Source organism: Dactylosporangium darangshiense, from assembly GCF_039537565.1.
GTDB classification, from domain to species: domain Bacteria; phylum Actinomycetota; class Actinomycetes; order Mycobacteriales; family Micromonosporaceae; genus Dactylosporangium; species Dactylosporangium darangshiense.
Map to the genome: position 1 here is coordinate 1 of NZ_BAABAT010000012.1, position 56,550 is coordinate 56,550.

Sequence of the window (56,550 nt, forward strand, 5' to 3'; positions counted from 1 at the left end):
AGCGGGCAGCAACGGGCGCAGCAGGTCCCACTCGGCGTCCGTGAGTTCGAATCGGGCAGTCATGGCGTGCGGGTAACAATCCGGATGGTATGGATCATCCCACCAAGATCCAGGAGACATGCCCTAGCGGAACGCGGAGCCCATCTGCGCCAGGCACTCGCGCATCACGTCCGCCAGGGGGGTGCCGGACGGGCGGTCCAGCCACTCCTGCACCGCCACCCGCATCGCGACCAGGAACGCGGCGGTCATCAGGCGGGCGCGCACGGCGCACGCCGGTGAGTCGGCCGCGCGCGAGGCGATCGCCGCGGTGAGCTCGTCCTCCAGCGAGGCGTACGTCGAGACCTGCTGCGCGGCCAGCGCCGGGTGCCGGCGCACGAGCCGCACCTGGGCGACCCAGCCGGGGTCGCGCGCGCCCAGGTCGTGCTGGACGTCCATCGCCGCGCCCGTCAGCGCGGCCCACGGCGGCTCCGCGGGCGGGCGCTGCTGCACCGCGTCGACGAGCAGGCGCATGCGCAGCTCGTCGCCGTACAGCAGCGCCTCTTCCTTGCTCGCGAAGTAGTTCGAGAACGTCCGGCGCGACACCTCGGCCGCGTCGGCGATCGCCTCCACGGTGACCTTTTCCAGGCCGTGCTCGATCGACAGCGCCACGGCGGCCTCGTGCAAGGCCTGCCGGGTCGCCATCTTCTTGCGTTCCCGCAGGCCGGCCTTCACGCCTCGATGTTACCTACTTCTCACCGGGAAAACTTGCTCATTGGGCAAGTTTTTTGAATGCTTGTATCAGGCAAGTATTCAGGCACTACTGGGAGGGATCCGGTGGACCACGTCGACGCGCTGCTCGTCGAGGTGCGCGAGCTCATGAAGGTCGTGCGCCTGGTGAAGCAGCAGCACCAGCACGAGCACCCGACCATCGCGCCCGGGGTGGCCGCCATGCTCGGCGCCATCGACCGGCTCGCCGGCGGCTGCCACCTCAAGGAGCTCGCCGCCGCCTGCGCGCTGGACCAGTCCACGACCAGCCGGGCGGTGAGCGCCTTCGTCCAGGACGGGCTGGTACGCCGGGTCGCCGACCCTCACGACGGGCGGGCCAGCTTCCTCGAGCTCACCGACGAGGGCCGCGACGCCATGCGCCGCGCCAACGAGCTTTACGCCACCCTGCTCGCCGACGCCCTGCGCGACTGGACCCGCGAGGACGTCGAGCTGCTCGGCGCGCTGCTGCGCCGCTTCGTTCAATCTCTGGTCGCCGCCCAGTACGCGACGACCGACCGCACCGCCCTGGAGGCAACCCGATGAGTCAGACGCAAACCGAGGAGCCGATGACCCATCGGCAGGTCCTGGAGGCGCTCAGCGGCCTGCTGCTGGCGCTCTTCGTGGCGATGGTGAGCTCCACGATCGTCTCGACCGCGCTGCCGAAGATCATCGGCGCGCTCAACGGCACCCAGACGCAGTACACCTGGGTCGTCACCGCCACCCTGCTCGCCGCGACCGCGACGACCCCGATCTGGGGCAAGCTCGCCGACCTGTACAGCAAGAAGGTCCTCGTCCAGGTCTCGATCGTGATCTACGTCGTGGGCTCGATCATCAGCGGCCTCGCACAGAACACGAGCGAGCTCATCGCCGCCCGCGCGTTCCAGGGCATCGGCGTGGGCGGCCTGCAGGCACTCGTCCAGGTCGTCATCGCCGCGATGATCCCGCCCCGCGAGCGCGGCCGCTACAACGGCTACCTCGGCGGCGTCATGGCCGTGGCCACGGTCGGCGGCCCGCTGCTCGGCGGCGTCATCGTGGACACCTCGTGGCTGGGCTGGCGCTGGTGCTTCTTCGTCGGCGTGCCCGTCGCCGTGATCGCCCTGATCGTGCTGCAGAAGACCCTGCACCTGGCCACCGTCCGCCGCGACAACGTCAAGATCGACTACCTGGGCGCGACCCTCATCGCCGCCGGCGTCAGCACGCTGCTGATCTGGGTGTCCTTCGTCGACGGCTCGTTCGCGTGGGCGTCCTGGCAGACCGCGGTCATGGTCGGCGCCGGCCTGGTGCTGCTCGCGCTCGCCGTGTGGGTCGAGGCTCGCGCCGCCGAGCCGGTCGTGCCGCTGCAGATCGTGCGCCAGCGCACCACGGCCCTGTCGATCCTGGCGAGCCTCGCGGTCGGCATGGCGATGTTCGGCGGCGCGGTCTTCCTCGGCCAGTACTTCCAGATCGGCCGCGGCTACACGCCCACCGAGGCCGGCCTGCTCACCATCCCGCTGATGGCCGGCGTGCTGGTCTCCTCGATCGTCGTCGGCCGGCTCATCACCAGCAGCGGGCGGATCAAGCCCTACATCGTGGCCGGCACGATCATCCTCGTCGCGGGCTTCGCCGCCCTGTCGACCATCGACCACGAGACGTCCCTGGTGTACGTCGGCGGCGGCATGCTGCTGGTCGGCGTCGGCGTGGGCATGTCCATGCAGAACCTGGTCCTCGCCGTGCAGAACACCGTGCAGCTCAAGGACATCGGCGCGGCCAGCTCGACGGTGGCGTTCTTCCGCTCGCTCGGCGGCACGATCGGCGTGTCGGTCCTCGGCGCCGTGCTCGCCCGCCGGGTCACGAGCAACATCAACGACGCGCTCGCGGCGCAGGGCATCCAGGTCCCGGCCGGCGGCGCCAAGACCAGCAACCTCAACCTGAGCGCGCTGCCCGAGGCGATGCAGCACATCGTCCGGGCCGCCTACGGCGACGCCACCGGCCACATCTTCCTCATCTCCGCCGGCATCGCGGTGGTGGGCGTGATCGCGGCGCTGTTCATGCGCCCGGCGATGCTGCGCAGCACGCTGGACCTGTCGGCCGCGAAGGGGGCCGAGACCGCCGGCCCCGCCGACAAGAAGGTCGGCGCGGCCCGCTAGGCGCAAATTTGACCCGCTCGGGTCCGGCTCACTCCCCCTTGAGCCGGACCCGAGCGCATGCCTGTCCGGCGCAGAATGACGGCATGCCGCTCATCGCGCACCTCAGCGACCCGCACATCACCACCGGCGCGCTCGCGGCGGAGCCGGCCGCCGGGCTGCACCGGGCGCTCGCGCGCGTGCTCGCGCTCGAGCCGGCGCCCGACTGCGTCGTGCTCACCGGGGACCTCGTCGACCGCGGCCGGCCAGGGGAGTACGACGTACTGCGGGAGCTGATCGGGCGCTTCCCGCTGCCGATCCACCTCGTCGCCGGCAACCATGACACCAAGGAGGCGCTGCAGCAGGCGTTCGGGCTCGCCGAGACGCACTACGCGGCGCAGTACCCCGATTTCACCGTCGTCGTGCTCGACTCCCTGCGCCCCGAGCTCGGCGACGCCGGCCTGCTCGGCGAGGAGCAGCTCGCCTGGCTCGACGAGACCCTCACCACCCGCACCGACGCACGGGCGTTCGTCTGCCTGCACCACCCGCCGATGCGGGTCGGCATCCCCGGCATGGACGCCATCCGGCTCGTCGACGGGCCGGGGCTCGCCGAGGTCGTGCGCCGCCATCCGCACGTGGCCCGCGTGCTCGCCGGCCATCTGCACCGGGTCGTCACCGCCGGGTTCGCCGGCACCGTGCTCAGCGTCGCGCCGAGCACCTACCGCCAGGTCGACCTCGGCATGCGCGAGGACCGGCCGGTCAGTTTCGTCGCCGAGCCGGCCGGGTTCCTGCTGCACCGGCTCGAGGGCGGCGAATGCGTGACCCACCTGGTGCACACCAGCCACACGGCGGCCCCGTTGGGTGCATATTGAGGCCGATCTGCCGATGTGCGCGTGGCACGTTTCCGGGATTTGGTGTTTTGCCGCCCGCCGTACCTTGAATGCAACACCGCGCAACACCCCCCGATGACATGCACCCGAGAGGAACACCCCCATGAGCGAGTACGGCGAGATCGAGACCGGGCAGGAGCACGCCGGTCTTTCGGAGGCCCACGAGGGCTACGGCGCCGAGCAGGACCACCAGGCGCAGTACGGCATCCTCGAGCAGGACCACCAGAGCTACGAACACGAAGAGTTCGAGAACCTCAAGCACATCGAGTACACCGATGCGGCCGGCAACCACTACGAGATCACCGAGTACACGCACTACGAGCACACCGAGATCGAGGAAGACCACACCTTCATGGCCTACGGCCAGGAGAGCGGCGGCAGCGCCGGTCTCGGTGCGGCCGACGGCTACTCGCTCGAGGGCGACTCGGCGGGCCTCGGCGCGGCGGCGGGCTCGGGCTTCGGCGAGGCCGGCTTCGGCGAGGGTGGCGGCGACGAGTCGGGCGGCTTCGGCGCGGCCACGGTGTTCCACGGCCTGGAGAGCATCACCTCCCGCTTCGAGAACTTTCTCGGCTCGGGCCTCAACAGCGACAACGACATCAACGACGCCAGCGCGTGATCATCTCCTCTCGGGGCGGTGAGATTGCGCTCACGGCGCCGGCCGGCGGCCAGGCCGCTGACCGGCGCCGTAGTGTGTCTGCGTCAAATGTCAAGCATTTTCCGGACCGGAATTCGGCGGCGCGCCGCCCGGAAACACCGCACACTCCATCGGCATGAGCGGTACGGAGCGAAGCGGAGTGGTCACGATCAACAGGCACAGTTTTGGCTCGGGTCGGCGCCGCAGCGTTGCGGAGGTGACGGCATGAGCGGTACGGAGCGAAGCGGAGTGGCCGCGAACAACAGGCACAGGTTTGGCTCGGGCCGGCGCCGGAGCGAAGCGGAGGCGACGGCTTGAGCCTCGACGACGACTGGCACTACCTGCCGACCCGCACCCGGGCCGGCGCGCTGCAACGCGGCCTCGGCCGGGGCGCCGTGCGGGCCAGACAGGACCCGGCCGCGCCGGAGCTCGTGTACGCCTGCATCCGCCGCGACCACCGCTGGCTGCCCCTCGACGACCGGGGCGTCTACCTGGCCCGGCTCGTGCGCGACCTGCAGCTGCCCACCGGGCCGATCCTCGCGCGGCTCTACACCGCCACCGACGAGACCGGCGAGTTCTCGCACGTCCTGCGGGTCGCGGAGGCACTCGGGCGCGCCGGGTCCGACGGGATCATCGAGAGTCTGCGCCGGTACGTCCACATCGGCCCCTACTGGCGCGAAGCGCTCACCGCCGTCGCCGCCGGGTGGCCCGCGAACTGGTGGGACGACCTGCTACCGGTCGCCGCCGACCGCCTCGCCAGCGGCGAGCGCCCCGCGCACCTGCCGCCGGGCACGCCGTGGAGCGGCTGGGCCGAGCGCGACGAGCGCATCCGCGCCGCCCTCGCCGCCGGCCCGGAGGAGGTCCGCGGCCTCGGCGAGCTGCTTGAAGAGGCCGACGACCTGCGTGAGGCCGCCTACGAATGCCTGGCCGGGCCCGCCCTCGAGGCGCTGCCGGCCGCCCGGCGCGTGGCCGCCGACCCCGGCTCCGGCGCCTACTGGCAGAGCCTGTGCGTCCTGGCCGAGCACGGCGACGAGTCCGACGGACCCGCCCTGCTGGCCGGCCTCGAGTGGCTCGACCGCCGCCCCGACGACATGTGCGGCTACGACCGGATCGTCGACGGCCTGGCCCGCGTCGGCGGCGACGCCGCGCAGCGGGCGCTGCCGCGGATCCGGTCGCTGTGGTTCAGCCCGCACTCGTTCGAGCGGGCCACCTACCTGCGCGCCCGCCTCACCCTGGAGCCGGCCGCGTGCGCCGGAGCGCTCACCGAGGGCCTGTGGGACTGCGAGGCCGACGTGCGCGCGCTCGCGGTGCGGCACGTCCTGCTCGACGAGAAGCTCGAGCGGCGCGTGGAGTACCTGCGCGACGACCCGATCGAGACGCCCGAGGTGCGCGCCGCCGCTGCGGAACGCCTCGCTCTCGAGTCCGCGGTGCGCTGACTTTTTTCCGGTGTCGTGCGGGCGACACATTGGCGCAAGTGAGCGCCAAGTGCCCGCCAAGTCCGGTCCGCGATGCTTTCTTCAGCACCACTTGAAGGGGTCGAAAGCAGATCCTCGCACCACTTACCTCGAGAACTCGGTCTCGATTTACATATATGAGCCAGACCGGCGGCACTCCTCCCTCGTGCCGCCGGTCTTCTCGTGTTCAGCCCGCAAAGAGCAGGAACAACCCGGCGACGGTGTACACCACCATCAGGCCCAGCAGCGGGATCTGGCCGGTGACGGCCCGGGCGCGCGGGAACAGCCGCAGGGCACGATCGTGGGCGAGGACGGTGCCGACGAGGTGGCCGAGCACGATCACCGTCACCTGCAGGTTGGCCACGCCGGTCGGGGTGATGACGCCGCTGTACGCGTCGAAGTCCTCATCGCCGAACAGCAGCGCGACCGTGCGCTGGCCCTCCAGGACGAACAGCGACCAGTAGTGCGCCACCACGTAGCCGACCGCGATCGGCACGATCGAGTGGGCGAGCTCGCCGGGCGTGCGCTCGGCCGACGCGCGGCCCCGGCGCCCGGCGGCGCGGGTGGCCGCCTGGTACGCCCCGGCGACCGCGCCGATGACGGCGAGCAGCCCGAGCGTGGCGGTCAGCGGCGCGGGCAGCCCGTTCTCCTGCACGAAGCGCAGCCAGAACGGCGCGCCGGACAGGGCGTCGAAGAACGTCGAGCCGAGCAGCACCACCACGACGGCGACGAGCCCGGGGGCGGGGCGCAGCCCGGCGATGCCGTCGAGGGGGTTGCGCCAGACGAGCGTGCCGTCGGAGCGGCGGCCGACGAACGAGAGCCGGCCGACGAGGTCGCCGAGCGTCTCGAAGGCGTCGCCGCGGTCGAACCACGCGGTGCCGTAGACGAGGCCGCCGGCGAGCATGGCGGCGGCGTAGACGGCCAGCCACGCGCCCAGCACCGGCAGCGTGGCGCGGTCGGGCGCGACGAGCTCCAGCCACGCGAACGCGAACAGCCCGGCGGCGGCCGGCCAGTAGCCCAGCCCCTCCGGCAGCGCGCGGCCGCCGTCGCGGCGGACCAGCCGCACGATCGTGCGCAGCGGGTTGAGCGTGCGCCAGGCGCCCGAGCCGAACAGCAGCGACAGCGGGACGAGCCCGACCCAGAACAGGACGTACACCAGCCCGGCGGCCGGATTGTCCTCGTCGTCGGCGCGGAAGAACTGCACCAGCAGTACCACCAGGAGCGCAACGCCGGCGATGTGCAGCGGCCAGGCGAGGGCCGAGGCCGACCGGGCGAGCCAGCCGGGTGCCGGGCGCCCGGCGTCGGGGTCGAGGCGCGGCTCCCGCCACGCCACGCCCAGCACGACGAACGACACGACGAGCGCCAGCGCAGCCCCGATGGCCAGCTGGGCCGGGGTCAGCGGCAGGTCCTGCCGCCCGCCCACGCCGTGGGCGAGCACGATGGGCCCGGACACTCAGCGCACCACGAGCTGGAAGAGCACCAGGTGCGACTTGTGCGTCTCGACCTCGAACAGCCCGGTCTTGTCGGCCGTCAGCGTGAGCGAGCCCGGCGTGCCGGCGGCGAGCGGCAGCTCCAGGTCGTAGCCGTGCACGTGCAGCTCGTCGGCCTCGTCGCTGGTGACGGTGATGCGCACGACGTCGCCCTTGGCGACCTCGACGCGCCCGGTCGGCGGGTTCGCGCGGCGCTTCACGATCGTGTACGAGACCTCTTTGTTCACCGCCTTCGCCGTGGGCGACGCGTCGGCTTGCGCCGTGGGCGACGTGATGACGGAGGTGGCGATCGCCGGCGCCGTGGAGGCGGGCGCGGCGGCGGTGGCCGGCGAAGCGGGCGGGGCGGGGTCGTCGCCGCAGGCGGCGGCGAAGGCGAGCAGCACGGCGAGCGCGAGGCCGGCGCGGGCGGTCGGTCGGGCGTTCGGCACGAGGGGTCTCCCGGGGCGGCGGGTTCGTTAGGGATGTGAATTTAGCGGCTTGAAGCGCACTGCGGAACCCGGCATCATGTGTCGATGCGATTGCCGGTCCGAGCGGGGGCGGTCCTCCTCGTCGTCGCCGCCCTGCTGCTGCCGGCGTCGCCCGCCGCGGCGCACGGCCAGCTTGCCATGTCCGACCCGGTCGCCGACAGCACCGTCAGCCAGCCGATGGCGGAGCTGACGCTGTACTTCACCGAGACGCCGGCGTCCTACGCCTGGTTCACGGTGACGACCCCGTCGGGCCGGCGCGTCGAGTCGTCGTGGCGCGGCGGCCAGCCGAAGCGCCTGGACAAGCCGGTCACCGAGTACTTCCTGGTCGACGGCAAGTTCGAGCCGCGCGTGTACAACACCGGCTACCCGGCCGTCGTCGTCGTCTCGCACTGGCCGGAGCAGGGCGCGTACACGGTGGCCTACCAGTCCGTCGCCTCCGACGGCGAGGCCGTCAAGGGCACGCTGAAGTTCACGTACTCGGGCCCGGCCACCCCGGCGCCGGCCGGCTGGACGCCCCCGACCGCCGGTCCTTCGGACGCCCTCACGCAGGCCCTCGCCGGCCACGGCGCCACCCCGACGGCTTCGGCGGCCCCCGGCCTGTTCTCCGACGTCGGCAACGCCCCCGCGCCGCAGCAGGCGCAGCCGCCCGCCCCGTCGACCCCGTTCGTGCTGACCGACTGGCTGATCCCGGCCCTGATCGTGGTGGCGGTCGGCGCCATGGTGCTCGCCGCGGCCCGCCGCTCACCGGCGGTCCCGGCACGCAAGCGCCGCCGCGCCTGACGCGGCTACGCTGCGTCGATGGAGACGGCCGGACGCACGCTGAGCCCGCAGCTGCTGTCGACGCTGACCCACTGGCCACGGCTGGTCGGCCGGCCGCCGGCGCCGAAGTCGTTCGACCTGACGCTGCTGCGCGACTTCATCGACGAGCAACTGCGCGCGCTGCCGTGGTGGAACCCGGCCTGGCGGGTCGTGCGGGCCGGGCCGGCCCATCCGCACGAGATCGCCGCCGACGAGTCGCGGCACGAGTCGGCCTCGACCGAGGTGTCGGTGCCGGGGACCGTGTCCGGCCCGAACGGGTCCGAGCTGGGGCTCTCGGCGCGCATTCGATTCGAGGGCGACCGGCTCCTGCGATTCTCGGCGAAGGTCGGCGACGTGGTGCTCGAGCCGGCGGTGGCGCCGGCGAGCGAGCCGGAGCCGCATCCGTTCGGGGCCGTGCTCGCCCGGCTGATGGCCCGGCGGGGGCTCACGGTGCAGGACATGGCGCGCCGGACGGCGCGGGCGGCGGCGACGATCAACGGCCTGCGCGCCGGCCGCTGGACCCCGCACCGGATCCTGGTGGAGGAGGTCGCCGACGCCTTGGAGCTGCACCGCGGCGACCTGCTGGCGATGGCCGGCCTCGACGATCCGGACGCAGACCGCTGACCGCTCAGCCTCGTTGCGATCGCGACAAGTCGGGCGCTCCGCGCCACGACTTGTCGGATTTATACCCCGGCAGGAGATAAATCCGGCGAACCGTCACCTCCGGCCGCCCGCATGCGCGCGTCTGCGCGGCGGCGTGCGCGCCGCCAGACGGTGTAAATGCGGCGGCCCGGTGTGGCACGAGCACGTCGAGGTCGACCGGCGTTTTGTCTCCACGATCATGGCGATGTCCCATTTGTCCGGCCGCTTTTCGCGTGATCGTGGAGACATAATACCGCGGCTCGTCGGGGCCACCGCCGTCTGAAGCGCGAGGGGCCGCGGGGGCGTGGCGGCGACGAGGGCGACGGCCGCGAGTGGCGCGCAGAGCGCGGCCGGCGGCGCCGCGTCCAACCGGCGCCGCATGCCCCGGCCCATTGGCACGGGGAGGACGATCGTGTGGGTCACACCGCGTCACGTTGACGGCCCTGGTGCCGGTGGGACACGATGGCCGGAAGCGGTATGCGGAGGAACCCGGTGCGAATCCGGGACGGTCCCGCCACTGTGACCGGGGAGTCGTCCCTCAACGCACGACCACGGCCGGGCTCCCGGCCGGAAGGTCGAGGGCGGCGGCGATCCGGGAGTCAGGAGACTCCGGCCGCCCATGCTCCAGCCACCTCGCGGGCGCGGACCCGCCGAAGGGATGTGTACGCGTGACGCCGCCGTATCCGTTCTCGGCCGTCGTCGGCCTGCCCGACCTGCGCCTGGCCCTGCTGCTCACGGCCGTGTCGCCCGCTATCGGCGGCGTGCTCGTGCGCGGCGAGAAGGGCACCGCCAAGTCCACCGTCGTGCGGGCGCTTGCCGCGCTGCTGCCCGAGGTCGACGTCGTCTCCGGCTGCCGCTTCGCCTGCGACCCGGCTGCGCCCGACGCCGAGTGCCCCGACGGGCCGCACACGCCCGGGGCCGGCGTCGACCGGCGCCGCTCCGCCCTCGTCGAGCTGCCCGTCGGCGCCACCGAGGACCGGGTCGTCGGGACCCTGGACCTGCAGCGCGCACTCGGCGACGGGGTGAAGGCCTACGAGCCGGGCCTGCTGGCCGCGGCGCACCGGGGCGTGCTCTACGTCGACGAGGTCAACCTGCTGCCCGACCACCTCGTCGACCTGCTGCTCGACGCCGCCGCCATGGGCCGCGCGCACGTGGAGCGCGACGGCGTGTCGGTCAAGCACGCCGCCCGGTTCCTGCTCGTCGGCACGATGAACCCGGAGGAGGGCGAGCCCCGCCCGCAGCTCGTCGACCGCTTCGGCCTCGTCGTCGGCGTCACCGCGCCGCGGGAGGCCCCGCCGCGGGCCGAGGTCGTGCGCCGCCGCCTGGCCTACGAGGCCGACCCGGTGGCGTTCGCCGCGCGCTACGTCGAGGCCGATGCGGGGCTGGCTGCGCGCATCGCGGGCGCCCGGTCACGCCTCGGCGGGGTCGCGCTGCCGGACCGTGAGCTGGACCGGATCGCGCGGATCTGCCTGGCGTACCGCGTGGACGGCCTCCGCGCCGACATCGTCGTGGCCCGCACGGCGGTCGCGCTGGCGGCGTGGCACGGCCGGACCGTGGTGACGAAGGACGACGTGCGGGACGCGGCGCGGCTCGCGCTGCCGCACCGCCGGCGCCGCGACCCGCTCGACCCGCCGGGCGCGGACCGCGACCGCCTGGAGGAGGTGCTCGAGCAGGAGGCCGGCCCCGACTCCGACGACGACCCGCCGGGCCCCGACGACTCCTCGCCGCCCCCGGACACCGCCCCCGACGGCGGGTCCGACGCTCCTGCCGACGGCCCCGACGGCGGCCCCGACTCCGCCGGCCCCGACGGCGGCCCCGACCCCGCCGGGTCGGACGGCGGCGGCGATGCCTCCCGCGGCCCGAGTCGGGACAAATCAGACCAGAGTCCTCCAAGAAATGATAAGTCCGATTCGGGCAGCGAATCGGATTTATCCGGCGATGAGAGCCTCAACAGCGGCCTGTCGGGCGCGACCCAGGAGCTGGCGTTCGCCGGGCTGCCGTACAAGCCGAGACTGCTCACCATCGCCGGGCGCGCCAACCGGCAGGCGGGCGCGCACGCCGGGCGGCGCTCGCCCGCCGTCTCGCGGCACGGGCGGATCGTGCGCTCCCGCGCGCCGCTCGGCGGCAAGCTCACCAGCCTCCACGTCCCGGACACGGTGCGGGCCGCGGCGCTGCGCGGATCCAGCCGCGCCGAGGCCCGCGACGTGCGCGAGGCGGTCAAGGTCGGCCGCGAGGCCAACCTGGTCCTCTTCGTCGTGGACGCCTCCGGCTCGATGGCCGCGCGACAGCGGATGAACGTGGTGAAGACGGCGATCCTGTCGCTGCTGCGGGATGCGTACCAGCGGCGGGACAAGGTCGGCATGATCTCCTTCCGGGGGCACGACGCCGCGCTCGTCCTCGAGCCGACCGCGAGCCACGAGGTCGGCGTGCTGCGCCTCGCGGAGCTGCGCACCGGGGGCCGCACGCCGCTGGCCGCCGGGCTGCGCCAGGCCGCGCGCACGCTGCACGGCGAGCGCCGGCGCGACGCCCGCCGCCGGCCGCTGCTCGTCGTCGTCACCGACGGCCGCTCGACCAGCGGGCCCGACCCGCTGAGCGTCGTGCCGCTGCTGGCCGGGGTGCCCGCCGTCGTCGTCGACTGCGAGTCCGGCCCGATCCGCCTCGGCCTCGCGCGCCGCCTCGCCGCAGCGCTCGAGGCGTCCTGCATACCGCTGACGAGCCTGGGAGCCTGAGTTGCCGCAGGGAAAAGTCGAGAACGTGCCCGACGACGGGCTCACCACCCGCCAGCGCCGCCGCCAGCACGTGCTCGCGGTCCACACCGGACAGGGCAAGGGCAAGTCCACCGCCGCGTTCGGCATGGCCCTGCGCGCGTGGAGCGCCGGCTGGCCCATCGCGGTGTTCCAGTTCGTGAAGAGCCCGAAGTGGAAGGTCGGCGAGGAGACGGCCCTGCGCGCCCTCGGCGAGACCGGCCAGGGCGGCTCGGTCGTGTGGCACAAGATGGGCGAGGGCTGGTCGTGGATCCAGCGCCCCGGCACCGAGCGCGACCACGCCGCGGAGGCCGCCGAGGGCTGGGCGCAGATCAAGCGTGACCTGGCCGCCGAGGCGTACCGGTTCTACGTGCTCGACGAGTTCACGTACCCGATCAAGTGGGGCTGGGTCGACATCGCCGACGTCGTCGAGACGCTGCGCGAGCGCCCCGGCAACCAGCACGTCGTCGTCACCGGCCGCGACGCGCACCCCGACCTGGTCGACATCGCCGACCTCGTCACCGACATGACGAAGATCAAGCACCCGATGGACGCCGGGCGAAAAGGCCAGCAGGGCATCGAGTGGTAGCACGGATCGTCATCGCGGCGCCCGCTTCCGGCCACGGCAAGACCACCGTCGCGACCGGGCTGCTCGCCGCGTTCGCCGCCCGCGGCGAGCGGGTCGCCCCGTTCAAGGTCGGCCCCGACTACATCGACCCCGGCTACCACGCGCTGGCCGCCGGCCGCCCGGGGCGCAACCTCGACCCGGTGCTCGTCGGCGAGGACCTCATCGCACCGCTGTTCGCGCACGGCGCGGCCGGCGCCGGCCTGGCCGTCATCGAGGGCGTCATGGGCCTCTACGACGGGCGCACCGGCGCCGGCGAGCACGGCTCCACCGCGCACGTCGCCCGCCTGCTCGACGCGCCCGTGCTCCTGGTCGTCGACGCCACCGCGCAGGCCCGCTCGGTCGCCGCGCTCGTGCACGGCTTCCGCTCCTTCGGCCCCGGCGTGCGCATCGCCGGCGTCATCCTCAACCGCGTCGGATCCGACCGCCACGAGCAGATCCTGCGCGACGCCTGCGCCGAGGTCGGCACGCCGGTCCTGGGCGTCCTGCGCCGCCACGACGCCGTCGCCGCCCCGTCGCGCCACCTCGGCCTCGTCCCGGTCGTCGAGCGTTCCGCCGAGGCCGCCGCGTCGGTCGACGCCCTGGCCGAGCTCATCGCGGCGAGCGTGGACCTGGATGCGGTACGCGCCGTGGCCGCCTCCGCGCCTCCGCTGTCGACCACGGCCTGGTCGCCCGCGATCGCCGAGCCGGCGCCCGGCGAGCCGGTCGTCGCCGTGGCCGGCGGCCCCGCGTTCTCCTTCGGCTACGCCGAGACGGTGGAGCTGCTCGTCGCCGCGGGCGCCCGGGTGTCCACTGTGGATCCGCTCCGCGACGAGGCACTGCCGCCCGGCACGCGCGCGCTGGTCGTCGGTGGCGGTTTCCCCGAGGTGTACGCCGAACAGCTCGCCGCCAACGTCCCGCTCCGCGACGCCGTGGCGGCCCTGGCGGCCTCCGGCGGCGCGATCGCCGCCGAGTGCGCCGGCCTGCTGTGGCTGTGCCGGAGCCTCGACGGGCGCCCAATGTGCGGCGTCCTGCCCGCGGACGCGGCGATGACCCCGAGCCTGACCCTGGGCTACCGCGACGCCGTGGCCGTCGCCGACAGCGTCCTCGCCCCGGCCGGCACGCGCGTCACCGGCCACGAGTTCCACCGCACCCGCGTCACCCCGGCGGCCGGCGCGTCACCGGCGTGGGCGTGGCGCTCGCCGGCGGACACCCGGGACGGCTTCGCCACCGCCAACGTCCACGCCTCCTACCTGCACCTGCACTGGGCCGGCTCGCCCGCGCTCGCGTACCGCCTGGTCGCCGCATGCGCCTGACCCGCCTGTTCGTCGGCATCGGCGCCCGCACCGGCATCTCGGCGCCGGAGGTCTTCGCCCTGCTGGCGGAGTCGCTGCCCTCGCTCGACGGCGTGGTGTCCGTGTCCACGGTGGACCCGCGCCTGGAGCTGGCGACCGTGGTCGCGGCGGAGCGCGGATGGTCCGTGGTCGGCTACTCGGCCGAGGAGCTCGCCGGCGTGCCGGTCCCGTCGCCCTCGGCCCGCGTCGCCTCGGCCGTCGGCACCCCCTCCGTCGCAGAGGCGGCCGCACTCCTGGCCGCGCGGCGGGCCGGCAACGGCGCCGCGGTCCTGGTCGTCGGCAAGCGGTCCTCGCCCGGCGCCACCGTCGCCGTCGCGGCGCCCGCACCCGAGGTCACCGTCGTGGGCATCGGCGCCGACGGGTACGCCGGCCTGTCCGCCGCGGGCCGCGACGCCGTCGACGGCGCCGACGTGCTCTTCGGCGGTCCTCGCCAGCTCGACCTCGTCCCGCCTTCGGGCGCCGAGCGCATCGCCTGGCCGTCGCCGCTCGTGCCGGCCCTGCCGCGGCTGCTGGCCGAGCAGTTCGGGCGGCGGGTCTGCGTGCTGGCCAGCGGCGACCCCATGCACTACGGGATCGGGGGCACCCTCGCGCGGCTGCTCGGCGCCGGGCACGTCCGCGCGGTACCGCACCCGTCCTCAATGGCCCTTGCGTGCGCCCGGCTCGGATGGGCGCTCGAGGACGTCGAGGTCGTCAGCGCGGTCGGGCGGTCCGTCGACGGGCTGCGCCGGCACCTGCACGACGGGCGGCGGGTGCTCGTGCTCTCCAGTGGGGCCGGCACGCCGCAGGAGGTGTGGCGCATCCTCGAGGACGGCGGGTTCGCCGGCAGCGAGGTGACGATCCTCGAGTCGCTCGGGGGCGCCGACGAGCGCGTGCACCACGACCCGGCCGCCGCGCGGGCGCTCAACATTGTGGCGATCCAGTGCCGCGGCGACGGCGGGGTCTCCGTCGTGCCGGGGCTGGAGGACTCGCAGTACCACAGCGACGGCCAGCTCACCAAGCGCGAGATCCGCGCCGTCACCCTCGCCGCGCTCGGGCCGCGGCCGGGGGAGCTGCTCTGGGACGTAGGTGGCGGCTCCGGCAGCATCGGCATCGAGTGGATGCGGGCGCACCGGGCCTGCCGGGCCGTGGCGATCGAGCGCGACCCCGTCCGGGCCGGGCGTATCGAGAGCAACGCGCGGCGGCTCGGAGTGCCGGGTCTGTCCATTGTGGTCGGTGCGGCGCCCGCGGCCCTCGACGGGCTCGAGGCGCCCGACGCCGTGTTCGTCGGCGGCGGGTTCACCGCGCCCGGGGTGTTCGAGCGGTGCTGGGCGGCGCTGCGGCCCGGCGGGCGGCTCGTCGTCAACGCCGTCACCGTCGAGTCGGAGCGGCTCGTCGCCGAGCTGCACGCGACACACGGCGGGGAGCTGACCCGCCTGTCCGTCAACCGGGCCGAGCCCGTCGGCGGCTTCCTCGGGTGGCGGCCCATGCTGCCCGTCACGCAATGGGTGGTGCGCAAGTGACCGTGTACTTCATCGGGGCCGGGCCGGGCGCCGCGGACCTCATCACCGTGCGCGGGCGCGACCGCATCGCGGCGGCGCCGGTCTGCCTCTACGCGGGCAGCCTCGTGCCTACGGAGCTGCTACGGTACTGCCCGCCGGGTGCCAGGCTCGTCGACACCGCCAACCTCGACCTCGACCAGATCCTCGCCGAGCTGCTCGACGCGCACTCCCACGGGCTCGACGTCGCGCGGCTGCACTCCGGGGACCCGTCGGTGTTCAGCGCCATGGCCGAGCAGCTGCGCCGGCTCGACGCGGCCGGGGTGCCGTACGAGATCGTGCCCGGCGTGCCCGCCTTCGCGGCGGCGGCCGCCTCGCTCGGGCGGGAGCTCACCGTGCCCGGCGTGGCGCAGACCGTCATCCTGACCCGGACCGCGGCGCGCGCGACGCCGATGCCGCCGGGCGAGGAGCTGGCGACGCTCGCGGCCAGCCGGGCCACGCTCGTGCTGCATCTGGCCGTGCAGCGCATCGGCGAGCTCGCCGCCGAGCTCGCCGAGTGGTACGGCGCGGACTGCCCGGCCGCCGTCGTGGCCTACGCCAGCCGGGCCGACGAGATCGTCCTGCGCGGCACCCTCGCCGGCATCGCCGAGCAGGTCCACGACGCCGGCATCAAGCGCACCGCGATCATCGTCGTCGGCGCCGTGCTCACCGCCGAGGAGTTCCCGGACAGCCACCTGTACTCCACGACGCGGCTCCGCCCGGCCTAGGGCGATCCGCAGTTCGGTCACTGTGTGCAGTCGTCCGGGCGACGCAAGGTCACCCGGGCCGGATGAGTGGGCGCGGTTCTGCCAGACTGGGGCCATGCGGTGGGCGGCGGTCGTGGCGGTGCTCGTCGCCGTCGGCCTCGCCGCCGCGCCCGCCGCGCCGGCCTTCGCCCGCGCCGGCGACGCCCAGGAGCTCTGCCGCATCACCGACCCGGCCGTTGTTGAGGCGTCCGGGCTGGCGGCGCTGCCCGGCGGCGGCTATGTCGTGGAGAACGACTCCAACCCGGAGCCGCGCCGGATTCGCGTGTTCTACCTCGGCGCCGACTGCTCGCTGACGCGCAGCGTGGGCTACCCGACGACCGCGCGCGACCCGGAGGACCTGGCGGTGGACCGCCGCGGCGTCGTGTGGGTCGCCGACATCGGCGACAACAGCCCGCTCAGCGGCGGCTCCGGCAAGCGCCGCGACACCATCGCGCTGTGGACCCTGGCCCCCGGTGCGAAGAGCATGAAGATCCATCGGCTGCGGTATCCCGACGGCGTGCCGCGCGACGCCGAGGCGCTGCTCATCGACGGCGCCGGCCGCCCGATCATCGTCACGAAGGACCCCGGCGGCGAGGTGTACCGCCTGGACACCCCGCTGCCGACCGACAACGCCGAGGGCGCGCCGCTCACGCTGGTCGGGCACTTCGCGCCCACGCACAGCGGCACCGACAACCCGCTCGGCTTCATCGGCAACGCCCTCATCACCGGCGGCGCCGTCTCGCCCGACGGCACGCACGCGGTCCTGCGTACGTACTCCGACGCCTACGAGTTCGACGTCACCGGCGGCGACGTGGCCGCCGCGATCACCGGCGGCACGCCGCGGGTGACCCCGCTGCCGGGCGAGCCGCAGGGCGAGGCCATCGCCTACACGCCCGACGGGACGGGCTTTCTGACGGTGTCGGATCAGTCCGGGCCGGTGAGCATCCTGCGGTACCACATCGAAAGGCCGGCGCCGACCCACCCGCCGGCCACCAGTGCGCCCGCCCCGGCCTCCCCGGTCCCGGCGGGCGCCGTCACCGACCGCCGGGCCCGCGTCGCCCTGCTGGCGGGTGCATTCGTCGTGGTGGCGATCGGCCTGGTGGCCGGGCTCGCCCGCCGCGCGCGGCGACGGTGACCCTCGGTGTGTCGACACGAAAAGCGGCGGTAGGCCGGCTCGGTGTCGATGCGGACGGCGACGATGACCCCTCGGTGTCGACGGGCATTCGTCCGCGTGACACGATCGCTACCGAGGGATCAAGGGGGAGGACGGGACTGCGGTGGTGCGGATCGAGGCCGAGCGCGCGACGACTCGGGACATGCGCCGGCGCAACCGCTCGACGCTGCTGTCGGAGCTGTTCTTCCGCGGCCCGCTGAGCCGGCACGACCTGAGCCGCATCACCGGCCTGAGCGCCGCGACGGCCAGCAGCGTGACCGCCGAGCTGCTGCACGAGGGCATCATCATCGAGGCCGGCCAGATCGAGTCCGACGGCGGCCGCCCGCGCGTCCTGCTGCGCGTCAACCCCGGCTTCGGCCGCCTCGTCGGTGCGGACGTCGGCGAGACCGGCGTCAAGGTGGAGCTCTTCGACCTGTCGATGAGCCGCCTGGCCACCGTCGACGAGCCGCTGCCGTCCTCGCGCCCCGACCCGTCCGCCGTCGCGGGCCAACTCGAGGCCGGCATCCGCGAGGTGCTCGCCGGCGTCGACCCCGACACCGTGCTCGGCATCGGCATCGGCGTGCCCGGCACGGTCGAGCAGTCCGACCCCCCGCTGGTGTACGCCCCGACGCTCGGCTGGCGCGGCGTCTCCTTCACCGACCTGCTGCGCGAGCGCGGCATCACCGCCCCGCTGTTCTTCGAGAACGGCGCCAAGACCCAGGGCCAGGCCGAGATGTGGTTCGGCGCCGGGCGGGGCGCCGGCAACGCCGTCATCGTCCTGGTCGGCTCGGGCGTCGGCGCGGCCGTCATCACCAACGGCACGGTCTACCGCGGCGCCAGCAGCAGCGCCGGCGAGTGGGGCCACACCACCGTCGTGTACGGCGGCCGCCAGTGCCGCTGCGGCGCGCGCGGCTGCCTGGAGGCCTACGTGGGCGCCGAGGGCATCCTGGAGCGGTACCGCGCGATCGATCCCACCCGCCCCGCCGCGGACGGCGAGATCGCCGACGTGACCGCGCTGGTCGCCGCCGACACCCCCGCGGCCGCGGAGACCCTGGCCGAGACCGCGGGCATCCTCGGCGCCGGCATCGGCAACCTGGTCAACCTGTTCAACCCCGAGCGCGTGGTCCTCGGCGGCTGGGCCGGCCTGGCCCTCGGCGCCCGCGTGCTGCCGCAGATCCGCGCCGCGGCGCAGGAGCAGGCCCTCGAGCACCCGTTCGGCCAGGTCACGATCGAGCTGTGCGAGCTCGGCCCGGACGCGGTGGCCTTCGGCGCGGCCACCCTACCCATGGCCGAGCTGCTGCGCCGCGCCTCCCGTCCCTGACCCCGGGGACTTTTTTCGGGCCTTTTATTGACGCGCGATAGATGTCGGCATAGCCTGCCCTCTATCTGGAAGGGCACTTAACAGATAGCGGCCCGACCGGCTCTCGAGCGGGTGCTCCCGGTAAGCGGACGGCCGGGGGCACCACTCGAAGTCCCTTATCCGACAACGGTTCGGGCGCGGGAAGTGAGGTGGGACACGACGGTTGTCGGGTGGCATACATCCGGGATTCAACGGCGGCGGGGCGCGCATACGTTCTCAGCGTCCAACGCCGAGATCGCGTTCTGCACGCGGTACCACATAAAGGAAACGAATCCCGATGAAGCGTCTGCTGCCCGTGTTCGCCGTTGCCTGTGCCACCCTGCTGCTCACCGCCGCGTGCGGTGACGAGAAGAAGTCCGACGCTCCGGCCGCCGCCCAATCGGCCGCGCCCGCCGCCTCCGCCTCTGCCTCCGCCTCTGCCGCGGCCTCGGGGCAGGCCAAGCCGTCCGGGTCCGCCAAGGCCGGGCAGCTCAGCTTCACCACGGTCGGCAAGCTGACCGGCGAGCTGTTCACGAAGGACCCCGAGTGCCCGGTCGGGCAGTGGGACGCCAACTCGACCGGCGTCGAGGCCAAGTACCGCTCGGCGGTGGCGAGCTTCAAGCAGTTCGACTGCTACGCCAAGAAGGGCGACGCGATGCCGCACCGCGTGCAGCAGGCGATCTACGTCGAGTTCAAGGCGGCCAATGCGGCGAAGGCGTACGCGCAGGACGAGGCGTCGATGTACCCGACGCTCATCGTCGGCAGCACCGTCGTCGTGGGCGGCACCGGGCTCAAGCAGACCGACATGAAGGCGTGGCTGGAGTCGGTCAACGAGACGGCGGGCGGCGCCGGCCAGATCCTGGCCTAACCTTAAATTCGCAGGCCAGTACCTTAATTTAAGTCTTGTATTGACGCGTGCACCGGGGCGGGCATAGCCTCTCGACGATCTGTAAGGCAACCTCACAGATTGGCCCGCCCCGGACCCACCCCGACCCGGGTCCGCGCGGGCGCCCGCCCAGAAGGGACCCGCCAGTGACCCCCTCCAGCCCAACCAGGCGACGGCCCCGCCTGAGGATCGGCCTCGCCATCGTGGCGACCGTCCTGGCCGCCGCCGGCACCGCAGTCTTCGCCATGAACAGCGCGTCGGCAGCCACCGTCGGGCAGATCACCGGCTACGGCGGCAAGTGCGTCGACGTCGCCGGCGCGAGCTCCGCCAACGGCACCCAGGTCCAGCTGTACACGTGCAACGGCACAGCCGCCCAGCAGTGGACCGTCGGCGACGACGGCACGATCCGCGCGCTCGGCAAGTGCCTCGACGTCGCCGCGGCCAGCAGCGCCAACGGCACCAAGGTCCAGATCTACGACTGCAACGGCACCGCCGCCCAGCAGTGGTCGCGCAACAGCGACGGCACCCTGCGCGCGCTCGGCAAGTGCCTCGACGCGACCGGCCCCAGCTCCGCAGACGGCACGCCGCTGCAGATCTGGGACTGCTTCGCCAGCGCCAACCAGCAGTGGGTGCTGCCGGGCGGCACGACGCCGCCGACGAGCAACCCGCCGACGAGCAACCCGCCGAACACCGGCAACCCGGACCTCGGCCCCAACGTGTCGATCTTCGACCCGTCGATGTCGGCCTCGACCATCCAGAGCAAGCTGAACTCGGTCTTCAACTCGCAGCAGAGCAACCAGTTCGGCTCGCAGCGCTACGCCCTGCTGTTCCGGCCGGGCACGTACAACGTCGATGCCAACGTCGGCTTCTACACCCAGGTCGCGGGCCTCGGCCTGTCCCCGGACCAGGTCACCATCAACGGCGCCGTGCACGCCGAGGCGGACTGGTTCCAGGGCAACGCGACGCAGAACTTCTGGCGCTCGGCCGAGAACCTGTCGGTCACCCCCAACGGCGGCACCGACCGCTGGGCCGTGTCGCAGGCCGCGCCGTACCGCCGCATGCACGTGCGCGGCAACCTGCAGCTCGACGACGGCGGCTGGTCCTCCGGCGGCTGGATCTCCGACAGCAAGATCGACGGGCAGATCCGGTCCGGCTCGCAGCAGCAGTTCATCACCCGCAACTCCGCGATGGGCAGCTGGTCCGGTTCCAACTGGAACATGGTGTTCGTCGGCGACACCGGCGCACCCGGCAACACCTTCCCGTCGCCGCCCGACACGACGGTCGGCACGACGCCGGTCGTGCGGGAGAAGCCGTTCCTGTACATCGACGGCGCCGGCAACTACCAGGTGTTCGTGCCCGCGCTGCGGACCAACTCCAGCGGCAACAGCTGGCAGAGCGGCACCACCGCCGGCTCCTCGCTGCCGATCAGCCAGTTCTACATCGTCAAGGCCGGCGCCACCGCCGCCTCGATCAACGCGGCCCTCGCGGCCGGGCAGAACCTGCTCTTCACCCCCGGCGTGTACCACGTCAACGACACGATCCGCATCACCCGCGCCAACACCGTCGTGCTGGGCCTCGGCCTCGCCACGATCGTGCCGGACAACGGCGTGACCGCGATGACCGTCGCCGACGTCGACGGCGTGAAGATCGCGGGCGTCCTCTTCGACGCCGGCACCACCAACTCGTCGGTGCTCATGGAGGTCGGCCCGAGCGGCTCCTCGGCCGACCACTCGGCCAACCCGACGTCGCTGCACGACGTGTTCTTCCGCGTCGGCGGTGCCGGCGTCGGCAAGGCCACGGTGAGCCTGCGCATCAACAGCAACAACGTGATCGGCGACCACGCGTGGATCTGGCGGGCCGACCACGGCAGCGGCGTGGGCTGGACCAGCAACACCGCCGCCAACGGGCTCGTCGTCAACGGCGCCAACGTCACCTTCTACGGCCTGTTCGTCGAGCACTACCAGCAGTACCAGGTCATCTGGAACGGCAACGGCGGCCGCACATACTTCTTCCAGAACGAGATCCCCTACGACGTGCCGAACAACTCCAGCTGGAGCAGCGGCGGCGGGGCGCAGGGCTGGGCGGCGTACAAGGTGGCCGCGAACGTCACCTCGCACGAGGCGTGGGGCCTGGGCAGCTACTGCTACTTCAGCACCAACCCGAGCGTCGTGCTGGGCCACTCGTTCGAGGTCCCGCAGACCGCGAACGTGCGGTTCCACGACATGGTGACGGTCTCGCTCGGCGGCACCGGCACGATCTCGCACGTCATCAACAGCACGGGGGCCGCGGTGAACAGCGGCCACCAGGTCGAGAACCTGGTCAGCTACCCGTAGCAGTAGGCTTCCCCGGTGCCGACAGTCCTCCTGCTGGGCGGCACCGGGGAGGCGCGCCGGCTGGCCTCGGTGCTGCTGCCGGCGTACCGCGTGATCTCCTCCCTCGCCGGGCGCGTCGCCGCCCCGACGCTCCCGGCGGGGGAGGTACGCGTCGGAGGCTTCGGCGGCCCCGAGGGCCTCGCCGCCTACCTGCGCGCGGAGCGCGTCGACGCGGTCGTCGACGCCACGCACCCCTTCGCCGCCCGGATGTCGGCCAACGCCGCGGCCGCGTGCGCCACCGCCGGCGTCCCGCTGCTCGTCCTGCGCCGCCCCGGCTTCGCGCTGCAGCCCGGCGACGACTGGCGCCACGTGCCGTCGCTCGAGGCGGCCGCCGCCCTGCTGCCCGCCCTGGCCGAGCGCGTCTTCCTCACCACCGGCCGCCAGGGCCTCGCCCATTTCGCGCACCTGACGGCGCAGTGGTTTCTCGTTCGCTGTGTGGATCCGCCGGTACCCCCGGTGCCGCCCCGCCTCGAAGTCGTCCTCGACCGGGGCCCGTTCACCGTCGCGGGCGAGACGGAGCTCATGCGCCGACACGACATCGGCGCGCTGGTGACCAAGGACAGCGGCGGCGAGATGACCTCGGCCAAGCTCGACGCCGCGCGCGCCCTGCGCCTGCCCGTGGTGATCGTCGACCGCCCGCCGGCGACGCCCGGCGTGCCGGTGCTGTCCACAGTGGACGAGGTCGTCGCCGCGCTGCCGGTCTAGGCTTCGTGCACCAGCGCGGTGAGCGCGTCCGCGGTCGGCTCGTCGGCCGGCAGGAACGCCTCCAGGCGCAGCTCGGCAAGCGCGACGTCGACGGCGGTGCCGAAGTGGGTCAGCGTCGTGATCAGCCGCAGCTCGCCGTCGCCGTGACGCAGCCGCAGCGGTACCGCAAAGCCCAGATACTGCGGCCCCGGCGTTCTGCGTGGCGGCGCCTGGGCGGCGAGCTCGTCGGCGAGCGCCCGGAGCCGCTCGTCGGGATTGCGCTCGCTCTCCTCCCGCAGCCGGTCGACGATGTGCCACGCCCACTCGTCGAGGTTGACGATCCGCGGCGCCAGCCCTTCGGGGTCCAGCAGCACCCGCGGCACGCTCACCGGCGGCGCGAGCAGCCGCGGCGCGATGCCCCTCGCGATGGCGTAGAACCCGGCGTTGGCCGAGACCAGGTCGCCGTGCCGGTCGACGACCACGGCCGGGTAGGGCAGGTGCCCGCGCAGGATGTTCTCCAGCGCCGCCCGCACCGGCCCCAGCTCGGGCGCGTCGAGCCGCCCCTGCCCGTACGCCGGCGCGAACCCCGCCGCCAGCAGCAGCTCGTTGCGCTCCCGGATCGGCACGGCCAGGGACTCCGCCAGCCGGATGATCATCGACCGCCCCGGCGCCGAGCGCCCGCTCTCGAGGAAGCTCACGTACCGCTGTGTCGTCCCGGCCCGCACCGCCAGCTCCAGCTGGCTGACCCGGCGCCGGGTCCGCCACTGCCGCAGCGCCCCGCCGAACGTCGCTGTGCTCACCCGTCATGTCTATCCGCTGCGCTGTCACCCCGCGATTCCCTGCAGGGAATTGCCGCGTGTCACGCCCGCCGCGCACAGTCCCTCTCATGACCGATCTCGAGACCGTTGTCGAGTCCTACGTGTTGACCAGCGGCGCCGGCATCGAGGGTCTGTCCCTGCGCTCGGCCCCGCCGCGCGACCCCGGCCCCGGCGAGGTCGCCATCACCGTGCACGCGGCATCGCTGAGCTACCGCGAGCTTCTGGTGGCGCGCGGCACGTACGTCCTCCCGGTGAAGCCCGACGTGATCCCGGTCTCCGACGGCGCCGGCGAGGTCGCCGCGGTCGGCCCCGGCGTGTCGGGCGTCGAGGTCGGCGACCGGGTGACGGCGACCCTCTTCCCGTTGTGGCAGCAGGGCCCCCTGGCGGCCGAGCTGCTCCCGCAGCTGGGCGGCACCCTCGACGGCTTCCTGACGCAGCGCGCCATCGTCCCGGCGTCGGCCCTGGTCGCGATCCCTGCGCACCTGTCGTACGCCGAGGCGGCCACCCTCCCGTGCGCCGCGGTGACGGCCTGGAACGCCCTGACCGGCCTCCACAGTGGACAAACCGTCCTCGTCACCGGCTCCGGCGGCGTCTCCCTCTTCGCCCTGCAGTTCGCGAAGCTCCTGGGCGCTCGGGTGATCGCCACGACGGGCCGCCGCGAGAAGGAACCTCGCCTGCGCGCGCTCGGCGCCGACGAGGTCGTGAACTACGCCGACGACCACGAGTGGCCCTCGACGGTGCGCGCCCTGACGGGCGGCCGCGGCGCCGACCGCATCGTCGACACCGCGGGCACCCTGGAGCAGTCGCTGCGCTCGGTCGCGGTGGACGGCCACGTCGCGTTCGTCGGCGCCCTGTCCGGCGCCTGGTCCCCGCTGGACCCCCGCCTCCTCTTCGCCGCGGCGGCAACGCTGCGCGCGGTGGCGGTCGGCAGCAGGGCCCAGTTCGTCGAGATGAACGAGACGATCGCGGCCCACGCCATGCGCCCGGTGATCGACCGGGTCTTCCCCTTCGACGAGGCGGCCGAAGCCTACCGCTACTACGAGTCCGCCAGCCCCTTGGGCAAGGTCGTGATCGCGGTGCGCTGACCGAACAACAGCAGCAGGGGGAGGGTCGCGGCGATCGCCAGGCCCAGCCAGGCCAGCACGGGGTAGCCGGATGCCGCGGCGAGCGGGCCCGACAGGCCGCCGCCCGTCGCGGCCGCCGCGCCCATGCCGATCTCACCCCAGGCCTCGCGGCGCGGGCGGGCCGCGGATGGCACGCCCTCGACGAGCATGGTGCTGCCGGCGACGAGGCACAGGTTCCAGCCCGCGCCCAGGAGGAACAGGCCGGCGATCAACGCCGAATGATCTCCGGCGGCGACCGCGACGCACGAGAGGGCGAGCGCGGCGGCGCCGAGCAGAGCCGTGCGGGTCGGGCCCGACGATGCGACCAGGCGGGTCGACAACGCCGACGGGGCGAACATGCCGGCGATGTGCGCGCTGATGACGGCGCCGATCGCGGTTGCGGACGAGCCGGTGTGTGCCAGGTGGAGCGGGGCCAGGGTCGTCACGCCGACCATGATCAGGTTGGCGAGCGTGAGCACCGCCAGGCCGGCGCGGGCGGGGCGCCCCGCGGGTGACGGCGGCACGGGCGGAGCGCCAGGTGCGCGGGGGACCGGGAGGTAGCAGGCGGCGGACAGGACGAAGGCGGCGGCCGCCACCGGATAGGGGTGGCCGGTGCCGAGCAGCAGGGGGCCGGCGATCGCGCCCGCCGCCGTTGCCGTCAGGACCGCGGTCATGGAGCCGGCGAGGTCGGCGGCGGCATACCGGGTCAGCATCACCGCGGCGTTGCCCGCGCCGATGAGCAGGGTGCCCGCCAGGACCGCGGGGAGGCTGGGCCAGTATGCGGCGGCGGCGACCAGCGCGCAGCCGGCCGCGGCCGTCAGGGCGCCTGCGGCCAGGGCGCGTGGGCGGCCCGCGCGGCGGGTGAGCGCGGACAGGGCGAGAGCGGCGAGGGCGGCGCCGGCGACGAGCGCGGCCTGTGGCAGGCCGGCCGCCGCGGTGCCGCCGCCGATGCGTTCGGCCAGCACGGCGCCCGCGGCGCCGGCCAGGGACTGGGCCAGGCCGCCTGCCGCGGCGGCCATCCACAACCAGGTCATGCCGGTCAACCGTAGGCAGGTCGGGCAGCGCGGCACATGGGCGATGCGCGTCGATCGGCGGGCGTGACCTTGCGCTCGTAACGTGCTTTGCATGACGAGTTCACGACCGTACGAGCCGGACGCTGTGGACTGGCGGCTGCTGGCCGAGCTGCAGGCCGACGCGCGGGTTTCGTTCAACGAGCTGTCGCGGCGGGTGCACCTGTCGGCGCCGGCGGTGGCGGAGCGCGTCAGGCGGATGCAGGAGGCGGGGGTCATCGCCGGCTACCGGGCGAGCGTGGACCCCGCCGCCGTCGGGCAGGGCGTGCGGGCGTTCGTGCAGCTGCGCTGCCGGCCGGGCGCGTGCCTGCTGCGGACCACCTCCGAGGCCGACTATCCCGAGGTCGCGGCGATCCACCGGCTTTCCGGCGAGCATTGCACGCTCATCGAGGTCCGGGCCACCGACCTCGCGCATTTCGAAGGCGTGGTCGAGCGGCTCGGCACGCACGGGGAACTGCGCACGCACATCGTGTTGTCGACGCAGTACGAAGGCAGGCCCGTCGGGCCGCTGGATACGCATCGGCCGGTCACGCCGTCGGCTGGGTGGTCGAACCGCGGGGCGTAGTGGTGCGTGCGCGCCGCGCACGGTCAGGTTCGTATCGGCGCATCTACGCGGCGTTCAGATCGCCAGATCCGCGTGCATCTCCCAGACGAGGATCTCGGCGGGCTCGGTGGCGCTGACCCGCTGGCCGCCGCCGGCCGTGAAGCGGACGGCGTCGCCGGCGCTCAGCGTACCGGTGCCTTCCAGGCCGACCGTTCCGCGCGTCACGAACAGGTGCAGGAACGGAGCGTCCGGCAGCTGGACCGGCTGCCCCGGCAGGAGCCGGGCCGCGTACAGGGCTGCGTGGCGGTTCCTGATCCGGATCGCGGTCGCGCCGTCGTGCTTGGCCATCCCGGAGGCCACCGTGACGAGGCCGCCTGACAGCAGCTCGTGGTCGATCTCCAGCTGTTCGTAGCCCGGCGTGACGCCTACCTCGTCGGGCACGACCCACATCTGGACCAAGTGGACCGGGTCCGTGTGCGGCTCGCCGCCCAGCCGCCACGAGTCGTTCTTCTCCGAGTGCTGAATGCCGGTGCCGGCGCTCATCCGCTGTGCGAGGCCCGGATAGATGATGCCGGAGTTGCCGACCGAGTCCTGGTGCACCAGCGCACCGTCGAGGACCCAGGTGACGATCTCCATGTCCTTGTGGGGATGGGTCTCGAAACCGGCGCCAGGCCGGATGACGTCCTCGTTGTGGACGAGCAGCAGGCCGTGGTGGGTGTTGTCCGGGTCGTAGGGCTGGCCGCCGACCCAGAAGGAGTGCCGGCCGCGAAGCCACGAGAGGTTGGTCTCCGACCGCTCTGGCGACCTTCGGACGTCGACCAGCGGCGTACGCGTCGTGGTCATGATCAGGAGTTGGCCGGAGCGTTCACGGCGGCGGCGAAGTCGGGCTGTACGCCGAGCTGGGAGAGCATGATGCTCAGGCCGACGTAGCAGTTGAATTCCTTGATCTTGCCGTTTTCGATGTACCAGAAGTCGGCGGTGGGGATGTCCAGCCGGGCTCCGGTGGGCTGCACGATGCCGGCCGGGGTGGGGAACGGCCCGGTGAAGGTGCCCTGTATGGACAGCTCGACCGCGACGACGTTGCCCACGACGTGGAAGCGGTGCAGTTCGCGGTGCACGTCGGGGGCGAGCCGGCCCATGAAGACGACCAGGTCGCCGAGGTGCTCGCCGCGGTAGCTCTCCCCGGCGACGATGTTGTTGAAGACGCCGTCCTCGGCGAAGAGGTCGATGAAGCCCTGCACGTCCAGCACGCTGCCTTCGGCGGCGTGGTACGCCTGGCGGACGATGGTCTCGGGATCGGTGGTCATGGTTGGGTCTCCTGTTCGAGGCTCCGTACGATTTCAATCGAATGCTTGATTGACTTTATGTCGAGACGCCTGCGTTGGTCAAGCAACTGTTTGAGTTACTTACCGCCGCGCCTGCGCGGCCTCAGCCTCGTCGGAGTGTCCGTGGAACGCTCCGGCCACCACGGGGGTCAGCAGCCGTTCGATCTGCTTGACCGGCTTGGTGGCCAGCTCGCGGCCGATGGGCGCCAAGGCGAGCCAGTTCAGCAGCCCGGCGGCGCATCGGATACGGAAGATCAGCTCAGGCTCCTTGACGCCGGGAAGGTTCGCCTTCATCACCTGGATCGCGTCCTGGCGGCTCTGATCGAACTTGCCCGACAGCCGTTCCCAGCCCTCTGGCGGGTCGATGCCGACGCGTGCCACGGTCCGCATGACGGCCAGGTCCGGTCCACCGGCCGCGATCGCACGCACCATCGGCCGCGCGAATGCAGCGGCGAGCTCCTCCAGCGTCGAGGTGGGGCTCACCGATCTGACCGACTCGATCTGTGCGTCCAGATACTGTTCCAGCGCCAGCTCGATCGCCTTGTCACACAACGCCTTCAGCGATCCGAAGTGGTAGCTGACGGCAGCTACGTTGGCTCCGGCGTTCACCGTGATCTCCCGAAGCGTGAGGCCCTCCTGACCCCGCTCCGCGATCAGTTCCAGGGCCGCGGCCAGCAGGCTTTCACGCGTACGCTGACCGGCCTCTCGCCGGAGATCCGCCTTCTCTGCCATCACACCGCACCCCGATGCCTGATCAACGCTTCGTCAAGCGCGTGTTTGAGTTTAGCGGCGGTAGCGGGCGCCCGGTCATCGACCGGCGGGAAACGCGGCCGCGAGGTCCGCCCGGGCCGCGTCGTCGAGCTCGACCGAGGCGCTGGCGAGGTTCTCAGCCAGATGGGTGCGTGTACGCGTACCCGGAATGAGAAGAATGTTGGGCGCGAGATCAAGCAGCCAGGAGAGGGCGATCTGCGCGGGCGTGGCGTGGAGCCGGCCGCCGGTCGCGGCGAGCACCGGGTGGGACCGCAGCCCGCGCCACTGTCCCAGCGGGAAGAACGGCGCGAAGGCGATGTCGCGGTCGATGCAGAGCTTGAGGACGGCCGCGGAGCGCTGATCGGCGAGGTTGAACAGGTTCTGTACGCACACGATGCCGGTCTGGTCCAGTGCCCGCAGCAGGTGATCGGCCGAGATGTTGCTCAGGCCGACGCCGTCGATGAGGCCTTCCTCGCGGGCCCGGACGAGACTGGCCAACTGAGCGTCGAACCGCGCGCCGGGCACCGAGTCGTCCATCAGCCGCAGGTTCACTGCGGCCAGCCGGTCGACGCCGAGCGTGGTCAGGTTCTGCTCGATGTCATATCGCAGCTGATCGGCGTCGTCGAAGCGCAGGACGGCGCCCGCGGTGTCGCGGCGGGCACCGACCTTGCTGACGATCGCCAGGCCGGCCGGATACGGATGCAGCGCCTCGCGGATGAGTTCGTTCACGACGCGGGGCCCGTAGAACTGGGCGGTGTCGATGTGATCGACGCCGGCGTCGACCGCTGCTCGCAGCACCCGCAAAGCCTCATCGCGGTCACGCGGCGGGCCGAAGACGTTGTCTCCGGACAACTGCATCGCCCCGTACCCGACGCGCCGTACCCGCCACGGGCCCAGCGTATGGAAGCCGGCTACGTCGATGGTGTACGTCACGGCGCTCTCCTGTTCGTTGGAACGAAACGTGTTCTGCGAGCCGATGCCGAGGTCGAGGCGTACGCGTTCGAGAATCAGGAACGCCGTACTCACCGCGCAGCCGACACCGTGCCGGGATCGGTCAGCCGCCGTACGCCGGCAGAATCGCTCCGCTCACCGGAGCGGCCGCATCCCCGGCCAGGAACGCGATCACGGTCGCGAGCGCTTCCGGCGTAACGGAATGCGCCATCACCTCGGCCGGGAAGTACGAACGGTTCTTCGGGGTGTCGATCAGTTGCGGCGCGACCGCGTTCACCCGAATCCCCTGCGGGCGCAACTCCAGGTCGAGGACGCGGACGAGCTGGGTCAGGGCCGCCTTGCCCAGGCTGTACGCAGCAAGACCCGCCGTCGGCTCGAGCCCCGGCCGGGCCGACACGTGCACAATGGAGCCGGATCCGGCCCGCTGCATGTAGGGCACGACCGCCTGGGTCAGCCACAGTGCCGCGCCGACGTTGACGTCCACCATCAGCCTCACGTCCTCGGGCGTCGCCGTCAGTGCGTCGCCCATCGTGAACGCGCCGAGCGTGTTGACCAGCACCGCAGGCTGGCCGGTCTCGGCCGCGATGCGGTCGATGAGCGACTTGGCGACCGTCGGATCGGTGGTGTCGCCCGCCACTCTGCGGATGCCGTCCGCCAGTTCGCTCAGCCCCGCTTCGCTTCGGTCGACGCCGACGACCGTGAAGCCGTCGTCGGCCAGCTTCGCGGCGACGAATCGGCCGAGTAGACCTCCCGCGCCGACAACGATCGCAACTCGATCACTCATGACCCTCGACTCCGTTCTTCGACAGGGCTGCGACGGGGGAGCACGCCTCTACGGCTGGTGGGCGTGCCACTGCGCCCTGCCGCGCCGCTCAGGCTTTCCTGCGCCACACAAATAATTCAAACGCTCGCTTGATATTGGCTCCGGCTGCGTCGAGATGTCAATCAAGCGTTTGAGTTAGTTAGACACCCAGGGCTCGGCTCGGCTCGCGACGGGTGGTCGGCCTGTTTGGTCGGCGCCCGGGAGGGTATGCCGCCGGGCCGGACGGTTTGGCCGCCAGATCGCCCCGGTCGGAGCAGGAACGATGCGCGGGAAGGAACATCCAGATGAACCGCGGAGAAGTCGGCGAGGTCATGGGTGCGGTCGATAACCACGGCCTCTTCTTCTGCGGCTTCCACGTTGCCAAGAACAACCCCACGTTTCAGGTGACGACCATGCACTACTGCGGGATGCGGGGCGAGGGCGACCAGGAGATGCACCAGTGCCTCCTGTACGACTCGGTAAGCCCCGGCGCGAAGTTGCTCGGCGTCGAGTACATCGTGTCCGACAAGGTCTTCCGGTCCCTGCCGAAGGATGAGCAGAAGTACTGGCACCCGCACACCTACGAGGTGCTGGGCGGCGGTCTCGTCGCGCCCGTCATGAGCGAGCAGGCAGAGTTGGAGTTCATGGAATTTCTGCTCACCACCTGGGGCAAGACGTGGCACACGTGGCCTGACCCGAGCACCCCCGTGCCGTTGGGCGAGCCACTGCTGATGTGGTCGCTGACCGGCGACGGCCAGGCGAACGCGGATCTGGTCGCCCAGCGGGACCAGCAGTTCGGGGTGTCAACGGCGAAGGTCCACAAGGAGCGGATCGAGGCCATCGGGTACGAGGTGCCGCAAGTGCCACTGCCCGAGTCCGTGGCAACCCTCGGCCGGCAATGGACGGCCGAGGGCGAGGACAGCCCGACCGTTCGGAGAACGTCCTGATCTTCGCGGCCCAGGGCGGTCCGGGCCGGCCATGACCCAGTCACAGCGCCGACGCGACGCGCAGAGCGCGGCGAGTCTGCGCACGGTGCTCGTCGCCGTCGGGGCGAACCTTGTCGTCGGCGTGGCCAAGGGCGTGGCCGCGCTGCTCACCGGATCCGCCGCCCTGTGGGCCGAGACCCTGCACTCGATCGCCGACACCGGCAACGAGGTGTTGCTGTTCGTCGGCCTGCGCAGATCGAACAGGCAGGAGGACCCGCAGCATCCCTTCGGATACGGCCAGGAACGCTACTTCTGGGCACTCCTGGCCGCACTCGGGATCTTCCTCATCGGTGGCGTGCTGTCGATCGTTGAGGGTGTCCGCAGCCTGCTGCGGTGACCTCGCCGTGGATCGGCATCGCCGTGCTCGTCGTGGCGGCCTGCTTCGAGGGGTACTCATGGAGCGTCGCGCGCAGAGAGCTTCGCTCCCGCGCACGGCGACTGCATCGCACCCTTGTGGAGCATCTGGGCAGGGCGTCGGATCCGACCCCGTCCACGGTGTACCTGGAGGACTCCGCCGCCCTGATCGGTGTCGCGCTCGCGCTCGCCGCGCTCGTCCTGCAGCTGTCGCCGAGGTGGCCGTCACGGTCGAACGGAAGGTCGCCGACGATGGGTGAACGGGCCCCTCACCCGCCCTTGGCGTGGTCCGCGATGCGCCCCGCGGCGGTGTCGTCGGCCGCCAGGTCATCGTCTTCGACCGAGTTGACCTCGTTGTGATCGGTGCGTGGTCGCCGGCCAGGACTCGTAGCCATCCGGCGGGCACGCCCTGACTCCAGTCCGGCACCGTGGACGCTTCCGGCTCCCTCACCAAAGACGAGCACGCAGGCAGTCGCACCAGCGGCGAGTTGTCGGCGGCCAGCGTGTCCGCACGACCACGTCGCTCGCCGACTGCCCCGCCCGACAGTTCCGCCACGCGACGGCGTCCGCAGGAGGTGATCCGTCCCGCTGCAGGAGGAAACCATTTGGTGAGCGTCGCCGCCTTCCTCGATCGACCGATGACTGCTTTCATCTGAAAGAACTTTGATGCGCTGGATCGTCCACAGCGAGCGTGACAACCCGGCGGCCTGGGCCGGACCGATCTGAGGATCTGCGGAGGTACCAGTGACATCAGCGACGACAGAGCAGGCATTGCGGCTCATCGGGCTGTCGAAGTCGTTCGGCGAGAAGGTCGCCGTCGACCGCGTCGACCTGCTCGTGCCACGGGGTTCGTTCTTCGGCCTGGTCGGCCCCAACGGCGCCGGGAAGACCACCTCGTTGTCGATGGCGGTCGGGCTGCTCAAGCCCGATAGCGGCCGCGCGGAGATTTTCGGCGTCGACGTGTGGAGCGACCCGACCCGGGCCAAGTCCCTCATCGGGGTGCTGCCCGACGGCATGGCGCTGCCGGAGCGGCTGACCGGCCGGGAACTGCTGACCTACCTGGGGCTGCTGCGCGGGATGGCGCCCGACGTCGTCGTACGGCGCACCCAGGAGCTGCTCGCCGTGCTGGAGCTCGACGGTGCCGACCGCACGCTCGTCCTGGAGTACTCGACGGGCATGCGTAAGAAGATCGGGCTGGCGACGGCGCTGCTGCACGCGCCCAAGCTGCTGGTGCTCGACGAGCCGCTGGAGGCGGTGGACCCGGTCTCGGCCGCGACCATCAAGGTGATCCTCCAGCGGTTTGTCAGGGCCGGCGGCTCGGTCGTGTTCTCCAGTCACGTCATGCCGGTCGTCGAGCAGCTCTGCGACCACGTCGCGGTCATCGCCGGCGGCCGGGTCGCCGCATCCGGCCCGCTCGACGAGGTGCGCGGCGGCGGCTCGCTCGAGGACCGGTTCGTACACCTGGTCGGTGGTCAGCAGGCGGTCAACGCGGGGGAGCTGTCGTGGTTGGCCTCTTGATCCGGATGAAGCTGGCCGTCCTGCGGCACGCTACGACCGGCCAGCGGGCCGCCGACATGATCGGCGGCGCGGTCCTCGGCGTCGTCCTCGCGGGCGGCACGATCTGGCTGGCCCTGCACGACTGGCCGGACCCCGAGCTGCACATGGACCTGATCGGCGCAGCGTTCGCGATCTGGGTCGTCGGCTGGCTCTTCGGCCCGGTGCTCTTCGGCGGCGGCGACGAGACGCTGCGCCCCGAGCACCTGGCGCTGCTGCCGATCTCGCCCCGCAAGCTGACCTTCGGGCTGCTCAGCGTCGCGTTCGTCGGCGTCGCGCCGGCCGTCAGCCTCATCGCCTTCGCGGCGCTCATCGTGGCCGCGGTACCGCTCGGCGCGGCCGCCACCGTCGTTGCCGTCGTCGCGGTGCCGCTGCAGCTCGTCTTCGTCGTGGTCGTCTCGCGGCTGGTCACCGCGGCGCTGGGCACCCTCATGCGGACCAAGCTCGGCGCGGGCCTGGCGGCGATCATCAGCGGCGGCATCCTCGCGCTCACCCACACCGGCTGGGTGCTCAAGCCGGTCATCCAGCTCGCGCTGCAGGGCGGCTTCCCCGACAACATCTCCACGTGGGTGCACGCGCTGCCGTCCGGCTGGGGCGTCTCGGCCGTCGAGGCGGCGCAGCGCGGCGACTGGCTCGTCGTCGCCGGTGCGCTGCTCGGCCTCGCAGTGATCAGCGTCCTGTCGATGTTGGGCTGGTCGGCGCTGCTGGTGCAGCGGCTCAACCACCGTTCCGCCAACGGCCGGCCGGCCCGCGCCGCCGTCGCCGCCACCCCGGTGCGCGCCGGAGCCGTACGCGCCGTCGTCGGCCGCGACCTGCGGACCACGTCGCGCGACCTGATGCGCTTCCACTACCTGTGTTTTGCGCAGGTGTACGCACTCGTGTTCTGCCTGCTGCCGCTGGTGGTGCACCTGCCGATCTTCGTTCCGTTCATCGGGGTCGTCTTCGTCATCTGGGCCGCCGCCGTCTCCGCCAACCTCTACGGCGAGGACGGCACAGCGCTCTGGCTGACCATCCTCAGCCCGAAGTCGGCCTACAGCGAGGTGCGTGGTCGCCAGCTCGCCTGGCTGCTCATCACCGCACCGGTCGTCGTCGTGGGGACCGTCGTGCCGACAGTCCTCAGTGGACAAGGCTGGGCCTGGCCGTGGGTAGCTTCGCTCGCGCCGGCCCTGCTGGGCGGCGGCGCGGGTGTCATCGTGCTGATCTCGGTGCTTCGACCGGTACCGATGACCGACCCGCACAAGCGCAGCGGCAACCTGTTGGAGAACGGCACCGACTTCACCCAGGTGCTGCTCATGCTGATCCTGGTCGCCGCGACCGCCGCCCCGGCCTACCTCACACTGCGCTACGGCTCCCCGTGGACCGCCGTGCCCGTCGGCGTGGTGTCCGGCTCGGTGCTGTACTGGCTCCTGGGCCACCTCGCCGGCAAGCGCCTGGAGGCGACAGGCCCGGCGATGCTGGAGCAGATGCGCGCCGGCGTGGTGCGCAGGCAGCAGAAGAACATCGACTGGAGCTCGCTCAACGCCTCGATGGACGGGGTCGACCTGGGCGAGGAGAAGCTCGGCATCGCCGGTGCCTCGCCGGCCCGCCGCGCGACCGTCTACCTCTGCCTGAGCCTGGGCTGGGTCCCGCTGGTGGCGCAGGGCATGGTGCCCGCCTTTCTGAAGCTGACCGACCCGGGCCACACCTCCTGGTTCCTTGCGCTGCACCTGCCCGGCCCGCTGCAGTGGCCGATGATCGCTGTGATGGTCCTGCTGGGCCTGGCGATCCTCCTGTACGGCCGGCAGCAACTGGCCAGGGCCCGCCTGGAGACCGCCGCGATGGCCGCCCGGGCCGCCGCCCGTCCCAAGGCCGGCACCACGACGAGGTAAGCCTCCACTTCGGACCCTCACGTCCCACCGGGAGCGGGCGGGAACGACGTCAGGCGACGGACTCGGCGATCAGGTCGTCCTCCGTTGCGCCGCGGCGCCAGTAGCCTGTGAACGTGACGCGGCGCTTGTCGAAGCCGCGCTCCTGGACCAGGTGCCGGCGCAGGGCGCGGATCTCGCCCGACTCGCCGGCGATCCAGGCGTACGGGGTGCCGGTGGGCAACGCCGTCGCGCGGATCGGGGCGAGCAGGCCGTTCTCGCAGCGGAACACGTCCGCGGCGAAGACGCAGCGCTCCGGCTCCGCCGTGATCCACGTGTAAACGGGCAGCGCGGGGTCGAGCCAGGCGTGGATCGCCGCCAGGGCGGGCACCGCCGTCTCGTCGCCCGCGAGCAGGACCCACTGCGTGTCGGGCGGCGGCCGGAAGTCCACGCCGCCGTTGTCCGGGACCGTCGGGCCGAGCGCGACCAGGCGGTCGCCGACGCGCACCGAGGTCGCCCACTGGATGGCCGGGCCGCCGCCGGGGTGCAGGGCGAAGTCGACGTCGAACTCGCCGGGGCGCTGGGCGCCGACCGTGTACGTGCGCATGACGCCGCGGGTGCCGGGGTCCAGGGCGCGCCACTCGGCGAACCAGTCCTCGCCCCGCGGGACAAGGGGCGTGGACTGGTCGGTGCGGGGGAAGAACAGCTTGAAGCGCTGGTCCCGGCCGCCGCCGGCGAAGCGGGACAGGTCGGGGCCCGCGAAGGTGACGCGGACCGCCGTGGGTGTCAGCGGCTCGTGGCGTACCACCTCGACATCGAAGAAGTCGAAGGTCACGACGCGACCTTCTTCGCCCCCGACAGCGACTTGGCCAAGGTCTCCAGCGGGGCGGCGCAGCCCGCGTAGCTGAAGCGCGGCTCGCTCAGCCAGGGCACGATCTGGCCGGCCTTGACCGCGGGCAGGCCCGCCCATGTGGGCTTGGACGTGAGGTCCTTGGGCTGCAGGGCCGAGGTGCGGCTGTCGAGCAGGATCACGTCGGCCTTGTACTTGTCGGCGTTCTCCCAGCTCAGGTTCTCGAAGTAGCCGCCGGTGACCTGGCCGGGGACGAGGACCTCGACGCCCAGCTCCTGGTAGTAGCTCAGGTCGGCGTACACCTTGGGATCCGACACGTAGAGCAGGTCCGGGCTCGCCGAGGCCGCGAGCACCTTGAGGCCGCCGTTGGCCTTGACCGCGGCCTTCACAGCGTCGCTCGCGGCCTCGAAGCGGGCCTTCGCGTCAGCGACCGGCTTCGCGGCCTGGTCGGCGCCGAGGGAGGCGGCCAGGGCGGCGTACCGCTCGATGACCTTCAGCAGCGTGGTCCGCGCGACGTTGAGCCCGACGCTCGGCGCCAGGGCCAGGATCTTGTCCTTGCTGTCGTCCGGCACGTACCACAGCGCGTCCGGCTCGTACATGTTGGTGATGAGCAGGTCGGGGCGCAGGGCCGCGTACTTCTCGATGTTGAACTCGCCCCAGGCGTTGCCCAGCGACTCGAGCTTGGCCGGGTCGAGGTCGCCCGCGAGCGGGTCCTTGCCGCCGTCGGCCGCCTTGAGGGGGCCGAACACGCCGACGAGCTGGGCGTCGACGCCGAAGTCGCGCAGGGCGGCCGCGGAGCCGACGTACGCGACGATCCGCTGCGGGCGGGCCGGGACGCTCACGTTCGTGCCGCGGTCGTCGGTGAAGGCCCACGCGCCGCCGCCGGAGGCCGGTCCGGCCGCGCCGCCGGACGTGCCGTCGCCGCACGCGGCGAGCGCGCCGAGGCCGAGAACGCCGGCCAGCAGACCGCGCCGGGAAACGTTGAAGGACATGGTGGGTTGCCTCTCTCTCGATCGGCACTTAGGGTAGCCTTACTTAAGTTGATCGTGTCAAGGCGGTACTTTTGCGCACATTCGTCCGGCTCGCGGTGGCGGTCGGCGTCCTCGTCGCGGTCGCGGGCGCCAGCCTCGCCATCGGCGCGCGGGCGCTCGGGCCCGGCGAGGTCTGGCACGGGCTCACCGACGCCTCGGCGACCGGCGCGACCGTCGTACGCCAGCTGCGGCTGCCCCGCACCGTCCTCGGCCTGCTCATCGGCGTCGCGCTGGGCCTCGCCGGCGCGCTGATGCAGGCCCTGACCCGCAACCCGCTCGCCGACCCGGGCCTGCTCGGCGTCAACGCGGGCGCATCGGCGGCCGTCGTCACCGCCATCGCCTACCTCGGCGTGACCGACCTCAGCGGCTACGTCTGGTTCGCCTTCGGCGGTGCGGCCCTGGTGTCCGTCGTGGTCTGGGCCGTGGCCGGCGGTCGCGGCGCATCCCCGGGCGGTCTGGCCCTCAGCGGTACCGCGGTGACGGCCGCCCTCTACGCCTACGTCTCGGCCGTGCAGCTGCTGGACACGGCGTCCCTGGACCGGATGCGGTTCTGGACGGCCGGCTCCCTCGCCGCGGCCCGCCCCGGCACCGCGACGCTCATCGCCCCGTTCGTCGCCGCCGGCGTGATCATCGCCGCGGTGCTGGCCCGCCCGCTCAACGCGCTGTCGCTCGGCGACGACGCGGCCCGAGCGCTCGGCGCCCACCCCGGCCGGATCAGGGTCGCAGCGGCCGTGGCCATCGTGCTGCTGTGCGGCGCGGCGACCGCCGCCTGCGGCCCGATCGTCTTCCTCGGCCTCATGGTGCCGCACCTCGTCCGCCCGATCACCGGCCCCGACGTGCGGCTGCTGCTGGCCTACAGCGCGGTCCTCGCGCCCGCCCTCCTGCTGGCCTCCGACGTCCTCGGCCGGGTGGTGGCCCGCCCCGGCGAGCTGCAGGTCGGCGTGGTGACCGCGGTGGTCGGCGGCGGCTTCTTCCTGGCCATCGTCCGCCGGCGGCGGGCATGAACGGCCGCGCGCGTACGGCGGGCGTGTGCGCGGTCCTGGCGGTCGTCGCCCTGCTCGTCGCGCTCGTGGCGATCGGCAGCGGCGACTACCCCATGAGCGTCCCCGACGTCGTGCGCACCCTGTTCGGCGGCGGCACCCCCGCCGACGCGTTCATCGTGCGCGAGCTGCGCCTGCCGCGGGTCGTCACCGGCCTGTGCGCCGGCGCCGCGCTCGCCCTGGCCGGCGCCGTGTTCCAGTCGCTGGTGCGCAACCCGCTCGGCAGCCCCGACGTCCTCGGCTTCACGCAGGGCGCGGCCACCGGCGGTCTGCTCGCTGTGGTCGCCGCGGGCGGCGGCACCACCGCCGTCGCGACCGGCTCGGTCCTCGCCGCCGTCGCCACCGGCGCCGCCATCTACCTCCTCGCGTGGCGCGGCGGCGGTCACGGCCACCGGCTCATCCTGGTCGGCATCGGCGTCGCCGGCATCCTCACCGGCGTCAACAGCTACCTGCTCGTGCGGGCCAACATCGTCGACGCGGCCCGGGCCGTGCTGTGGCTGACCGGCAGCCTCGACGGCCGCGGCTGGGGCCAGGCCGCGGTGGCCGGCGGCGCCCTCGCGCTCGTCGCGCCCGTCGTGCTGGCCGGCGGCCGGGCACTGCGCGTGCTGGAGCTCGGCGACGAGCCGGCCGTCGCGCTCGGCGTGCCCGTGCGCGGGCTGCGGCTGGCCGCGCTCGCGGGCGCGGTCCTGCTCGCCGCGGCCGCATCGGCGGCGACCGGGCCGGTGCTGTTCGTCGCGCTCACCGCGCCCCAGCTGGCCCGCCGGCTGACCCGCGAGGCCGGGCCCAACCTGCTCGCGTCGCTGGTCATGGGCGCCGCCCTGCTCGTCGGCGCCGACGTGGTGAGCCAGCGCGCCCTCCCCGGACACCAGCTGCCGGTCGGCGTCGTCACCGGCCTGCTCGGCGGCGGCTACCTCATCTGGATGCTCGCGCGCACCGCTAGGAGAACCCGTGCCCTCTGACCGCCTCCGCGGCGCCGGCCTCACGCTCGGCTACGACGGCCGCACCGTGGCCGAGGGCCTGTCCGTCGACGTGCCCGACGGCTCGTTCACCGTCATCGTCGGCCCCAACGCCTGCGGCAAGTCGACGCTGCTGCGCGCCCTCGCTCGGGTGCTGCGCCCGCGCGCCGGCACCGTCCTGCTCGACGGGCGCGACATCGCCACCCGCCCGGCCCGCGAGGTCGCCCGCACGCTCGGGCTGCTCGCCCAGACCGCGATCGCGCCCGAGGGCATCACCGTCGCCGACCTCGTCGCCCGCGGCCGGTACCCGCACCGCGGCCCGCTGCGCGCCTGGAACGCCGAGGACGAGCGCGCGGTCGCGTGGGCGATGGACGCCACCGACGTCACCGGGCTGGCATCGTCCTATGTGGACGAACTCTCCGGCGGGCAGCGCCAGCGCGTGTGGATCGCCATGGTGCTCGCCCAGCAGACGCCGCTGCTGCTGCTCGACGAGCCGACCACGTACCTCGACATCGCGCACCAGATCGACATCCTCGAGCTGTGCGCGGGCCTGCACCGCGACCACGGCCGGACCCTGGTCGCCGTGCTGCACGACCTCAACCTCGCGGCCCGCTACGCCACGCACCTGGTCGCCATGCGCGACGGGCGGATCCTTGCGGAGGGCCCGCCGGCCGAGGTCGTCACCGAGGCGATGATGGCGGACGTCTTCGGCCTGCCCTGCCGGGTCATCCCCGACCCGGAGACCGGCACCGCCCTGGTCATCCCCAGGAAGCGGTAGCTACCGGCGCCGCTTGTGCTGCGCCCGACGAGCAAGTGGCGCGTCGTCGAGGATCACGATGCACTTGTTCTCCAGGCGGACCCAGCCGCGGCTGGCGTACTGCGCCAGGACCTTGTTCACCGACTCGCGCGACGCGCCCACGAACTGGGCGAGCTCCGTCTGCGTGAGGTCGTGCACGACCCGGGTCGTCCCGCCCTCGGCGATGCCGAACTGGTGCGCCAGCTGGATCAGCTGGCCGGCGACCCGGCCCGACACGTCGGTGAAGAGCCGGTCGTGCACCGTCGCCCGGTCGTCGCGGATGCGCCGGGCCACCACGCGCAGCAGCTGCTCGGTGGCCTGCGGGTGCTGCGCCAGCCAGCGGTACAGCGCCGTCTTGTGCAGCCGCGCCAGCCGCGCCTCGGCGACCACCGTCGCGGTCGTCACCCGCGGCCCGCCGTCGAGCAGCTCGACGTCGCCGAACTGCTCCGCCGGCCCGAGCAGGGCGAGCAGCCCCTCGCGTCCGTCGCGGGAGCGGCGGCTGAGCTTCACCTTGCCCGACAGCAGCACGTAGAGGTAGTCGGCGGCGTCGCCCTCGCGGAACAGCGTCGTGCGACGGGTGCACTCGACCGTCTCGAACTCCTGCACCAGCGAGTCGGCGTCGGCCGGGTCGGTCTCGTCGAACAGCCCCGTGGTGCGCAGGACGGCGAATGAGTACATCGGTGACATCTCTGACCTCCCGGAAGCGCAGACGGCGGGCTGCGGTACCGCGTACCATTCGGACGGTACTAGATACCAAGGGCTCGGGCAACAGCCCCGCCGACGATGCGCGAGGATGGCACGGTGAGCGGAACTCCGGTACGAGAGCGCCTGGTCGACGCGGCGTTCGACCTGTTCGACGAGCGCGGCTTCGAGCAGACGACGGCCGACGACATCGCCGACCGGGCGGGGGTCGGGCGCACGACCCTGTTCCGGCACTACCGGTCGAAGGAAGACGTGATCTTCCCCGACCACGACCGGCTGATCGCCACCGTCCAGGAGCGGCTGAAGACCTCCAGCGCCGAGACCGCCCTGGTCGCGGTCACGGATGCGGTCCGGCTGGTGCTCCTGCGCTACGTCGAGGAGGGCGACCGGGCCCGCCGCCGCTACCGGCTCACCAGCCGCGTCGCCGCGCTGCGCCACCGGGAGATCGCGAGCGTGGCCCGCTACCAGCGGCTGTTCCGCGAGTTCATCGCCGACTGGATGGGCCCGGCGCCGGGCGCGGCCCTGCGCGCCGAGCTGATGGCCGCGGCCGTGGTCTCGGCGCACAACCACGTGCTGCGGCGGTGGCTGCGCCGCGACGCCGACGACCCGGCGGCCGAGCTCGACGCGGCGATGGCGCAGGTGGTGTCGCTGTTCACCCGCCCGGATGAGCCCTCCGGCGGCGACGGCGCGGCCGGCTCCACGGTGGTGGTGCTGCGCGACCACCGCGACCCGGAGTACGTGGCGGCGACGATCCGCCGCGCCCTGCAGCAGCCCTGAGGGCGCCTCAGCCGGCCGGGTAGCGGCGCGGCGTCCAGACCACCGGGCGGGCGCCGCCGCGGTCCTGCACGCGGGTCTGCGACGAGCCGACGATGAGCAGGGTGCGCATGTCGACCTCGGCCGGCTCGAGGTCGGCCAGGCGCACCACGCGCACCGACTCCTCGGTGCCGCCGACGTCGCGGCCGAGCACCACCGGGGTGTCGGCGCCGCGGTGGCGTAGCAGCAGCTCCTTGGCCGCCTCGACCTGCCAGGTGCGCGAGCGCGAGCCCGGGTTGTAGACCGCGATCACCAGGTCGGCCCGCGCGGCGGCCTCGAGGCGCCCGGCGATGACGTCCCACGGCTTGAGCCGGTCGGACAGCGACAGCACGCAGAAGTCGTGGCCCAGCGGCGCGCCGGCCCGGCTCGCCACGGCCTGCGCGGCGGTGAGCCCGGGCAGGACCCGCACCGGCACGTCCTTCCAGCGCGGCTCGGCGGCGACCTCCAGCACGGCGGCGGCCATCGCGAAGACGCCCGGGTCGCCGGAGGACACGACCGCGACCCGGCGGCCCTCCTTCGCCAGCGACAGCGCGAACTCGGCCCGCTCGGCCTCGACGCGGTTGTCGGAGGCGTGCCGGCGCTGGCGCGGGTTGTCCGGCACCCGGGCCACGTAGGGCGCGTAGCCGACCAGGTCGTCGGCGGCGGCGAGCGCGGCCTGCGCCTCCGGGGTGAGCCAGTCGCGCCCGGCCGGGCCCAGGCCGACGACCACGACCTCGCCCTGCCGGGGCGCCGGCCCGGCCTCCGCGAGCGCCGCCGCGGTCTCCTCGTGCACGCGGGAGGGCAGCAGTGCCAGGGAGAAGTACGGCACCGTGGCGGGGTCGACCTCGGACAGTGGGGCGCAGCGCTCGGCGGCGGTGGTGGCGCGCTCGACGTACCAGGCGTCGGCGAGCCGACCGGCGCGGTCGAGGGCCTCGCGGACGGTGCCGAAGGTGCGGCCCAGCTTGAGGATCGCGGCCGAGTCGGTGGCGGCGAGGCGCTCTGCGAGCTCGTCGGCCGGCAGGGTGCCCGGCAGCACGGTGAGCACCTCGTCGCGCTCCACGAGCGGGCGGCCGAGCGCGGCGGACGCGCCGGACACGGACGTCACGCCGGGGACGACCTCGGTGGCGTACCGCTGATGGAGGCGCTTGTGCATGTGCATGTAGGAGCCGTAGAACAGCGGGTCGCCCTCGCACAGCACGACCACGTCCCGCCCGGCGTCGAGGTGCGCGGCCAGCCGGCGCGCCCACTCGTCGTAGTGCTCCTCGATGAGGGTGCGGTAGTCGGGGGTGTCCTCGGTCGTCACCGGGTAGACGAGGGCCTCCTCGACCTGGCCCTCGCGCAGGTACGGCGCGGCGATCGAGCGGGCGATGGAGCGCCCGTGCCGCGCGCTGTGATACGCCACGACCGGCGCCGCGGCGACGAGCCGGGCGGCCTTGATCGTCACCAGCTCCGGGTCGCCGGGGCCCAGACCGACGCCGAAGAGCCTGCCGCTGTCCACTGTGGTCATTCCTTCTCGTCCGCGATCGCGTTGACGGCGGCGGCCGTCATCGCGCTGCCGCCCCGGCGGCCGTGCACCACCAGGTACTCCAGCCCGGATGTGGCCAGCGCCGCCTTCGACTCGGCCGCCCCGATGAACCCGACCGGGATGCCGAGCACCGCGGCCGGCGTCCCGGCGCCCTCGGCGACCAGCTCCAGGAGCCGGAACAGGGCGGTCGGCGCGTTGCCGATGGCGACGACGGCGCCGTCGATGCGGCCCCGCCACAGCTCCAGCGCGGCGGCGCTGCGGGTGTTGCCCAGCCGCTGCGCCAGCTGCGGTACCGACGGATCCCGCAACGTGCAGATCACCTCGTTGTCGCGGGGCAGCCGCGCGCGGGTCACCCCGGCGGCGACCATCTCGGCGTCGCACAGGATCGGCGCGCCGCCGAGCAGCGCGGCCCGGGCGGCCTTGACGACGCCGGGGGAGTGCCCGACGTCGGCGGGCAGGTCGACCATGCCGCAGGCGTGGATCATGCGGACCGTCACCTGCGCGACGTCGGCGGGCAGTGCCGACAGGTCGGCCTCGGCGCGGATCGTGGCGAACGAGCGCCGGTAGATCTCGGCGCCGTCGCGGACGTAGTCGCCGGCGTGGTCCGTCATGCGACCGCGCTCCGGTACCCCGTGGGCGTCGCGACCATCTCCACGTGCCTTCCTCTCGGCGCGCCGCAGCGCCGCTCGCAGCCGGCCCAGTGCACGGGCAGGGCACCGGGTTCGCGCTCGCCGGCCGCCACGGCGGACCGGGCGTCCGCGCGGACGTCGGCGAGCGCCTTGGCGCAGCCCGGTCGCCCGGCGCACGCCGTCACCCCGGCCCACGGCGAGGTCGGGTCGGCGACGAGCCCGGCCGCCACAGCTTCGTCCACCGCCGCCGCCGGGACGACAACGGTCCGCCAGGGCGTGACGATGATCTCCTCGGCCGCGTTCGCCAGGGCCGCCGACTGCTCGCCCGTGAGCAGCCCGAGCGGCACCACGAGGACGGCGGCGGCGCCGTGCGCTCCGGCGGCGGGCGGGTCGCATCGCTCGACCGGCGGCGCCGTGACCTGCGTGCCGAGCCGGGCGGCGACCCGCGCGGGGCCGTCGTCGAGCTCGCTGAGCCGCCAGGCACGGGAGTCCTGCGCGGCGCGCTCGGCCAGGAACGCCAGGGCGGCCTCGACCAGCAGCTTCGCGCCGCCGTCCCGGCCGGCGGGGCGCCCGGCCAGGACCAGCCGGGAGCCGTGCAGGCCGACGTCGCCGCCCAGCGGGGTGACGTCGCCGCGGCCGTCGTCGACGGTGGCCAGGAAGCGCCCGGGCAGCGCGGCCAGCTCCGGCGTCGCGCACAGCAGCGCGTCGAACTCCTCGACGAGGCGCCGGGTGGCCGGCCCCCCGAGGGGGCTGGCGATGATGTTTCGCACACGTTCGTGCGTGGCCGATGGCAGCAGCCCGGCGTCGTCCAGCCGCGCCGCCAGCTCGGTCGCAGCGCCCGGCCGCAGCGCCCGGACCTGCACGTTGCCGCGCGAGGTGAGCTCCAGCACCGGATCGCCCAGCTCGGCCGCGGCCGAGCGCAGCACCAGCAGCTGGGCGGCGGTGAGGCGGCCGCCCGGCAGCCGGACGCGGGCCAGCCCGCCGTCCGCGGCCTCGTGCACCTGTACGGCGCCGGGGCACCGGTCGGGGGCGTCGCGTCCGCTGGCTGCCTGCACGGGCCGGATATTACCTGCGTCCGAGCGCCGCCTAGGCTGGCCCGCGTGATCCTGCTGCTGTCGACGTCCGACACCGACCTGCTCAGTGCCCGCGCGAGCGGCGCCGGCTACCGGCTCGCCAACCCGTCCCGGACCGCGGTGGAGGACCTGCCGGCGCTCGCCGACGGCGCGGAGCTGATCGTGGTGCGGTTCCTCGGGGGGTACCGCGACTGGGCCGACGGCCTCGACGCGCTGCTGGCCACCGGCCGCCCCGTGGTGATCCTCGGCGGCGAGCAGGCACCCGACGCCGAGCTCATGAGCCACTCCACGGTCCCGGCCGGCCTCGCCGCGCAGGCGCACGCCTACCTGGCCTTCGGCGGCCCGGCCAACCTCGCCGAGCTGCACCGGTTCCTCTCCGACACCGTCCTGCTGACCGGACACGGCTTCGCCGCGCCGGTGGAGACCCCGGCGTGGGGCGTGCTGGAGCGCGAGGGCGCCGCGAACGACGGCCCGACGGTCGCGGTGATCTACTACCGCGCGCACCACGTGGCCGGCAACACCGCGTTCGTCGAGCGGCTGTGCGAGGCCGTCGAGGCCGAGGGCGCCCGCGCGCTGCCGGTCTTCGCCGCGTCGCTGCGCACCGCCCCGGCGGAGCTGCTCGACACGCTGCGCACGGCCGACGCGCTGGTCGTGACGGTCCTCGCGGCCGGCGGCACCCGCCCGGCCGACGCGCAGGCCGGCGGCGAGGACGAGGCGTGGGACGTCGGCGCCCTGGCCGCGCTGGACGTGCCGATCCTGCAGGGCCTGTGCCTGACCAGCAGCCGCGACTCGTGGGACGGAAACGACGACGGGCTCTCGCCGCTGGACACCGCCACCCAGGTCGCCATCCCGGAGTTCGACGGGCGGATCATCACGGTCCCGTTCTCCTTCAAGGAGATCGACGAGGACGGCCTGACCGTCTACGTCGCCGACCCCGAGCGGGCGCGCCGCGTCGCCGGGATCGCCGCCGCGCACGCGCGGCTGCGCGGCCTGGCCAACGCGGACAAGCGGATCGTGATCATGCTCAGCGCCTACCCGACCAAGCACTCGCGCATCGGCAACGCCGTCGGCCTCGACACGCCGGCCAGCGTCGTGCGGCTGCTCGACGAGCTGCGGCGGCGGGGGTACGACCTGGGCGAGGGCTTCCCGGCCGGCGGCGATGCGCTGATGCACGAGCTCATCGCCGCGGGCGGCCAGGACGTGAACTGGCTGACCGAGGAGCAGGTGTCGGGCAACCCGGTGCGCATCTCCGCCGAGCGGTACGGCGCCTGGTTCGCGACCCTGCCCGAGGACCTGCGCGCCGGCATGGAGCGGCACTGGGGCGCCGCGCCCGGCGAGCTGTTCGTCGACCCGGACAACGGCGACATCGTGCTCGCCGCCCTGCGCCGCGGCAACGTCGTGGTCATGGTCCAGCCGCCCCGCGGCTTCGGCGAGAACCCGGTCGCCATCTACCACGACCCCGACCTGCCGCCGAGCCACCACTACCTCGCGGCCTACCGCTGGCTCGCCGACTCGTCCGAAGCCGGTTTTGGAGCCCACGCCGTGGTACACGTCGGCAAGCACGGCAACCTCGAGTGGCTGCCCGGCAAGACGGTCGGCATGTCGGCCGCGTGCGGCGCCGACGCGGCCCTGGGCAACCTGCCGCTGATCTACCCGTTCCTGGTCAACGACCCGGGCGAGGGCACGCAGGCCAAGCGCCGGGCACACGCCACGCTGGTGGACCACCTCGTGCCGCCGATGGCCCGCGCCGACAGCTACGGCGACATCGCCCGCCTCGAGCAGCTGCTCGACGAGCACGCCACGATCGCCGCGCTCGACCCGGCCAAGCTGCCCGCGATCCGGGCCCAGATCTGGACGCTGATCCAGGCCGCCCGCCTCGACCACGACCTGGGCCTGGCCGACCGCCCGCACGACGCCGAGTTCGACGACTTCCTGCTGCACGTCGACGGCTGGCTGTGCGAGGTCAAGGACGTGCAGATCCGCGACGGCCTGCACATCCTCGGCGAGGCGCCGACCGGCGCGGCCCGCGTCGACCTGGTGCTGGCCATGCTGCGCGCCCGCCAGATGTGGGGCGGCCAGGTCGCCGCCCTGCCCGGCCTTCGCGAGGCCCTCGGCCTCGACGAGTCCTCCTCGGACCGCCTGTCCGTGGACGAGGCGGAGACGAAGGCCCGCGAGCTGGTCGAGGCCATGGAGGCGCGCGGCTGGGATGTCTCGGACATTTCTGATTTGTCGGATAATCCCGAGGTGGTGCGTGTGCTGCGCTTCGCCGCCGAAGAGATCATCCCGCGGCTGGCGAGGACCACGGACGAGCTCGCGATGGTCCTGCACGCGCTCGACGGCGGCTACGTCCCGGCCGGCCCCAGCGGTTCGCCCCTGCGCGGCCTCATCAACGTGCTGCCGACCGGCCGCAACTTCTACTCCGTCGACCCGAAGGCGGTCCCGAGCCGCCTCGCCTGGGAGACGGGCCAGGCGATGGCCGACTCGCTGCTCACGCGGTACCGCGCGGACCACGGCGACTGGCCGCGCTCCGTCGGCCTGTCCATGTGGGGCACCAGCGCGATGCGCACCGCCGGCGACGACATCGCCGAGGCCCTGGCGCTGCTCGGCGTGCGCCCGGTCTGGGACGAGGCGTCGCGCCGGGTCACCCGCCTGGAGCTGATCGGCCTGGCGGAGCTCGCCCGCCCGCGCATCGACGTGACCATGCGCATCAGCGGCTTCTTCCGCGACGCCTTCCCGCACGTGGTCGCCCTGCTCGACGACGCCGTGCTGCTGGCCGCCTCGGCGCCGGAGCCCCCGGAGGACAACTTCGTGCGCGCGCACGTCGAGGCCGACCGCGCCGCGCACGGCGACGAGCGCCGCGCGACCCTGCGGGTGTTCGGCTCCAAGCCCGGCGCGTACGGCGCCGGCATCCTCCCGCTCATCGACAGCCGCAACTGGCGCGACGACCGCGACCTGGCCGAGGTCTACGCCGTGTGGGGCGGCTACGCCTACGGCCGCGGCGTCGACGGCGTCGAGGCCCGCGCCGACATGGAGGGCGCGTACCGCAGGATCAGCGTCGCGGTGAAGAACACCGACACCCGCGAGCATGACATCGCCGACTCCGACGACTACTTCCAGTACCACGGCGGCATGGTCGCCACGGTCCGCGCCCTGACCGGCCGCGCCCCCGCCGCGTACGTCGGCGACAGCACCAACCCCGACGCCGTGCGCACCCGCACCCTGAGCGAGGAGACGGCCCGCGTCTTCCGCGCCCGCGTGGTGAACCCGAGGTGGCTCGCCGCGATGCGCCGCCACGGCTACAAGGGCGCCTTCGAGCTGGCCGCGACGGTCGACTACCTGTTCGGCTTCGACGCGACGGCCGGCGTGGTCTCCGACTGGATGTACGAGAAGCTCGCCGAGTCCTACGTCTTCGACCCGGAGAACCACAAGTTCCTGACCGACTCCAACCCGTGGGCGCTGCACGGCATCACCGAGCGCCTGCTGGAGGCGGCCGACCGCGGCCTGTGGGAGCACCCGGAACAGTCCACACTGGACTCGTTGCGCGAGGTGTACCTGCAGACCGAGGGCGACCTGGAGGACAACGCCTGAGGCGACGGCGCCCTTCCGGACCGCTCGGACAGATGCCGGCGGACGCCGGATATCGTGGGGGATCATGAGTGATCTCGTTGAGGCATCCGAAAAACTCAACGCCGGCGACCTGAGCGGCGCGATCCGCACGTTGCTGACCGCCGCGGCCGACGCGCCGACCGCGGAACTGGCGGCGCTCCTGGCCCGCGCCGGGCGCCTGGCCGGCTTCGACGACCTGGCCGAGGCGGCCGATGCGGTGGTTTCCGATCCCCGCGACGCCGTACTGCTGTACAAACTGGGCTGGGCCTGCATCGAGCGCGGCATCTCCCGGATCGCCATCCCCCTGCTGGAGGCCTCCCTCGAGGCGGCTCCGGGCCACCGCCGGATCGTGACCGAGCTGGCCGCCGCCTACGAGGACACCTACCGCTACGGCGATGCCGTCGCCGTCCTCGAGGCGAACGACGCCGGCCTGGACGATTGGCCGGACCGCTATCTGCTCGCCTTCTACAGCGTCATGTCCGGCGACCTGGACCGAGCCCGCCGGGCCGCCGCGCGCCTCGCCCCGGCGCCCCAGGACTGGGTTCACGCAAGCGAGCGCCTGTCCGGCATGCTCGAGCGCGCCGCTACCGTACCGGGCCCTCTCGACCAGCAGGCGCTGCGCCCCTGGCACTACGTCCTCAACGGCGGCGTCCTGCTGCACCTCTCCCCGTACGGCTTCGACGAGCCGATGCGCGGCCGCTACGCGTACCTGCACGACAGCCTGGCCGCCTTGCGCCGCACGATCGACCGCCTCCGCGTCGTGCTCGAGGCTGCCGGCCCGTCCGCGTCGAGCGTCAGCCTGCTGCCCGACCGGGGCAGCTCGATCTTCGGCCTGGCGCTGGCCTCCGCCCTGGGCCTGCCCGCCCAGCCGTACGCCCCCGGCCGCCGCGACACCATCATCGCCGCCTACGACCTGTCCGACCCCGACGTGCCCCTGCCGACGCTGGCCGAGCGCGCGCCGGGCGCGCTGCTCGTGGAACACGCGACGTCGTGGACGGACCCGGGCCCGGTCGCGCCGGACGCGACCGGGCTGCTGTACCAGTCGCTGGTGCCCGCGTGGGGCGAGCACATGCGCTTCCCGCCCGGCGGCGAGCCGGAGCAGGTCCCGGCGGACGACCGCCCCGCCGAGGCGCTGGCCGCCGCCGTCCTGGAGACCGCGCCCGACGAGGACGAGGTGGCCCCGGGCGACACCCCGGCGGACCTCGCGGCCTTCGCCGTCGGGCTCGCGGCGGGATGGCCCATCATCGGCCGCCGCGACCGCCTGTGGTCCCCCGGCCCGGTGCCGAGCGCCCGCTTCCTCTGAGCCTGCTCAGCGCTCCTTGCCGCTCCTGCGACGCACTGTGGTTGGGTGTCGACTGGCGTCGGTGAGAGTACGGGCGCCCTGCTGGGTTTGCCCGCGTGTATTCGATCAGTGATCGCCGTCCATCGACCGGCTCGTGGGACAGGTTGTCAGGCGGTCGCTCGTCGGTACCGGTGGGCGAGCCGGTGCAGGTGCGCGAGGAGTTCCGGCGGCCCGGTGACGTCTAAGTCTTCGCCGAGCAGGCCCAGATAGACGCCGAGGATCTCGACCGTGTCCGCGCCGGTGTGCAGGACGCAGGCGTGGTCGTCGATCGGTTCGACCGTGCCGACGGCCGGGCTGATCCGGTCGGCGACGACGTCGGCGGGCGCGTGCACGGTGACCTGTGCCCGGTAGCGCCAGGCGGCTGCGGACACGCTGCGCGACACGTACGCGGCGACGTCGTCGTCGGGCAGGTCGCGGGGTGTGAAGCGGGGGCCGGTCGGGGTACGGGGCCGTATCCGGTCGACTCGGAAGGTCGCGCCGGCCTCACCGCGTTGCAGGCCATCGAACACCTCGTCGGCCTGCAAGCGCAGACCCCGCACACCTGGTACGTAGGGCTGTGGAGCCGACTTGCCGACTGCCGGCCCGAGGACATCGGGGCACTGCTCACCCAACGACGGGCGGTACGGATCGCGCTCATGCGCTCGACGATCCACCTCGTCAGCGCGGCCGACGCGCTGGCGCTGCGCCCGCTCGTACAGCCGTCCCTGGACCGCGACCTGTTCACCAACCACACCCACGGCCGGTCGATGCGCGGACTGAACACCGCAGAGCTCGTCGCCGCCGGCCGGGAACTCCTCGACGAGCAGCCGCGCACCCCGGCGGAACTGGGCCGGCTGCTGGCCCAGCGGTGGCCGGACGGCAGCCCGGCGAGCCTCGCCTACGCGGTGCGCAATCTGCTACCGGTCGTACAACCCCGCCGCGCGGCGTGTGGGGAGCCAGTGGTCAGACCGTCCACGCGCCGCTCGAGTCATGGGTCGACGCGCCGCTGCGCACCGATCAGCCGATCGACCAGCTGGTCCTGCGATACCTGGCCGCGTTCGGCCCAGCGACCGTGCGCGACGTGCAGACCTGGTGCGGTCTCACCCGGCTGGCGGAGGTGCTGGACCGGCTCAGGCCACGCCTGGCCACGTTCCGGGACGACAACGGCGCCGAACTGTTCGACCTACCCGACGCCCCCCGACCCGACCCGCAGGTCTGCGCGCCCGCCCGGTACTTGTACGACTTCGACAACCTGCTGCTGTCGCACCACGACCGGTTCAGGGTGGTCACCGACGGCCTCCGCCGGCAGCGCTTCGCCCCGCACGGGCCCGCCCCCCGCCTGGTGCTCCTGGACGGCTTCACCGCAGCGACCTGGACGTTCGCCACAGCACAGGGCGCTGCGATCCTGACCGTGCACCCGTTCGCACAACTGTCCACGTCCGACCGCGAGGCGTTGACCGTCGAGGGCAGCGAGCTGCTGGACCTGCTCGCCCCCAAGGCGGCGCACGATATCCGTTTCACCGAACCGGCCTGAGAACCGCCTCATGCACCGGCAGGTGCTTGGCTGCATCCCACGCGTCAGGCGTTGCCGCGGGCCATGGCGATCAGGCGGTCGAGGACGGCGCCCGAGCTGACCCGCAGGCCGTCGTGCTCGTGTTCGTTGGTGACCCATGCTCGCGCGCCGCGGATCGCGGAGGCGGTGCGCAGTGAGTGGTCACGGTCGACGTACATGTCGTCGTAATAGACCGCGGCAACCACCGGGACCTCGTTTGCGGCCAGGCTCGCCGGATCGTAGAGGGCGGGCCAGTCCGCGCGGGCCGCGAGGAGCTCGGCGGCCTCGCGCATCGGAGTCAGGCCCGGGTCGGCGGCGAACTGCCAGGGGTAGATCATCTCGCCGGTGAAGAGGACCGGGGCGTCGGCGGTCGCGTCGAACTGCGGGTGCTCGGCGCGGACGCGGTGGGCGGCCCAGGCGGTGGGGCCCTCGCCCTGGGCGTAGATCGCCTCGTGCAGCAGCGCGTAGAGCGGCGTGGCGAGCAGGCTCAGCCGCTGCCGGACCCGGTCGAGGAAGACGTCGGACAGGGCGCCGGGCGCGTCGAAGGCGTCCTCGACGAGGTAGTGCAGCTCGTGCGAGCCGGTGCTGCTGCCCAGCGCCAGGCCCAGGGTCTGGAACCAGGCGGCGCTCAGTGGGGCGCCGTCGGGGAGCCGGACGTCGTGCTCGAGCAGGTACGTGGCGATGGCGCGGACGGCGGCCGCGTCGTCGGGGTACCGCGCGAAGTGCGCCGCGTTCTTCGCAGCCACGCGCGGGTAGGCGGCCCGGTAGACGTCCTCGGCGGTGGCGGTCAGCCCGGGCAGGCCGCCGGTGATCAGCACCTCGCGCAGGCCGGCCGGGGCGGTCGACAGGTACGTGACCGCGCAGAAGCCGCCGAAACTCTGCCCGAGCACGCTCCACGGCGCGCCGCCGAGCAGTCGCCGGCGTAGCAGTTCGGCGTCGCGGACGATGCTGTCGGCGCGGAAGTGCGACAGGTACCGCGCCTGCTCCTGCGGCCCGCCGCGGCGCAGCACGCTGTTCCGGCCGACCCGGGTGGAGCGGCCGGTGCCGCGCTGGTCGAGCAGGAGCACCCGGTAGTCCCGCAGCGCCCGGTCCAGCCAGCTGTCGCGTCCGATCGGCCGGGGCGAGGCACTGCCCGGCCCGCCCTGCAGGAACAGCAGCCAGGGCCGCTCGGCGCCGTCGGTCGCGGCCACCTCCCGGGCGAAGAGCGTGATCGTCTCACCGCCGGGATCGTCATGATCCAGCGGTACCTCTATGACGTGATCGGTCAGAACCGTGCCCGGATGCCGGAATGTGCTCACGGGCTGGACGCTACGCGGCGCTGCGGCGGGTGACCGCGCGGGTCTTGGCGCACCGTCAGTGCTCGTCCTTTCCGGTCTGGGGGCGGAACTCGAGGCCCTCGAAGCGACCGGTGCTCCGCCATGCGTCGATGTAGCGGAAGTACTCCGCCGGGCCGGCTGCGTAGCGGGACTGGTTGAGCCGCTCCCGGTGGCCGAGCGGGGCGCCCTCGTTGTTGTAGTAGCCGGGTGTGCAGTTCGCGTCGTAGGTCAACATCGTGGTCGGGTCCTCCAAGAGATCGACCCATGCCTCCTGCGCCGCTGCGGATGTTTCGACCTCTACTGCACCGGTGGCGCGCGCGTGGGCGATGACCGCGGCGGCGGTGGTTCCGGCTTCGACCAGGTTGTGGGTGACGTTGGAGATGAGGTTGGCGGCGTGCCCGGTCTGGATGACGAACAGGTTCGGGAAGCCGTGTACGTGGATGCCGTGCAGTGTCACCATGCCGTCGGCCCACGCCTTGGACAAGGGCACTCCGCCGCGGCCGACCGGGTCGAACCCCGACCTGCGCTCATAGGGCGTGCCGAACTCGAAACCCGAAGCCAGAATCAGGCAGTCGAGCTCGTAGTGCTGCCCGCCTACCCAGGCTCCGGTGGCGTCGATGCGCTCCACGCCCCGGCCGTCGGTGTCGACCAGCCGGACGGTGGGCCGGTTGAACGCGTCGAGATACTCGTCGTGAAAGCACGGGCGCTTGCAGCGCTGCCGGTACCACGGCTTGAGGGCCTCGGCCGTGGCCGGGTCGGAAACCACGGCATCGATGCGGGCCCGGATCTCGTCCATCTTCTCGTCGTCGGCCGCCTCGTAGGCCTGCCGGAAGTCCTTCGGCGTGAACGCGACGGCATCGGCGATGACCCGGTCTCGGATCCGCACGGCCATGTCCGTCCACCCGTCCATGACCAGGTCCTGTTCGGCGAACCCGCCGGTCTGCAGCGTGGCGAAGTTGCGCAGCCACTCGCGTTGCCATCCGGGGTCCAGTGCGGCGAACCACTCCGGGTCGATCGGCTGGTTGGCGCGGACGTCGACGGAGGACGGCGTGCGTTGGAACACGGTCAGCGATCCGGCGTCGCGTGCCAGTCGCGGGATGCACTGCACGGCGGTCGCCCCAGTGCCGATGATCCCTACCCGCTTGTCAGCCAACCCGGTCATGGGGGCGCCGGACGAGTCGCCTCCGGTGTAGTCGTACTCCCAGCGACTGGTGTGAAAGCAGCGGCCCTCGAAGGCGTCGATCCCCGCAATCCCGGGCAGTTTCGGACGGTTCAGCGGGCCGGTGCCCAAGGTCACGAAACGGGCCCGCAGTTCGTCGCCGCGGTCGGTGCGGACGCGCCACCGGCTCCGGTCCTCGTCCCAGACCAGTTCGCGCACCACGGTCGAGCACAGCGCGCCGTCGTTGAGGCCGTACTTCTCGGCGATGCCCCGGGCATGGGCGAGGATCTCCGGCGCTTCGACGTACTTGGCGGACGGGACACGTCCGGTCTCCTCCAGCAGCGGCAGGTACACCATGGCCGCGGTGTCACACATCGCCCCCGGGTACCGATTCCAGTACCAGACCCCGCCCAGACCACCCCCGGCCTCCACGATGCGGACATCGGTGACCCCGGCCTCGACCAGCCGGGCGCCGGTCACCAAGCCCGCGAACCCGCCGCCAATGATCACGACCTCCACGTCGTCCACCACCGGGTCTCGCTCCACCCAGGGCGTGTACGGGTCGGCGCTGAAGTGCGCGAAACGGCCGACCGGCTCCAAGTACTGGTCCGTGCCGTCAGGGCGGACCCGTTTGTCCCGCTCGATGCGGTAGCGGGCCCGAAGGTCGGGACGCTCGAGCGGGCCGACCTCTGTCTGATGGGCGCTCGACACGAGTCCATCCCCTTTTCGACGCAGCAACACAGTGAACGACACGGAGAAGACACCGAAAGCGATGAGGCTGGGTGTGGGCGATCGTGTAATTCCCCGGGTTGCGATCACGCATTTCCCCGGCGCGGGCCCTGTGGGATGACTCTACTTTGCTACTTATGTCGCGCGCCCGAATTCTTGGCACAGGGTTGGGTCGGCTCTGATCCGAGGAGCCGGGCCTCGACCGCACCGCCCCGGCTGCTGCCGTCGTAACGGTATGCTCGGCGGGCGTAACGGCTTCGGTTTCGGTAGCGAGTCACCCGGGAGGACGAGGCGTGACGGAGTTGCGGATCCGCAAGGCAACCGAGGCGGACGTGCCGGCGATCGTGGCGCTGCTCGCGGACGACCCGTTGGGCGCCGGCCGCGAGTCGCCCGACGACCTGACACCATACCTGCGGGCCTTCGCCGCCATCGAAGCCGACGCCAATCAGCTGCTCGTCGTCGCTGAGCGGGACGGGCGCACGGTGGGCACGCTCCAGTTGAGCCTGCTGCCAGGGCTGACCCGCCGCGGCGCCGCCCGTGGCCAGATCGAGGCCGTCCGGGTGGCCCGGGACGAACGCGGCAGCGGCCTCGGCGCCGCCCTGATGCAGTGGGCCATCGACGAGGCCCACGAGCGCGGTTGCCAGCTCGTGCAGCTCACCTCCGACGTGAGCCGCTCAGACGCGCACCGCTTTTACGAGCGGCTCGGGTTCGTCCCGACGCATGTCGGCTTCAAGCTAAACCTGGTCGCCGCGGTCCCAGACTGATGCGATGGTCGGGTGCGACCGGCCGACCGTCGCGGCCCGCAGTTCCCGGCGGCCCAAAATCCACGTGAACGGCAGGGCCACCCCCGGGGCAGGCGCCGGAGGTGGCCGATGCGTTCGTCGGTCAGCCGCCGTAGCTGAGCCCGTGTCCGAAGGGGTAGAGGGCGCCCGAACCGTCCGCTCGCGGAATCGTGACGGGCAGTTTGCCGACGGGGTTGACTTCCCCGAACAGCACGCGGGTCAGCGACTCCATCGAGGCGACCGTGTAGCCGTAGGTGGCAAGGTAGGTCGGCGCCGCGGTGAAGTACGAGATGTCATAGGGGTTGCGCATTCCCGACACGATGACCGGCTTGCCCGTCGCGAGCAACGCCTTGACCAGGGCCTGCTGGGCGGCGGCCGACGCGGTGGGCAGCCCGGTGTCGGCGTTGAGACTGGATGCGTTCATCGTCGACACCACCACGAGGTCGCTGCGCACGGCTTCGGCGACCACCTGGTTGATCCTGGTCTGGCTGGGTGTCGTGCCCGTCTCAGCGATCGTGACGGTCTGCCCGCGTCGACCGATGGCGTTGCCGAGCGCGCTCGTCGTCGCCACGCCCCACCCGGTCACGAGAACCTTCCGCGGGTCATGAGTGAGCGGCAGCACGCCGGCGTCGTTCTTGACGAGCGTCGTGGTGTGGTCGGTGATCAGCTGCGCGTCGGCGAGGTGGTCGGGCGCGCCGACGACCTTGTCCGCCAGCTCGACGTCGACGAACGGATGGTCGAACAGGCCCCGCTTCATCTTCAGCCGCAGGATCCGGTAGACCGAATCGTCAAGGCGGTGCATGGAGATCTCGCCGTTGCGGACGGCGTTGAGCACCGACGTGTAGGCGACGTCCATCTGGGGCGCCAGCACGAGCTGGTCGGCGCCGGCCTTGAACGCCTCGACCGGCGCGACGTTTGGCGGGTACGTGCTCGTCGCCCCTTGCATGTCGAGGGCGTCGGTGACGATGAGCCCGTCGTAGCCCAGTTCTTCGCGCAGCAGCCCGGTGAGGATGGGCTTGGACATCGTTGCCGGCGCGCCGCTGGAATCAACCGACCGGAGCACGACGTGTGCGGTCATGATCGTGTCGACGCCTTGGGCGATCGCGGCCCGGAACGGTGGCAGGTCGATCGCCTCGAGCTGCGCGCGGGTGTGTGTGACCTCCGGCAGGCCGAAATGGCTGTCCGTGGCGGTGTCGCCGTGCCCCGGGAAGTGCTTGGCGACCGTGGCCACACCGCCGGCGTGGTAGCCGGCCACCTGGGCAGCCACCATCTCGGAGACCAGGGTGGGGTCCTCACCGACCGATCGCACGCCGATGACGGGGTTGGCGGGGTTGACGTTGACGTCAGCGACGGGTGCGTAGTCCTGGTTGATCCCGACGGCCGCCAGCTCGGTGCCGATCACTTCGGCCGAACGGTGTGCGTCCGCTGTCGATCGTCCCGCGCCGAGGGCCATGTTGCCGGGCATCTCAGTGGCCGGCGCGACGAGCCGGTAGACGACAGCGCCACCCTCTTGGTCGGTGGAGATGAGCAGCGGGATCGACTGCCGCTGGCGGGCGGCAGCCGCCTGGAGCCCGTTGGACAACGTGGCGATCTGCCGCGGGTTTCGCACGTTGTCGGGCCCGCGTCTGGAGTCGAAGTAGATGACCCCACCCGGCTTGTACTTGTCGATGACCTGAGCCGGGGTGTCGACACCGTACAGTGCCTGGTTTCGGGCCGCCATGGCCGGGGACACGGTGTCGGCGTCCTGGCCGTACACCTCGACGACGAACAGCTGCCCGACCTTCTCCTCGAGGGTCATGTGCCGGATCGTGCTGATGATCTTGCCGCGGATCCCCGCATCATCCGAATGCCCGGGCCCACCAGTGTTCACCGCGCCGATCGGCCCCTGCCCCTCAGCGACCGCGGGGGCCGCCGTGGACGACAGAAGCGCACCGACCGAGACTGCGGCAATGCAGACTCGCCAACCGAACCG

Annotated in this window: 52 protein-coding genes, 1 pseudogene and 1 riboswitch; of the genes and pseudogenes, 32 read left to right on the forward strand and 21 right to left on the reverse strand. The window is 72.8% G+C overall.

The features are described 5' to 3' along the window. Positions 1-123: 123 nt before the first annotated feature. On the reverse strand, positions 124-711 hold the full coding sequence (locus tag ABD901_RS22680; protein ID WP_345129120.1) for a TetR/AcrR family transcriptional regulator: 588 nt from the start codon (positions 709-711) through the stop codon (positions 124-126). Between the two features lie 102 nt (positions 712-813). Here ABD901_RS22680 and ABD901_RS22685 point away from each other — a divergent pair, with 102 nt between their 5' ends. From ABD901_RS22685 to ABD901_RS22705, 5 genes are all read left to right on the forward strand, one after another. Further along, positions 814-1,287, forward strand: a complete 474-nt coding sequence (locus ABD901_RS22685) for a MarR family winged helix-turn-helix transcriptional regulator (protein WP_345129121.1) — start codon at positions 814-816, stop codon at positions 1,285-1,287. Beyond that, a complete protein-coding gene (locus tag ABD901_RS22690; protein WP_345129122.1) occupies positions 1,284-2,870 on the forward strand; it encodes an MFS transporter in 1,587 nt (528 codons plus the stop codon). The genes ABD901_RS22685 and ABD901_RS22690 overlap by 4 nt, the downstream gene beginning before the upstream one ends. An 83-nt stretch (positions 2,871-2,953) precedes the next feature. Beyond that, positions 2,954-3,718: a phosphodiesterase gene (locus ABD901_RS22695; protein WP_345129123.1), complete on the forward strand. Its 765-nt coding sequence runs from the start codon at positions 2,954-2,956 to the stop codon at positions 3,716-3,718. A 121-nt stretch (positions 3,719-3,839) separates the two neighbouring features. Next, positions 3,840-4,352: a hypothetical protein gene (locus ABD901_RS22700; RefSeq protein WP_345129124.1), complete on the forward strand. Its 513-nt coding sequence runs from the start codon at positions 3,840-3,842 to the stop codon at positions 4,350-4,352. Between the two features lie 332 nt (positions 4,353-4,684). After that, entirely contained in the window at positions 4,685-5,806 is a 1,122-nt protein-coding gene (locus ABD901_RS22705; RefSeq protein ID WP_345129125.1) for a hypothetical protein, read from the forward strand. Positions 5,807-6,011: 205 nt separating this feature from the next. On the opposite strand, the gene ABD901_RS22710 is transcribed toward ABD901_RS22705, so the two are convergent. Beyond that, complete coding sequence (locus ABD901_RS22710; RefSeq protein ID WP_345129126.1) at positions 6,012-7,277, reverse strand: hypothetical protein; 1,266 nt, start codon at positions 7,275-7,277, stop codon at positions 6,012-6,014. Further along, on the reverse strand, positions 7,278-7,742 hold the full coding sequence (locus ABD901_RS22715; protein WP_345129127.1) for a hypothetical protein: 465 nt from the start codon (positions 7,740-7,742) through the stop codon (positions 7,278-7,280). It lies immediately after the preceding gene. An 84-nt stretch (positions 7,743-7,826) separates the two neighbouring features. Here ABD901_RS22715 and ABD901_RS22720 point away from each other — a divergent pair, with 84 nt between their 5' ends. The 12 genes from ABD901_RS22720 (at position 7,827) to ABD901_RS22775 (ending at position 22,639) form a co-directional block, all read left to right on the forward strand. Beyond that, positions 7,827-8,561 carry a copper resistance CopC family protein gene (locus tag ABD901_RS22720; protein ID WP_345129128.1) on the forward strand — a complete coding sequence of 245 codons (735 nt, stop codon included), beginning with the start codon at positions 7,827-7,829 and terminating at the stop codon, positions 8,559-8,561. A gap of 18 nt (positions 8,562-8,579) precedes the next feature. Next, on the forward strand, positions 8,580-9,203 hold the full coding sequence (locus tag ABD901_RS22725; RefSeq protein WP_345129129.1) for a helix-turn-helix domain-containing protein: 624 nt from the start codon (positions 8,580-8,582) through the stop codon (positions 9,201-9,203). Between the two features lie 501 nt (positions 9,204-9,704). Next, positions 9,705-9,830, forward strand: a riboswitch (cobalamin riboswitch). A 59-nt stretch (positions 9,831-9,889) separates the two neighbouring features. Continuing rightward, on the forward strand, positions 9,890-11,950 hold the full coding sequence (locus tag ABD901_RS22730; protein WP_345129130.1) for a VWA domain-containing protein: 2,061 nt from the start codon (positions 9,890-9,892) through the stop codon (positions 11,948-11,950). A 1-nt stretch (position 11,951) separates the two neighbouring features. Further along, positions 11,952-12,554 carry a cob(I)yrinic acid a,c-diamide adenosyltransferase gene (gene cobO / locus ABD901_RS22735; protein WP_345129131.1) on the forward strand — a complete coding sequence of 201 codons (603 nt, stop codon included), beginning with the start codon at positions 11,952-11,954 and terminating at the stop codon, positions 12,552-12,554. Further along, the gene (locus ABD901_RS22740; protein WP_345129132.1) at positions 12,548-13,885 is read left to right on the forward strand and encodes a cobyrinic acid a,c-diamide synthase CobB; all 1,338 of its coding nucleotides are present in this window, start codon (positions 12,548-12,550) and stop codon (positions 13,883-13,885) included. Before cobO ends, ABD901_RS22740 begins: the two co-directional genes overlap by 7 nt. Further along, positions 13,876-15,423, forward strand: a complete 1,548-nt coding sequence (gene cbiE / locus ABD901_RS22745; protein WP_345129133.1) for a precorrin-6y C5,15-methyltransferase (decarboxylating) subunit CbiE — start codon at positions 13,876-13,878, stop codon at positions 15,421-15,423. Before ABD901_RS22740 ends, cbiE begins: the two co-directional genes overlap by 10 nt. After that, positions 15,420-16,166, forward strand: a complete 747-nt coding sequence (gene cobM, locus ABD901_RS22750) for a precorrin-4 C(11)-methyltransferase (RefSeq protein ID WP_345129134.1) — start codon at positions 15,420-15,422, stop codon at positions 16,164-16,166. Before cbiE ends, cobM begins: the two co-directional genes overlap by 4 nt. A 94-nt stretch (positions 16,167-16,260) precedes the next feature. After that, on the forward strand, positions 16,261-17,319 hold the full coding sequence (locus ABD901_RS22755) for a hypothetical protein (protein ID WP_345129135.1): 1,059 nt from the start codon (positions 16,261-16,263) through the stop codon (positions 17,317-17,319). A gap of 142 nt (positions 17,320-17,461) precedes the next feature. Then, positions 17,462-18,658 carry an ROK family transcriptional regulator gene (locus tag ABD901_RS22760; protein WP_345129136.1) on the forward strand — a complete coding sequence of 399 codons (1,197 nt, stop codon included), beginning with the start codon at positions 17,462-17,464 and terminating at the stop codon, positions 18,656-18,658. A 316-nt stretch (positions 18,659-18,974) separates the two neighbouring features. Then, positions 18,975-19,544: a hypothetical protein gene (locus ABD901_RS22765; RefSeq protein WP_345129137.1), complete on the forward strand. Its 570-nt coding sequence runs from the start codon at positions 18,975-18,977 to the stop codon at positions 19,542-19,544. A 221-nt stretch (positions 19,545-19,765) separates the two neighbouring features. Beyond that, positions 19,766-21,895 carry a ricin-type beta-trefoil lectin domain protein gene (locus tag ABD901_RS22770; RefSeq protein ID WP_380135692.1) on the forward strand — a complete coding sequence of 710 codons (2,130 nt, stop codon included), beginning with the start codon at positions 19,766-19,768 and terminating at the stop codon, positions 21,893-21,895. A gap of 15 nt (positions 21,896-21,910) precedes the next feature. Continuing rightward, positions 21,911-22,639, forward strand: a complete 729-nt coding sequence (locus ABD901_RS22775) for a cobalt-precorrin-6A reductase (RefSeq protein WP_345129138.1) — start codon at positions 21,911-21,913, stop codon at positions 22,637-22,639. Here ABD901_RS22775 and ABD901_RS22780 read toward each other — a convergent pair. Next, the gene (locus tag ABD901_RS22780) at positions 22,636-23,418 is read right to left on the reverse strand and encodes a helix-turn-helix domain-containing protein (protein ID WP_345129139.1); all 783 of its coding nucleotides are present in this window, start codon (positions 23,416-23,418) and stop codon (positions 22,636-22,638) included. The two genes, ABD901_RS22775 and ABD901_RS22780, sit on opposite strands and share 4 nt — an antisense overlap. An 86-nt stretch (positions 23,419-23,504) precedes the next feature. Here ABD901_RS22780 and ABD901_RS22785 point away from each other — a divergent pair, with 86 nt between their 5' ends. Next, positions 23,505-24,521 carry a zinc-dependent alcohol dehydrogenase family protein gene (locus ABD901_RS22785; RefSeq protein WP_345129140.1) on the forward strand — a complete coding sequence of 339 codons (1,017 nt, stop codon included), beginning with the start codon at positions 23,505-23,507 and terminating at the stop codon, positions 24,519-24,521. On the opposite strand, the gene ABD901_RS22790 is transcribed toward ABD901_RS22785, so the two are convergent. Further along, complete coding sequence (locus ABD901_RS22790) at positions 24,473-25,573, reverse strand: MFS transporter (protein WP_345129141.1); 1,101 nt, start codon at positions 25,571-25,573, stop codon at positions 24,473-24,475. The genes ABD901_RS22785 and ABD901_RS22790 overlap by 49 nt on opposite strands. 91 nt (positions 25,574-25,664) lie before the next feature. Between ABD901_RS22790 and ABD901_RS22795 the strand changes: the two genes are divergently transcribed. Next, on the forward strand, positions 25,665-26,174 hold the full coding sequence (locus ABD901_RS22795; protein WP_345129142.1) for an Lrp/AsnC family transcriptional regulator: 510 nt from the start codon (positions 25,665-25,667) through the stop codon (positions 26,172-26,174). 54 nt (positions 26,175-26,228) lie between these two features. On the opposite strand, the gene ABD901_RS22800 is transcribed toward ABD901_RS22795, so the two are convergent. The 5 genes from ABD901_RS22800 to ABD901_RS22820 all read right to left on the reverse strand — a co-directional run bounded on the left by ABD901_RS22800 (position 26,229) and on the right by ABD901_RS22820 (position 29,963). After that, on the reverse strand, positions 26,229-26,996 hold the full coding sequence (locus tag ABD901_RS22800) for a pirin family protein (RefSeq protein ID WP_345129143.1): 768 nt from the start codon (positions 26,994-26,996) through the stop codon (positions 26,229-26,231). Between the two features lie 2 nt (positions 26,997-26,998). Continuing rightward, positions 26,999-27,460 (reverse strand): ester cyclase, encoded by a 462-nt coding sequence (locus ABD901_RS22805; protein WP_345129144.1) that lies wholly within the window; start codon positions 27,458-27,460, stop codon positions 26,999-27,001. 99 nt (positions 27,461-27,559) lie between these two features. After that, entirely contained in the window at positions 27,560-28,210 is a 651-nt protein-coding gene (locus tag ABD901_RS22810; protein WP_345129145.1) for a TetR/AcrR family transcriptional regulator, read from the reverse strand. A gap of 75 nt (positions 28,211-28,285) precedes the next feature. Then, positions 28,286-29,254, reverse strand: coding sequence for an aldo/keto reductase (locus tag ABD901_RS22815; RefSeq protein WP_345129146.1), 969 nt, complete (start codon positions 29,252-29,254; stop codon positions 28,286-28,288). A 28-nt stretch (positions 29,255-29,282) separates the two neighbouring features. Next, complete coding sequence (locus ABD901_RS22820) at positions 29,283-29,963, reverse strand: SDR family NAD(P)-dependent oxidoreductase (RefSeq protein ID WP_345129147.1); 681 nt, start codon at positions 29,961-29,963, stop codon at positions 29,283-29,285. A gap of 323 nt (positions 29,964-30,286) precedes the next feature. Here ABD901_RS22820 and ABD901_RS22825 point away from each other — a divergent pair, with 323 nt between their 5' ends. Together ABD901_RS22825 and ABD901_RS22830 are read left to right on the forward strand one after the other, a co-directional pair. Further along, on the forward strand, positions 30,287-30,928 hold the full coding sequence (locus ABD901_RS22825; RefSeq protein WP_345129148.1) for a DUF1264 domain-containing protein: 642 nt from the start codon (positions 30,287-30,289) through the stop codon (positions 30,926-30,928). 31 nt (positions 30,929-30,959) lie between these two features. Next, positions 30,960-31,304, forward strand: a complete 345-nt coding sequence (locus ABD901_RS22830) for a cation diffusion facilitator family transporter (protein ID WP_345129149.1) — start codon at positions 30,960-30,962, stop codon at positions 31,302-31,304. Positions 31,305-31,590: 286 nt separating this feature from the next. Here the strand turns inward: ABD901_RS22830 and ABD901_RS22835 are convergent, their stop codons facing one another. After that, positions 31,591-31,716: a hypothetical protein gene (locus ABD901_RS22835; RefSeq protein ID WP_345129150.1), complete on the reverse strand. Its 126-nt coding sequence runs from the start codon at positions 31,714-31,716 to the stop codon at positions 31,591-31,593. Between the two features lie 349 nt (positions 31,717-32,065). Between ABD901_RS22835 and ABD901_RS22840 the strand changes: the two genes are divergently transcribed. Next, positions 32,066-32,839: an ABC transporter ATP-binding protein gene (locus ABD901_RS22840; RefSeq protein ID WP_345129151.1), complete on the forward strand. Its 774-nt coding sequence runs from the start codon at positions 32,066-32,068 to the stop codon at positions 32,837-32,839. Further along, positions 32,824-34,743, forward strand: coding sequence for a hypothetical protein (locus tag ABD901_RS22845; RefSeq protein ID WP_345129152.1), 1,920 nt, complete (start codon positions 32,824-32,826; stop codon positions 34,741-34,743). The genes ABD901_RS22840 and ABD901_RS22845 overlap by 16 nt, the downstream gene beginning before the upstream one ends. A gap of 49 nt (positions 34,744-34,792) precedes the next feature. Here ABD901_RS22845 and ABD901_RS22850 read toward each other — a convergent pair whose 3' ends face one another. Together ABD901_RS22850 and ABD901_RS22855 are read right to left on the reverse strand one after the other, a co-directional pair. Continuing rightward, positions 34,793-35,554 (reverse strand): siderophore-interacting protein, encoded by a 762-nt coding sequence (locus ABD901_RS22850; RefSeq protein WP_345129153.1) that lies wholly within the window; start codon positions 35,552-35,554, stop codon positions 34,793-34,795. After that, positions 35,551-36,561 carry an ABC transporter substrate-binding protein gene (locus tag ABD901_RS22855; RefSeq protein WP_345129154.1) on the reverse strand — a complete coding sequence of 337 codons (1,011 nt, stop codon included), beginning with the start codon at positions 36,559-36,561 and terminating at the stop codon, positions 35,551-35,553. The genes ABD901_RS22850 and ABD901_RS22855 overlap by 4 nt, the downstream gene beginning before the upstream one ends. 71 nt (positions 36,562-36,632) lie before the next feature. Here ABD901_RS22855 and ABD901_RS22860 point away from each other — a divergent pair, with 71 nt between their 5' ends. The 3 genes from ABD901_RS22860 to ABD901_RS22870 are packed head-to-tail and all read left to right on the forward strand — an operon-like array spanning position 36,633 to position 39,374. Beyond that, on the forward strand, positions 36,633-37,604 hold the full coding sequence (locus tag ABD901_RS22860; RefSeq protein ID WP_345129155.1) for a FecCD family ABC transporter permease: 972 nt from the start codon (positions 36,633-36,635) through the stop codon (positions 37,602-37,604). Further along, positions 37,601-38,599, forward strand: coding sequence for a FecCD family ABC transporter permease (locus tag ABD901_RS22865; RefSeq protein WP_345129156.1), 999 nt, complete (start codon positions 37,601-37,603; stop codon positions 38,597-38,599). Before ABD901_RS22860 ends, ABD901_RS22865 begins: the two co-directional genes overlap by 4 nt. After that, a complete protein-coding gene (locus ABD901_RS22870; protein WP_345129157.1) occupies positions 38,589-39,374 on the forward strand; it encodes an ABC transporter ATP-binding protein in 786 nt (261 codons plus the stop codon). The genes ABD901_RS22865 and ABD901_RS22870 overlap by 11 nt, the downstream gene beginning before the upstream one ends. On the opposite strand, the gene ABD901_RS22875 is transcribed toward ABD901_RS22870, so the two are convergent. Continuing rightward, on the reverse strand, positions 39,375-40,070 hold the full coding sequence (locus ABD901_RS22875) for a Crp/Fnr family transcriptional regulator (RefSeq protein WP_345129158.1): 696 nt from the start codon (positions 40,068-40,070) through the stop codon (positions 39,375-39,377). Positions 40,071-40,193: 123 nt separating this feature from the next. Here ABD901_RS22875 and ABD901_RS22880 point away from each other — a divergent pair, with 123 nt between their 5' ends. After that, positions 40,194-40,871, forward strand: coding sequence for a TetR/AcrR family transcriptional regulator (locus tag ABD901_RS22880; protein ID WP_345129159.1), 678 nt, complete (start codon positions 40,194-40,196; stop codon positions 40,869-40,871). A gap of 7 nt (positions 40,872-40,878) precedes the next feature. Here the strand turns inward: ABD901_RS22880 and ABD901_RS22885 are convergent, their stop codons facing one another. The 3 genes from ABD901_RS22885 to ABD901_RS22895 are packed head-to-tail and all read right to left on the reverse strand — an operon-like array spanning position 40,879 to position 44,095. Continuing rightward, positions 40,879-42,393 carry a precorrin-2 C(20)-methyltransferase gene (locus ABD901_RS22885; protein ID WP_345129160.1) on the reverse strand — a complete coding sequence of 505 codons (1,515 nt, stop codon included), beginning with the start codon at positions 42,391-42,393 and terminating at the stop codon, positions 40,879-40,881. Beyond that, positions 42,390-43,022, reverse strand: coding sequence for a precorrin-8X methylmutase (locus tag ABD901_RS22890; protein WP_345129161.1), 633 nt, complete (start codon positions 43,020-43,022; stop codon positions 42,390-42,392). Before ABD901_RS22890 ends, ABD901_RS22885 begins: the two co-directional genes overlap by 4 nt. Next, entirely contained in the window at positions 43,019-44,095 is a 1,077-nt protein-coding gene (locus ABD901_RS22895) for a precorrin-3B synthase (protein WP_345129162.1), read from the reverse strand. Before ABD901_RS22895 ends, ABD901_RS22890 begins: the two co-directional genes overlap by 4 nt. A 45-nt stretch (positions 44,096-44,140) precedes the next feature. Here ABD901_RS22895 and cobN point away from each other — a divergent pair, with 45 nt between their 5' ends. Both cobN and ABD901_RS22905 read left to right on the forward strand, forming a co-directional pair. Then, the gene (gene cobN / locus ABD901_RS22900; RefSeq protein WP_345129163.1) at positions 44,141-47,701 is read left to right on the forward strand and encodes a cobaltochelatase subunit CobN; all 3,561 of its coding nucleotides are present in this window, start codon (positions 44,141-44,143) and stop codon (positions 47,699-47,701) included. A gap of 64 nt (positions 47,702-47,765) precedes the next feature. Beyond that, positions 47,766-49,022, forward strand: a complete 1,257-nt coding sequence (locus tag ABD901_RS22905) for a tetratricopeptide repeat protein (RefSeq protein WP_345129164.1) — start codon at positions 47,766-47,768, stop codon at positions 49,020-49,022. A gap of 146 nt (positions 49,023-49,168) precedes the next feature. On the opposite strand, the gene ABD901_RS22910 is transcribed toward ABD901_RS22905, so the two are convergent. Next, positions 49,169-49,600, reverse strand: coding sequence for a WYL domain-containing protein (locus ABD901_RS22910; protein ID WP_345129165.1), 432 nt, complete (start codon positions 49,598-49,600; stop codon positions 49,169-49,171). Here ABD901_RS22910 and ABD901_RS59095 point away from each other — a divergent pair. Together ABD901_RS59095 and ABD901_RS22915 are read left to right on the forward strand one after the other, a co-directional pair. Continuing rightward, positions 49,553-49,900 (forward strand): annotated as a pseudogene (locus ABD901_RS59095) (DNA glycosylase AlkZ-like family protein); the annotation flags it as partial. The gene ABD901_RS22910 and the pseudogene ABD901_RS59095 sit on opposite strands and share 48 nt — an antisense overlap. Before the next feature lie 8 nt (positions 49,901-49,908). Next, positions 49,909-50,574, forward strand: a complete 666-nt coding sequence (locus tag ABD901_RS22915; protein WP_425556711.1) for a DNA glycosylase AlkZ-like family protein — start codon at positions 49,909-49,911, stop codon at positions 50,572-50,574. Between the two features lie 44 nt (positions 50,575-50,618). On the opposite strand, the gene ABD901_RS22920 is transcribed toward ABD901_RS22915, so the two are convergent. Further along, the gene (locus tag ABD901_RS22920) at positions 50,619-51,890 is read right to left on the reverse strand and encodes an alpha/beta fold hydrolase (protein WP_345129166.1); all 1,272 of its coding nucleotides are present in this window, start codon (positions 51,888-51,890) and stop codon (positions 50,619-50,621) included. Between the two features lie 55 nt (positions 51,891-51,945). Beyond that, positions 51,946-53,778 (reverse strand): flavin-containing monooxygenase, encoded by a 1,833-nt coding sequence (locus ABD901_RS22925; RefSeq protein WP_345129167.1) that lies wholly within the window; start codon positions 53,776-53,778, stop codon positions 51,946-51,948. A gap of 311 nt (positions 53,779-54,089) precedes the next feature. Here ABD901_RS22925 and ABD901_RS22930 point away from each other — a divergent pair, with 311 nt between their 5' ends. Beyond that, complete coding sequence (locus ABD901_RS22930) at positions 54,090-54,560, forward strand: GNAT family N-acetyltransferase (RefSeq protein ID WP_345129168.1); 471 nt, start codon at positions 54,090-54,092, stop codon at positions 54,558-54,560. Positions 54,561-54,681: 121 nt separating this feature from the next. Here the strand turns inward: ABD901_RS22930 and ABD901_RS22935 are convergent, their stop codons facing one another. Then, positions 54,682-56,376 carry a glycoside hydrolase family 3 protein gene (locus ABD901_RS22935; RefSeq protein ID WP_345129169.1) on the reverse strand — a complete coding sequence of 565 codons (1,695 nt, stop codon included), beginning with the start codon at positions 56,374-56,376 and terminating at the stop codon, positions 54,682-54,684. Positions 56,377-56,550: the final 174 nt, after the last annotated feature.

Bases quoted from the DNA above. Each gene is read 5' to 3' on its own strand.
- ABD901_RS22700 (WP_345129124.1), top strand. From the start codon at position 3,840: ATGAGCGAGTACGGCGAGATCGAGACCGGGCAGGAGCACGCCGGTCTT.
- ABD901_RS22935 (WP_345129169.1), bottom strand. From the start codon at position 56,376: ATGACCCTCGAGGAGAAGGTCGGGCAGCTGTTCGTCGTCGAGGTGTAC.
- ABD901_RS22875 (WP_345129158.1), bottom strand. From the start codon at position 40,070: ATGTACTCATTCGCCGTCCTGCGCACCACGGGGCTGTTCGACGAGACC.
- ABD901_RS22805 (WP_345129144.1), bottom strand. From the start codon at position 27,460: ATGACCACCGATCCCGAGACCATCGTCCGCCAGGCGTACCACGCCGCC.
- ABD901_RS22785 (WP_345129140.1), top strand. From the start codon at position 23,505: ATGACCGATCTCGAGACCGTTGTCGAGTCCTACGTGTTGACCAGCGGC.
- ABD901_RS22865 (WP_345129156.1), top strand. From the start codon at position 37,601: ATGAACGGCCGCGCGCGTACGGCGGGCGTGTGCGCGGTCCTGGCGGTC.
- ABD901_RS22755 (WP_345129135.1), top strand. From the start codon at position 16,261: ATGCGGTGGGCGGCGGTCGTGGCGGTGCTCGTCGCCGTCGGCCTCGCC.
- ABD901_RS22690 (WP_345129122.1), top strand. From the start codon at position 1,284: ATGAGTCAGACGCAAACCGAGGAGCCGATGACCCATCGGCAGGTCCTG.
- ABD901_RS22765 (WP_345129137.1), top strand. From the start codon at position 18,975: ATGAAGCGTCTGCTGCCCGTGTTCGCCGTTGCCTGTGCCACCCTGCTG.
- ABD901_RS22790 (WP_345129141.1), bottom strand. From the start codon at position 25,573: ATGACCTGGTTGTGGATGGCCGCCGCGGCAGGCGGCCTGGCCCAGTCC.
- cbiE (WP_345129133.1), top strand. From the start codon at position 13,876: ATGCGCCTGACCCGCCTGTTCGTCGGCATCGGCGCCCGCACCGGCATC.
- ABD901_RS22820 (WP_345129147.1), bottom strand. From the start codon at position 29,963: ATGAGTGATCGAGTTGCGATCGTTGTCGGCGCGGGAGGTCTACTCGGC.
- ABD901_RS22725 (WP_345129129.1), top strand. From the start codon at position 8,580: ATGGAGACGGCCGGACGCACGCTGAGCCCGCAGCTGCTGTCGACGCTG.
- ABD901_RS22885 (WP_345129160.1), bottom strand. From the start codon at position 42,393: ATGACCACAGTGGACAGCGGCAGGCTCTTCGGCGTCGGTCTGGGCCCC.
- ABD901_RS22905 (WP_345129164.1), top strand. From the start codon at position 47,766: ATGAGTGATCTCGTTGAGGCATCCGAAAAACTCAACGCCGGCGACCTG.
- ABD901_RS22810 (WP_345129145.1), bottom strand. From the start codon at position 28,210: ATGGCAGAGAAGGCGGATCTCCGGCGAGAGGCCGGTCAGCGTACGCGT.
- ABD901_RS22800 (WP_345129143.1), bottom strand. From the start codon at position 26,996: ATGACCACGACGCGTACGCCGCTGGTCGACGTCCGAAGGTCGCCAGAG.
- ABD901_RS22825 (WP_345129148.1), top strand. From the start codon at position 30,287: ATGAACCGCGGAGAAGTCGGCGAGGTCATGGGTGCGGTCGATAACCAC.
- ABD901_RS22695 (WP_345129123.1), top strand. From the start codon at position 2,954: ATGCCGCTCATCGCGCACCTCAGCGACCCGCACATCACCACCGGCGCG.
- ABD901_RS22855 (WP_345129154.1), bottom strand. From the start codon at position 36,561: ATGTCCTTCAACGTTTCCCGGCGCGGTCTGCTGGCCGGCGTTCTCGGC.
- ABD901_RS22720 (WP_345129128.1), top strand. From the start codon at position 7,827: ATGCGATTGCCGGTCCGAGCGGGGGCGGTCCTCCTCGTCGTCGCCGCC.
- ABD901_RS22890 (WP_345129161.1), bottom strand. From the start codon at position 43,022: ATGACGGACCACGCCGGCGACTACGTCCGCGACGGCGCCGAGATCTAC.
- ABD901_RS22795 (WP_345129142.1), top strand. From the start codon at position 25,665: ATGACGAGTTCACGACCGTACGAGCCGGACGCTGTGGACTGGCGGCTG.
- ABD901_RS22830 (WP_345129149.1), top strand. From the start codon at position 30,960: ATGACCCAGTCACAGCGCCGACGCGACGCGCAGAGCGCGGCGAGTCTG.
- ABD901_RS22835 (WP_345129150.1), bottom strand. From the start codon at position 31,716: ATGGCTACGAGTCCTGGCCGGCGACCACGCACCGATCACAACGAGGTC.